58 protein-coding genes and 1 pseudogene (2 of these 59 cut by a window edge) are annotated in these 54,411 nt (G+C 65.8%); 33 read left to right on the top strand and 26 right to left on the bottom strand.

Annotated elements, in window-relative coordinates; genetic code table 11:
- Both HDC29_RS01840 and HDC29_RS01845 read right to left on the bottom strand, forming a co-directional pair.
- A protein-coding gene (locus HDC29_RS01840; RefSeq protein ID WP_257018002.1) for a sensor histidine kinase crosses the window boundary here: on the bottom strand, positions 1-386 show its beginning. It extends 1,222 nt beyond the left edge of the window; only the first 386 of its 1,608 coding nucleotides appear in the window; its start codon is at positions 384-386; the stop codon falls past the left edge of the window.
- Positions 376-1,086 carry a response regulator transcription factor gene (locus tag HDC29_RS01845; protein ID WP_179493814.1) on the bottom strand — a complete coding sequence of 237 codons (711 nt, stop codon included), beginning with the start codon at positions 1,084-1,086 and terminating at the stop codon, positions 376-378. Before HDC29_RS01845 ends, HDC29_RS01840 begins: the two co-directional genes overlap by 11 nt.
- Before the next feature lie 282 nt (positions 1,087-1,368).
- On the opposite strand from HDC29_RS01845, the gene HDC29_RS01850 reads away from it, so the two are divergent.
- Together HDC29_RS01850 and HDC29_RS01855 are read left to right on the top strand one after the other, a co-directional pair.
- Positions 1,369-2,970 (top strand): phosphoenolpyruvate carboxykinase, encoded by a 1,602-nt coding sequence (locus tag HDC29_RS01850; protein WP_179493816.1) that lies wholly within the window; start codon positions 1,369-1,371, stop codon positions 2,968-2,970.
- A gap of 48 nt (positions 2,971-3,018) precedes the next feature.
- A complete protein-coding gene (locus tag HDC29_RS01855; RefSeq protein ID WP_179493818.1) occupies positions 3,019-3,489 on the top strand; it encodes a hypothetical protein in 471 nt (156 codons plus the stop codon).
- Here the strand turns inward: HDC29_RS01855 and HDC29_RS01860 are convergent.
- The 3 genes from HDC29_RS01860 to HDC29_RS01870 all read right to left on the bottom strand — a co-directional run bounded on the left by HDC29_RS01860 (position 3,486) and on the right by HDC29_RS01870 (position 6,781).
- Complete coding sequence (locus HDC29_RS01860; RefSeq protein WP_179493820.1) at positions 3,486-4,415, bottom strand: DUF2268 domain-containing putative Zn-dependent protease; 930 nt, start codon at positions 4,413-4,415, stop codon at positions 3,486-3,488. The genes HDC29_RS01855 and HDC29_RS01860 overlap by 4 nt on opposite strands.
- Complete coding sequence (locus HDC29_RS01865) at positions 4,415-6,259, bottom strand: DUF885 domain-containing protein (RefSeq protein ID WP_179493821.1); 1,845 nt, start codon at positions 6,257-6,259, stop codon at positions 4,415-4,417. Before HDC29_RS01865 ends, HDC29_RS01860 begins: the two co-directional genes overlap by 1 nt.
- Positions 6,260-6,382: 123 nt before the next feature.
- Positions 6,383-6,781 (bottom strand): DUF3597 domain-containing protein, encoded by a 399-nt coding sequence (locus tag HDC29_RS01870; protein ID WP_179493823.1) that lies wholly within the window; start codon positions 6,779-6,781, stop codon positions 6,383-6,385.
- A gap of 175 nt (positions 6,782-6,956) precedes the next feature.
- Here HDC29_RS01870 and HDC29_RS01875 point away from each other — a divergent pair, with 175 nt between their 5' ends.
- Positions 6,957-7,559 (top strand): DUF937 domain-containing protein, encoded by a 603-nt coding sequence (locus tag HDC29_RS01875; RefSeq protein ID WP_179493825.1) that lies wholly within the window; start codon positions 6,957-6,959, stop codon positions 7,557-7,559.
- A 34-nt stretch (positions 7,560-7,593) separates the two neighbouring features.
- On the opposite strand, the gene HDC29_RS01880 is transcribed toward HDC29_RS01875, so the two are convergent.
- From HDC29_RS01880 to rplU, 3 genes are all read right to left on the bottom strand, one after another.
- Positions 7,594-8,190: a GNAT family N-acetyltransferase gene (locus HDC29_RS01880; RefSeq protein WP_179493828.1), complete on the bottom strand. Its 597-nt coding sequence runs from the start codon at positions 8,188-8,190 to the stop codon at positions 7,594-7,596.
- A gap of 239 nt (positions 8,191-8,429) precedes the next feature.
- Complete coding sequence (rpmA, locus tag HDC29_RS01885; RefSeq protein ID WP_179493830.1) at positions 8,430-8,699, bottom strand: 50S ribosomal protein L27; 270 nt, start codon at positions 8,697-8,699, stop codon at positions 8,430-8,432.
- Positions 8,700-8,749: 50 nt separating this feature from the next.
- Complete coding sequence (gene rplU / locus HDC29_RS01890; protein ID WP_179493832.1) at positions 8,750-9,259, bottom strand: 50S ribosomal protein L21; 510 nt, start codon at positions 9,257-9,259, stop codon at positions 8,750-8,752.
- Between the two features lie 227 nt (positions 9,260-9,486).
- Here rplU and HDC29_RS01895 point away from each other — a divergent pair, with 227 nt between their 5' ends.
- Positions 9,487-9,996 carry a hypothetical protein gene (locus tag HDC29_RS01895; protein WP_179493834.1) on the top strand — a complete coding sequence of 170 codons (510 nt, stop codon included), beginning with the start codon at positions 9,487-9,489 and terminating at the stop codon, positions 9,994-9,996.
- A gap of 45 nt (positions 9,997-10,041) precedes the next feature.
- Here HDC29_RS01895 and pspF read toward each other — a convergent pair whose 3' ends face one another.
- Positions 10,042-11,073 (bottom strand): phage shock protein operon transcriptional activator, encoded by a 1,032-nt coding sequence (gene pspF / locus HDC29_RS01900; RefSeq protein WP_179493836.1) that lies wholly within the window; start codon positions 11,071-11,073, stop codon positions 10,042-10,044.
- A 51-nt stretch (positions 11,074-11,124) separates the two neighbouring features.
- Between pspF and HDC29_RS01905 the strand changes: the two genes are divergently transcribed.
- The 10 genes from HDC29_RS01905 to HDC29_RS01950 all read left to right on the top strand — a co-directional run bounded on the left by HDC29_RS01905 (position 11,125) and on the right by HDC29_RS01950 (position 14,900).
- Positions 11,125-11,418, top strand: coding sequence for a hypothetical protein (locus HDC29_RS01905; protein ID WP_179493838.1), 294 nt, complete (start codon positions 11,125-11,127; stop codon positions 11,416-11,418).
- Positions 11,419-11,517: 99 nt separating this feature from the next.
- Entirely contained in the window at positions 11,518-12,183 is a 666-nt protein-coding gene (gene pspA, locus HDC29_RS01910; protein WP_179493840.1) for a phage shock protein PspA, read from the top strand.
- 12 nt (positions 12,184-12,195) lie between these two features.
- A complete protein-coding gene (pspB, locus tag HDC29_RS01915) occupies positions 12,196-12,474 on the top strand; it encodes an envelope stress response membrane protein PspB (protein WP_037554911.1) in 279 nt (92 codons plus the stop codon).
- Position 12,475: 1 nt separating this feature from the next.
- Positions 12,476-12,856, top strand: coding sequence for an envelope stress response membrane protein PspC (gene pspC / locus HDC29_RS01920; RefSeq protein WP_179493842.1), 381 nt, complete (start codon positions 12,476-12,478; stop codon positions 12,854-12,856).
- A gap of 32 nt (positions 12,857-12,888) precedes the next feature.
- Positions 12,889-13,188, top strand: a complete 300-nt coding sequence (locus tag HDC29_RS01925; RefSeq protein ID WP_136175941.1) for a hypothetical protein — start codon at positions 12,889-12,891, stop codon at positions 13,186-13,188.
- 13 nt (positions 13,189-13,201) lie between these two features.
- The gene (locus HDC29_RS01930) at positions 13,202-13,519 is read left to right on the top strand and encodes a hypothetical protein (RefSeq protein WP_179493844.1); all 318 of its coding nucleotides are present in this window, start codon (positions 13,202-13,204) and stop codon (positions 13,517-13,519) included.
- An 11-nt stretch (positions 13,520-13,530) separates the two neighbouring features.
- Positions 13,531-13,794, top strand: coding sequence for a hypothetical protein (locus tag HDC29_RS01935; RefSeq protein WP_037554916.1), 264 nt, complete (start codon positions 13,531-13,533; stop codon positions 13,792-13,794).
- Positions 13,795-13,829: 35 nt separating this feature from the next.
- Positions 13,830-14,090, top strand: coding sequence for a hypothetical protein (locus HDC29_RS01940; protein WP_179493846.1), 261 nt, complete (start codon positions 13,830-13,832; stop codon positions 14,088-14,090).
- Between the two features lie 23 nt (positions 14,091-14,113).
- Entirely contained in the window at positions 14,114-14,359 is a 246-nt protein-coding gene (locus HDC29_RS01945; RefSeq protein WP_179493848.1) for a hypothetical protein, read from the top strand.
- Between the two features lie 130 nt (positions 14,360-14,489).
- Positions 14,490-14,900 (top strand): SufE family protein, encoded by a 411-nt coding sequence (locus HDC29_RS01950; RefSeq protein ID WP_179493850.1) that lies wholly within the window; start codon positions 14,490-14,492, stop codon positions 14,898-14,900.
- Positions 14,901-15,073: 173 nt separating this feature from the next.
- On the opposite strand, the gene HDC29_RS01955 is transcribed toward HDC29_RS01950, so the two are convergent.
- From HDC29_RS01955 to HDC29_RS01980, 6 genes are all read right to left on the bottom strand, one after another.
- Positions 15,074-17,608, bottom strand: coding sequence for a TonB-dependent receptor (locus HDC29_RS01955; RefSeq protein ID WP_179493852.1), 2,535 nt, complete (start codon positions 17,606-17,608; stop codon positions 15,074-15,076).
- Between the two features lie 273 nt (positions 17,609-17,881).
- On the bottom strand, positions 17,882-19,153 hold the full coding sequence (gene clpX, locus HDC29_RS01960; protein WP_179493854.1) for an ATP-dependent Clp protease ATP-binding subunit ClpX: 1,272 nt from the start codon (positions 19,151-19,153) through the stop codon (positions 17,882-17,884).
- A 259-nt stretch (positions 19,154-19,412) separates the two neighbouring features.
- Positions 19,413-20,063: an ATP-dependent Clp endopeptidase proteolytic subunit ClpP gene (clpP, locus tag HDC29_RS01965; protein WP_179493856.1), complete on the bottom strand. Its 651-nt coding sequence runs from the start codon at positions 20,061-20,063 to the stop codon at positions 19,413-19,415.
- A 152-nt stretch (positions 20,064-20,215) separates the two neighbouring features.
- The gene (fdxA, locus tag HDC29_RS01970; RefSeq protein ID WP_179493858.1) at positions 20,216-20,554 is read right to left on the bottom strand and encodes a ferredoxin FdxA; all 339 of its coding nucleotides are present in this window, start codon (positions 20,552-20,554) and stop codon (positions 20,216-20,218) included.
- A 113-nt stretch (positions 20,555-20,667) separates the two neighbouring features.
- Positions 20,668-21,018 (bottom strand): RNA-binding S4 domain-containing protein, encoded by a 351-nt coding sequence (locus tag HDC29_RS01975; RefSeq protein WP_179493860.1) that lies wholly within the window; start codon positions 21,016-21,018, stop codon positions 20,668-20,670.
- A 7-nt stretch (positions 21,019-21,025) separates the two neighbouring features.
- Complete coding sequence (locus HDC29_RS01980) at positions 21,026-23,794, bottom strand: helicase-related protein (RefSeq protein WP_179493862.1); 2,769 nt, start codon at positions 23,792-23,794, stop codon at positions 21,026-21,028.
- A gap of 274 nt (positions 23,795-24,068) precedes the next feature.
- Between HDC29_RS01980 and HDC29_RS01985 the strand changes: the two genes are divergently transcribed.
- Genes HDC29_RS01985 through HDC29_RS02000 form a run of 4 tightly spaced genes read left to right on the top strand, consistent with a single transcriptional unit; the run spans position 24,069 to position 29,471 of the window.
- Positions 24,069-25,610: a M23 family metallopeptidase gene (locus HDC29_RS01985; RefSeq protein WP_179497147.1), complete on the top strand. Its 1,542-nt coding sequence runs from the start codon at positions 24,069-24,071 to the stop codon at positions 25,608-25,610.
- A 57-nt stretch (positions 25,611-25,667) separates the two neighbouring features.
- Positions 25,668-26,666 (top strand): porphobilinogen synthase, encoded by a 999-nt coding sequence (gene hemB / locus HDC29_RS01990; protein WP_179493864.1) that lies wholly within the window; start codon positions 25,668-25,670, stop codon positions 26,664-26,666.
- Positions 26,667-26,670: 4 nt separating this feature from the next.
- A complete protein-coding gene (locus HDC29_RS01995) occupies positions 26,671-28,923 on the top strand; it encodes a fused MFS/spermidine synthase (protein WP_373562743.1) in 2,253 nt (750 codons plus the stop codon).
- Positions 28,920-29,471, top strand: a complete 552-nt coding sequence (locus HDC29_RS02000) for a gamma carbonic anhydrase family protein (RefSeq protein WP_179493866.1) — start codon at positions 28,920-28,922, stop codon at positions 29,469-29,471. Before HDC29_RS01995 ends, HDC29_RS02000 begins: the two co-directional genes overlap by 4 nt.
- A 150-nt stretch (positions 29,472-29,621) precedes the next feature.
- On the opposite strand, the gene HDC29_RS02005 is transcribed toward HDC29_RS02000, so the two are convergent.
- The 6 genes from HDC29_RS02005 to HDC29_RS02030 form a co-directional block, all read right to left on the bottom strand.
- Entirely contained in the window at positions 29,622-30,194 is a 573-nt protein-coding gene (locus HDC29_RS02005; RefSeq protein WP_179493868.1) for a urate hydroxylase PuuD, read from the bottom strand.
- A gap of 81 nt (positions 30,195-30,275) precedes the next feature.
- Entirely contained in the window at positions 30,276-30,965 is a 690-nt protein-coding gene (locus HDC29_RS02010) for an inner membrane-spanning protein YciB (RefSeq protein ID WP_179493870.1), read from the bottom strand.
- Positions 30,962-31,888, bottom strand: coding sequence for a signal recognition particle-docking protein FtsY (gene ftsY, locus HDC29_RS02015; protein WP_179493872.1), 927 nt, complete (start codon positions 31,886-31,888; stop codon positions 30,962-30,964). Before ftsY ends, HDC29_RS02010 begins: the two co-directional genes overlap by 4 nt.
- Entirely contained in the window at positions 31,885-33,201 is a 1,317-nt protein-coding gene (locus HDC29_RS02020; RefSeq protein WP_179493874.1) for a MiaB/RimO family radical SAM methylthiotransferase, read from the bottom strand. Before HDC29_RS02020 ends, ftsY begins: the two co-directional genes overlap by 4 nt.
- The gene (dapF, locus tag HDC29_RS02025; protein WP_179493876.1) at positions 33,198-34,004 is read right to left on the bottom strand and encodes a diaminopimelate epimerase; all 807 of its coding nucleotides are present in this window, start codon (positions 34,002-34,004) and stop codon (positions 33,198-33,200) included. The genes HDC29_RS02020 and dapF overlap by 4 nt, the downstream gene beginning before the upstream one ends.
- Positions 34,005-34,236: 232 nt before the next feature.
- Entirely contained in the window at positions 34,237-35,880 is a 1,644-nt protein-coding gene (locus HDC29_RS02030) for a bifunctional diguanylate cyclase/phosphodiesterase (RefSeq protein ID WP_179493878.1), read from the bottom strand.
- 270 nt (positions 35,881-36,150) lie between these two features.
- On the opposite strand from HDC29_RS02030, the gene ffh reads away from it, so the two are divergent.
- The 4 genes and pseudogenes from ffh (at position 36,151) to HDC29_RS02050 (ending at position 40,461) form a co-directional block, all read left to right on the top strand.
- Positions 36,151-37,608, top strand: coding sequence for a signal recognition particle protein (gene ffh, locus HDC29_RS02035; protein ID WP_179493880.1), 1,458 nt, complete (start codon positions 36,151-36,153; stop codon positions 37,606-37,608).
- A gap of 41 nt (positions 37,609-37,649) precedes the next feature.
- Positions 37,650-38,111: pseudogene (gene rpsP, locus HDC29_RS02040) on the top strand (30S ribosomal protein S16); the annotation flags it as partial.
- Positions 38,112-38,324: 213 nt separating this feature from the next.
- Complete coding sequence (gene rimM, locus HDC29_RS02045; protein WP_179493884.1) at positions 38,325-38,834, top strand: ribosome maturation factor RimM; 510 nt, start codon at positions 38,325-38,327, stop codon at positions 38,832-38,834.
- Positions 38,835-38,943: 109 nt separating this feature from the next.
- Positions 38,944-40,461, top strand: a complete 1,518-nt coding sequence (locus HDC29_RS02050) for a serine hydrolase (protein WP_179493886.1) — start codon at positions 38,944-38,946, stop codon at positions 40,459-40,461.
- Positions 40,462-40,550: 89 nt separating this feature from the next.
- On the opposite strand, the gene HDC29_RS02055 is transcribed toward HDC29_RS02050, so the two are convergent.
- Positions 40,551-40,751 (bottom strand): hypothetical protein, encoded by a 201-nt coding sequence (locus tag HDC29_RS02055; protein WP_179493888.1) that lies wholly within the window; start codon positions 40,749-40,751, stop codon positions 40,551-40,553.
- Positions 40,752-40,850: 99 nt separating this feature from the next.
- On the opposite strand from HDC29_RS02055, the gene HDC29_RS02060 reads away from it, so the two are divergent.
- The 8 genes from HDC29_RS02060 (at position 40,851) to HDC29_RS02095 (ending at position 46,928) form a co-directional block, all read left to right on the top strand.
- Complete coding sequence (locus HDC29_RS02060) at positions 40,851-41,771, top strand: LysR substrate-binding domain-containing protein (protein ID WP_179493889.1); 921 nt, start codon at positions 40,851-40,853, stop codon at positions 41,769-41,771.
- Positions 41,768-42,505 carry a tRNA (guanosine(37)-N1)-methyltransferase TrmD gene (gene trmD, locus HDC29_RS02065; RefSeq protein WP_179493892.1) on the top strand — a complete coding sequence of 246 codons (738 nt, stop codon included), beginning with the start codon at positions 41,768-41,770 and terminating at the stop codon, positions 42,503-42,505. The genes HDC29_RS02060 and trmD overlap by 4 nt, the downstream gene beginning before the upstream one ends.
- 5 nt (positions 42,506-42,510) lie before the next feature.
- Positions 42,511-42,888, top strand: a complete 378-nt coding sequence (gene rplS / locus HDC29_RS02070; protein ID WP_058816170.1) for a 50S ribosomal protein L19 — start codon at positions 42,511-42,513, stop codon at positions 42,886-42,888.
- 98 nt (positions 42,889-42,986) lie between these two features.
- Entirely contained in the window at positions 42,987-43,598 is a 612-nt protein-coding gene (locus tag HDC29_RS02075; RefSeq protein ID WP_179493894.1) for a DUF1287 domain-containing protein, read from the top strand.
- Positions 43,599-43,637: 39 nt separating this feature from the next.
- On the top strand, positions 43,638-44,663 hold the full coding sequence (locus HDC29_RS02080) for an aspartate-semialdehyde dehydrogenase (protein ID WP_179493897.1): 1,026 nt from the start codon (positions 43,638-43,640) through the stop codon (positions 44,661-44,663).
- Between the two features lie 104 nt (positions 44,664-44,767).
- Positions 44,768-45,547, top strand: coding sequence for a dimethylarginine dimethylaminohydrolase family protein (locus tag HDC29_RS02085; RefSeq protein WP_179493899.1), 780 nt, complete (start codon positions 44,768-44,770; stop codon positions 45,545-45,547).
- A 143-nt stretch (positions 45,548-45,690) separates the two neighbouring features.
- On the top strand, positions 45,691-46,314 hold the full coding sequence (locus HDC29_RS02090; protein WP_179493901.1) for a DUF2238 domain-containing protein: 624 nt from the start codon (positions 45,691-45,693) through the stop codon (positions 46,312-46,314).
- Between the two features lie 2 nt (positions 46,315-46,316).
- Positions 46,317-46,928: a hypothetical protein gene (locus HDC29_RS02095; protein WP_179493903.1), complete on the top strand. Its 612-nt coding sequence runs from the start codon at positions 46,317-46,319 to the stop codon at positions 46,926-46,928.
- Between the two features lie 52 nt (positions 46,929-46,980).
- Here the strand turns inward: HDC29_RS02095 and HDC29_RS02100 are convergent, their stop codons facing one another.
- The 4 genes from HDC29_RS02100 to HDC29_RS02115 all read right to left on the bottom strand — a co-directional run bounded on the left by HDC29_RS02100 (position 46,981) and on the right by HDC29_RS02115 (position 50,955).
- Positions 46,981-47,649 carry a helix-turn-helix domain-containing protein gene (locus tag HDC29_RS02100; RefSeq protein ID WP_179493905.1) on the bottom strand — a complete coding sequence of 223 codons (669 nt, stop codon included), beginning with the start codon at positions 47,647-47,649 and terminating at the stop codon, positions 46,981-46,983.
- Positions 47,650-47,812: 163 nt separating this feature from the next.
- Positions 47,813-49,402: a DHA2 family efflux MFS transporter permease subunit gene (locus HDC29_RS02105; RefSeq protein ID WP_179493907.1), complete on the bottom strand. Its 1,590-nt coding sequence runs from the start codon at positions 49,400-49,402 to the stop codon at positions 47,813-47,815.
- A gap of 6 nt (positions 49,403-49,408) precedes the next feature.
- Positions 49,409-50,509, bottom strand: a complete 1,101-nt coding sequence (locus HDC29_RS02110; RefSeq protein WP_179493909.1) for an HlyD family secretion protein — start codon at positions 50,507-50,509, stop codon at positions 49,409-49,411.
- Positions 50,509-50,955, bottom strand: a complete 447-nt coding sequence (locus HDC29_RS02115; protein ID WP_179493911.1) for a MarR family winged helix-turn-helix transcriptional regulator — start codon at positions 50,953-50,955, stop codon at positions 50,509-50,511. Before HDC29_RS02115 ends, HDC29_RS02110 begins: the two co-directional genes overlap by 1 nt.
- Before the next feature lie 126 nt (positions 50,956-51,081).
- On the opposite strand from HDC29_RS02115, the gene HDC29_RS02120 reads away from it, so the two are divergent.
- From HDC29_RS02120 to HDC29_RS02130, 3 genes are all read left to right on the top strand, one after another.
- On the top strand, positions 51,082-51,729 hold the full coding sequence (locus HDC29_RS02120; RefSeq protein ID WP_179493913.1) for a 2-hydroxychromene-2-carboxylate isomerase: 648 nt from the start codon (positions 51,082-51,084) through the stop codon (positions 51,727-51,729).
- A gap of 44 nt (positions 51,730-51,773) precedes the next feature.
- The gene (locus tag HDC29_RS02125) at positions 51,774-52,526 is read left to right on the top strand and encodes an alpha/beta fold hydrolase (protein WP_179493915.1); all 753 of its coding nucleotides are present in this window, start codon (positions 51,774-51,776) and stop codon (positions 52,524-52,526) included.
- 75 nt (positions 52,527-52,601) lie between these two features.
- A protein-coding gene (locus HDC29_RS02130; RefSeq protein WP_179493917.1) for a M2 family metallopeptidase crosses the window boundary here: on the top strand, positions 52,602-54,411 show its 5' portion. The gene runs 32 nt beyond the window's last position; the window shows 1,810 of its 1,842 coding nt (coding positions 1-1,810); the start codon lies at positions 52,602-52,604; its stop codon lies off the right edge, out of view.

The following is a 54,411-nucleotide window of genomic DNA, read 5'->3' on the forward strand; positions in this document are numbered from 1 at the left end:
GGTTGCAGCTCGGGATCGCGCAGCGTGTAGGTCGGTGGCCCGCTTGCGAAGCTGTCGGACAGGCGTCGCCCGTCGGCGCCGTAGAAGCGCAGCCGCGATTCGGTCGCCGCGGTGAATTCGCTGATCAGGGTGGCGCGCTGGTCGGGCCGCGCGGCTTCGAGCGCGCTGTCGAGCATGGCGAGCTGGTCCTTCATCACCTCGATGCGCGTGTCGACCAGCCGGCTGCGATAGGTGTCGAGATAATAGAAGCCGCCCGCCAGCAGCGCGACGGCGAGGATGTTGACCGCCAGGATGCGCGTGGTCAGCGACCAGCGCGCCGACCAGACGAGCGGCGATTCCTCCTGCTCGGCGATGCTCGCGTCGGCTTTCAAGTCGTCAGCTTTCATCGGCAAAGCGATATCCTGCGCCATAGAGGGTCGCGATCGCGTCGAACTCGGGGTCGACCTCGCGGAACTTGCGGCGCAGACGCTTGATGTGGCTGTCGATCGTGCGGTCGTCGATATAGACGTCGTCCTGATAGGCGGCGTCCATCAACTGGTTGCGGCTGCGCACGATGCCCGGACGCGCCGCGAGCGTTTCGAGGATCAGGAATTCGGTGACGGTCAGCGTGACATCCTTGCCGTCCCACGCGACCTTGTGGCGCGCGGGGTCCATCTGTAGCCGCCCGCGCGTGATCGGTTCGGCGACGGGCTCGTCGTCCTCGCTCGGCGCGCTGCGGTTGAGCTCGACGCGGCGCAGGATCGCCCGGATGCGCGCGATGACGAGGCGCTGCGAAAAGGGTTTGGCGATATAATCGTCGGCTCCCATCGCGAGGCCCAACGCCTCGTCGATCTCGTCGTCCTTGCTGGTCAGGAAGATGACGGGCAGCTGGCTTTTCTCGCGCAGGCGGCGGAGCAGTTCGAGCCCGTCCATGCGCGGCATCTTGATGTCGAAGACGGCCAGGTCGGGCGGATTATCGATCAGCGGCTTCAACGCCGCCTCGCCGTCCGAATAGACGCGGGTGACGAAGCCTTCGGCCTGCAGCGCGATGGACAGGGATTGCAGGATATTGCGGTCATCGTCGACCAACGCGATGGTTGCCGTCATGCTCTTTCCGTTGGGCGGGGCTCCGATTGAGCGATTAGCCTATCCGGCGGCCAGCGACAACCGCGCGCGCATTGCCACCGGTTCCCCCCGCCATACGCCCGTCGCACATGCTGCACTGCGCCACGTTAATCTTTTGACCTCCGCCTTTGCCCTCGCTAACGCGGCCGGGATTTCGGAATCGGCGGACACGTCGGCACCCATGTAGATGCGGGCCAGCCCATTAGCGCGCTACGTATTGCATAGGTATGCAACGGCGATGCCCGACAAGGAAAGGCGAAGCAAATGACCAAGGTTGTGATCGGCAGCGACACCGTCGAGACAAAGGCGGATGTAGCCGAAAACTGGGGCACGTCGGCGCTGATCGAGGATGCGGTGCGCCACGATGAAGGCCGGCTCGCCAAGGACGGTCCGCTCGTCGTCCAGACGGGCAAGCACACGGGCCGTAGCGCCAAGGACAAGTTCATCGTCCAGGACGCCGAGACCGCCGACACCATCTGGTGGGGCAAGACGAACGTCCCGATGACCCCCGATCATTTCGCGGCGCTCAAGGCCGATTTCCTCGCGCACCTCGCCGAGCGTCCGCGCCTCTATCGCCAGCAGCTGTTCGGCGGCTCGCAGGCGGAACATCGCGTCGGCGTGCAGGTCATCACCGAATTCGCCTGGCACAGCCAGTTCATTCGCACCCTGCTCTGCCGCCCGACGGCCGGGGAGCTGGCGAGCTTCGCGGCCGAATATACGATCATCGACCTGCCCAGCTTCCGCGCCGACCCGGCGAAGCATGGCACGCGCAGCGAAACGGTGATCGCGGTCAATTTCACCGAAAAGCTGATCCTGATCGGCGGCACGCAATATGCCGGCGAGATGAAGAAGTCGGTGTTCGGCATCCTAAACTATCTGCTCCCCGTAAAGGGTGTCATGCCGATGCACTGCTCGGCGAACATCGGGCCCAAGGGCGACACCGCCGTCTTCTTCGGCCTTTCGGGCACCGGCAAGACCACGCTGTCGGCCGACGCTTCGCGCACGCTGATCGGCGACGATGAGCATGGCTGGTCGGACACCGCCGTCTTCAACTTCGAGGGCGGCTGCTACGCCAAGATGATCCGCCTCTCGCCCGAGGCCGAGCCCGAGATTTTCGCGACGACCAAGCGTTTCGGCACGATACTCGAAAATGTCGTGATGGATCCCGCGACGCGCGAACTCGACTTCGACGACGCGAGCCTCGCCGAGAACAGCCGCGGTTCGTATCCGATCGACTTCATCCCGAACACGTCGGAACAGAATATGGGCCCGGTGCCGCAGACGATAATCATGCTCACCGCCGATGCCTATGGCGTGTTGCCGCCGATCGCGAAGCTCACCGCCGACCAGGCGATGTATCATTTCCTCTCGGGCTATACCGCGCGCGTCGCGGGGACCGAGATCGGCGTGACGGAGCCCGAGGCGACCTTCTCGACCTGCTTCGGCGCGCCCTTCATGCCGCGCCATCCGTCAGTCTATGGCAATTTGCTCAAGGAGCGTATCGCCAAGGGCGGGGTTCAGTGCTGGCTCGTCAACACCGGCTGGACCGGCGGCATGGCGACGATGGACGGCATCAAACGCATGCCGATCAAGGCGACGCGCGCGCTGCTCAACGCCGCGCTCGACGGCAGCCTCAACGATGCCGAATTCCGCAAGGACCCCAATTTCGGCTTCATGGTCCCCGTCGCGGTTCCCGGCGTCGATACGGCGCTGCTCGATCCGCGCGAAGCCTGGGCCGACAAGGCGGCTTATGACCGCACCGCGCAAACGCTGGTCGGCCAATTCATCGACAATTTCGCGCAATTCGCGGAGCATGTGGACGAAGGCGTCCGCCAGGCCGCGCCGCAGGCGGCGGTCGCGGCATAATGGACCCGGATCTCTTCCGGGTGCTCATTCACCCGGAAGGACCGGAAAATGACTACCGAATATACCCCGCGCCTGTTCGAGCGCGACTCCGAAATCCGCGCGATCGGGGAAGGCTTGCTCGCGTGTGCCCTGCCGCGCGAGGCGTGGACGCACGAGGCGCATCTCGGCGCTTGCCTCTGGTTGCTGACCGAGCGCCGCGACATCGACGTCGATGCCGAGATCGCGGGCGTCATCCGCCGTTTCAACGAAAGCGTCGGCGGGGTGAACGACGACACACAGGGTTATCACGACAGCATTACGCGTGCCTATGTCGCGGGCGTTCGCCTGTTTCTCGCACAAACAGCGGAAACGGACTTGGCCGAGCGGGTCAACGCGCTGCTGCTGTCCGATATGGGGCGCCGCGACTGGCCGCTGCGCTTCTACAGCCGCGAACGACTGTTTTCCGTGGAAGCGCGGCGGCAGTTCGTCGAGCCGGATCTCGGACCCTTGCCCGGAAGATGGGGGCTGGAAGCCTCTTAAAGCGTCATCCCCGGCGTCCACCCGCTTTCCGCAAGGAAGGCTGCCGGATCCTCCATCTCGATGATCGCCTTGATCGCCGCCTTCTTGTCGGGTGCACGGTCGTAATAGGCCTTGGCGACGCGATAGCCGACCCAATAACCAAGATCGCCCGGCCAGCCGTCGGTGCCCCGCTGGTTGTACAGCCAGCGCGATTCGAGCGCCTTGCCGTCCTTCTCGGCAAGGAAGGCGGTCTCCAGCTCCTTCTCGCGTCCCTTTGCCCATTGGTGGAGCAGCGGATAGGCGACCGACCCGGTCATCCGTTCGGCGACAAATTCCGCTGCCCCCTCGACCAGCGCGGCGCGGAGCACCGTTTCGTCGCGGTCCTCGACCTGCGCGAGCGGCTGCTGCACATGGACATATTCATGCGCGATGACATGGACGAAGCGATCCGTGTCGTCGGCCTCGATGAATTTCGCCATGCACAGCGATTCGAGGCCGATGTAAACCCCCTGCGCGTTGCCGACGCCGGCGCTCGACGCGCGGCCGATGGCGATCGTGATCGGCGGGAATTGGGCCGCCGGATAGAGCTCTGCGAGCCGGTCGGTCGCAGAGACCAGCCGCGGGCGGACATCGTCGAGCTTGCCGGCGCAATCGCGCGCGCCCTGGAACACGCCGGGCTTTTCGCGCAGCGCCTTCGCGAGCCGTTCGGGGGTGATCCGGCGCAGCGCCATGAACTCGGCGAGCCCGGGCGACGGGGTGGCAAGATAGCGCGCCGCCAGAACGTCGGGGTCGGCGGCGAGCGCCGGGTCGTCATAGAGCCGAAAGAAGCGGTCGACGTCGGCCGTGGTGATTGCGACGTGCGACGTGTCCGCGCTGTCGGCAGCAGCGGCCGGCGTGCTGGCGAGGATCAACGCGCCGAGCCACGCGTGCATGTTGGCGCGCCGCATCAGCCCTTCGCCCCCTTCACATATTCATCGACATTCTGCGCGAGCACGTCGAGCGGGACGTTGCCGCCCTTGACCACCACATCATCGAAGTCGCGCAGGTCGTATTTCGGCCCCAACGCTTTTTGCGCGAGCCCGCGCTGCCGTACGATCTCGCTGTGCCCGACCTTGTATCCGCAAGCCTGGCCTGCCCAGCTGCAATAGCGGTCGACCTCGCTCGCGACCTCGAGCGGGTTCGAGCCGTTTTCCTTGACGAAAAAGTCGACCCCCTGCTCGCGCGTCCAGCGCTTGGCGTGGATGCCGGTATCGACGACGAGGCGGCACGCGCGAAAGGCGAGCGACTGGAGATAGCCGAGCCGCCCGACCTCGAAATCGTCGTAGAGGCCAAGCTCGTCGGCGAGCTGCTCGGCATAGAGCGCCCAGCCTTCGCTATAGGCGTTGAACGCCAGCATGGTGCGGATGAGCGGCATCGAATGCGCATATTCGCCCTGCCAGGCGTGGCCCGGGATCGCCTCGTGCATCGTCAGATCGGGCAGCGAATATTTGCTGTGCAATTCGGTGGTGCGCAGGTTGATCCAGAAGCGTCCCGGGATGCTGCCGTCGATCGACCCCGCGCCGCCATAGGCCGCGGGCGCGCCGGGTTCCTCGGCCAGCGGCAGCCGCTTCACCTCGACATTGCCCTTGACCAGCGTGCGGAAGGCGCGCGGCAGCTCGGCGCGGATCTTGCCGAGCCAGGTCTGGATATAGGCGGTGATCTCGGCACGCCCCTGATCATTGTCGGGGAATTTATATTTGGGATCTTGGGCGAGCGCGTTCATGCGGTCGCCGACGCTGCCCTGCGTGTAGCCGAGTTTCTTGAGGATCGGGTCCATCCGGCCGTGGAGTTCGGCGAGTTCTTCGCGGCCCATCGCGTGGATTTCGTCGGGGGTCATGCGCGTCGTCGTCGAGGCGCGGAGGCCCCACGCATACCATTCGTCGCCGCCGGGCCGCGCCCACATGCCGGCGTCCATCGTCGCTTTCGGCCGCTGCGTTTTCAGTTCGGCGAGCTGCCGTTCGAGCGCCGCGGCGACCGGACCCTGCACGATCTTTGCCGAGCGCGCGTTCCAGTCGCCGGCGATCTTCGCGTCGCCGGTGCGGCGGACGAGGCTTTCGACCATCGACCCGCCCGCCTTCGCGTCGGCGACCGTCGCCTCCATCTGCTTCACCGCCTTGTCGATCAGGAAGGCGGGGGCGACCAGCCCCTGTCCGCCGGCCGCCTTCAGCCGCTCGGTTTCGCCGTCGAGCACGCCCGGAAAGGCATTGAGGCGCGCGAGATAGGCTTCGGCATCGGCCGAGCTTTTCACCGGATGGTCGCTGTCGAGGAATTTCGGAATGTCGAGATAGGCGCCGACATTCTGGATCACGACATAGGGCGTGTTGCGCCACCCGCCGACCGCGACGTCGCCATAGGGGAGGGCAAAGCCCGCGAGCGCGACGTCATAGGCGCTTTCGACCACCGCTAGGCTGGTGCGCGTCGCATGGCCCAGCCCGCCCTTGTCGAAGGCGCGGACGCGCGCGACATCGGCCTTCAGCGTGTCGGCGAGCGCCTGCACGCCCGCCGCCGAACGGTCGCCGAGCTGTCCGCGCATCGCTGCGCGCGCGCCGGTGTCGATGCCGAGCGAGGTCGCGCCCTCGGGCGATTTCGCGAGCAGATTGTCGGCGACCGAGTCGAGCAGTTGCTGCGCATCGCTCCCGGGCGCGTTCTGCAGCGCCGCGGCGGGACCGGCGATGGCGAGCCCGGCGGAGCCCGCACCGAGCGCGGCTAGCGTGTGGCGGCGGCTGACGGGGGTGGAAAGCGGATGTTGCACTGGCGGCTCCCTGCGACTTGTTTCTGTTGAAACCTGTCTAGGCGGGCGGGCGCGCCGGTCAACGAAAAGGGGCCGGGAAAGCCTCTGCCTTCCCGACCCCCGTCGAAAATTATCGACCGTCTATCAGTCGGTAAGGTCTGCGGGCACCTTGCCGCCGTTCGCGGCGAGTTCGCGCATCACCGCCTTGTGCAGCCAGATGTTCATTTCGGCGCTGCCGTCGAGATCGCCGGTATAGCCGAGTTCCTGCGCGAGCTCCTTGCGGTTGGCGAGGCTCGAATCGATGCCGAGCAGCTTCATCAGGTCGACGATCGACGTGCGCCAGTTGAGGTCCTGCCCGGCCTTCGCCGCCTCGGCGGTAAGGATCGCATCGACGTCGACCGGCGCCGCCGCGGCGGCCGCCATGGCCTGTGTCGCGGCGTCGAGCGCGGTGCCGACGGGGCTGGGCGCGGCCGGGGCGGCGGGTTCCGCGGCGACGGCCTTCTTGCCGAAAATGGCGTCCTTGATCTTGCCGAAAATGCTCATTGTGTAGCTCCCACTAGAGACCACGGCGCTTCACCGAGAGGCGAGTCGCACGGTCGCAGGCTAGGACTATGCAGTTGAGAATGACAGCCAAATGACGACTCCTCCTTATCCCGGCCGCTGCTATACTGACGGACATCGGCGCGGTCCGATCGGCGCCGCAGCGGGAGTATGATCCATGAATCTGACCGACATTTTGGCGCAGGCCGGCGGCATCGAATCGATGGCGAAGGAGCTGGGCATCCCGCCTGCGACGGCGAAACAGGGCGCCGACGCGCTGCTTCCCGCGATTCTCGGCGGTTTCAAGAAACAGGCACAAGGCGGCGGCGGAGTCGAAGGGCTGGGCGGGCTGCTCGGCCAGCTCGGCGGCGGCGGGTTGCTCGACTCGGTGCTCGGGTCGCAGCCGACGCCGGTGAGCCAGGGCAACGACGTGCTCGGCCAGATTTTCGGGTCGAAGGATGTCAGCCGCACGGTCGCCGGACAGGCGGCGGCGCAGACCGGGATCGACTCGGGATTGCTCAAGCAGATGCTGCCGATGCTGGCGATGATGGTCGCGGGCTATATGGCGAAGCAGAGCGGCCAAGGGAGTGCGGCCAGTGCGAGCGGCGGCCTCGGCGGCATGCTCGGCAATGTCCTCGGCGGCGCGATGGGCGGCGGCGCGGCCCCGTCCGCCGGCGGTTTCGGCGGCGGCTTGGGCGGTCTGGGCAAGATGCTCGACATGGACGGCGACGGCAATCCGCTCGACGACATCATGGGCATGGTGAACAAGATGCGGGGGTAAGCGACGGCCCCTCCCGCAAGCGGGAGGGGCGCGCTCATGCTGCCATCAGGCGCAATTCCTCGCGGAAATCCTCGTCCACCCCGATGCGGCTTCGCATCGGGGTGACGCCGCCATCGGCATCGGAGTCGCCTTCCTCGAACAGCGCGCAGGCCGCTTCGCCGCCGCGCGCGAGGCTGTAACGCTGCGCGACCTTGCCGGTGGGGCGAAAGCCCAGCTTGCGCAGCACGGCCCCCGACGCGGGATTGTCGAGGAAGTGGCCCGCCGACAGCTTCGGCAGGTTCATCGCGCGCGCGATGTGGAGCAGCTGGCGGCCGGCCTCGGTCGCGAAGCCGAGACCCCAATAGGGCCGCGCGATCCAGTAACCCATTTCGAGTTCGCCTTCCGGGCCCGACGAAATGCCGCAGCCGCCGACGAGGCGCGGTGCGCCGCCGGTACGGGCGAAGATCAGGAAACGCGGCTGATCGGGATCGATCGGCTTCGACAGAAATTCCTGCGCCTGCGCCTCGCCATAGGGCCAGGGCGCGGTCGCGAGATTGCGGACCACCACCTCTTCGCCGATCGCACGGGCGAGCGCGGGGGCGTCTTCGAGCCAGCCGGGCCGCAGCAACAGTCTTTCGGTACGCGCGAACATCTTTTCAAACTCCCAATGCCTGTCGCCTTGGCGCCAGATGGTGACGCTTTGACGACATTCGATATGGAGGGAGATGGAAGGCCCAGTTTTCGCGCCCGGCCGTCTCAAGCGACGGATTTCGGACAAGAAAAAAGGGAGTCCGGGGTGACCCGTCTCCCTCTTTTCGAACCTTGTTTCCGCGTGAGGCGGAAAGGACAGCTCCGGGTCATCCCTGGTGGACGACCCGTCAGCGATCGTCCTTATTCGGCGGCTTCGGCCATCATGTCGACCGATACATATTTGCGGCCGAGCTTGCCGTCGTGGAATCGGACATGGCCGTCCGCGGTGGCGAACAGCGTGTGGTCCTTGCCCATGCCGACGTTGGCGCCCGGGTACACCTTGGTGCCGCGCTGGCGCACGATAATGTTGCCGCCGATCACTTCCTGACCGCCGAACTTCTTCACGCCAAGGCGGCGGCCGGCTGAGTCGCGACCGTTGCGCGAAGAACCGCCTGCTTTCTTATGTGCCATGACTGATGCTCCTTAATTCGTTTTCGAAGGGCCGAGCCGCGTTGCCGCGCTCAGGCTTCCTTCTTGGGGGCTGCCTTCTTGGCAGCGGGCTTCTTGGCGGGTGCGGCCTTTTCGGCAGCGGCTTCGGTCTTCGGGGCAGCGGCCTTCTTGGGCGCGGCTTCCTTCGCCGGTGCAGCTTCCTTGGCGGGCGCAGCCTTGGCTTCGGCAGCCGGAGCGGCCTCTGCCTTCGGAGCGGCTTCCTTCTTCGGCGCGGCCTTCTTGGCATCGCCGACGGCGAGGATGCGCAGCAGCGTCAGCGACTGGCGGTGGCCGTTGCGACGACGGTAATTGTGCCGGCGGCGCTTCTTGAAGACGATGACCTTTTCGCCGCGCGTCTGGGCGATGATCTCGGCCGAAACGACGAGGCCGTCGGCGCTCTTCACGTCGCCGCCGTCACCGGCCAGCAGGATGTCGCCCAGCGACACGGTGTCGCCGGCTTCGCCGTCGATCTTTTCAACGGCGATCTTGTCTCCAGCGGCGACGCGATACTGCTTGCCGCCCGTGCGCACGATTGCGAACATGGTCTTCCATCCAATCAGAAACTAGAACACCCGCGCTGCCAGTCACCCGCCAGAGCAGGCGATTTTCCGGCATGCGGGAAAGTCAGCGCCACTAGCGAGCCAAGTCGTCGCTGTCAACCGCCAAATCCCGTGCTTTTCATCCAAATGCGCGGGGCCGCACCGATTATCGCGCGTGCCACCGATTCGGTGCTTGCTGCGCCGTCGGCGCGCCCATATCAGGGGCGGCGATGAAGCGCGCCTTTCTTTTTGCCCCGCTGTTCCTGTCGCTACCCGCCTGTGCCGGTACGCAGGCCAACGATGGGCCCTCGCTTGCGAAGCGTGCGGTTGAGGGGCGATTCGATGTCGCGCCGCCCGCGATCGTCGTTGCGCCGCCAGGACCGCTGCCTACCGACCTTGCTGGACGGCTCCAGCGGTGGGAAGCGGATGGGGCCGCGGGCCAGCAGGCGTTCGCTGCCGAACGGGCTGCGACGGCGTCGGCGGTTTCGGCCGCTGCGGGGGCGTCCGTCGCAAGCGAACGCTGGGTCGTCGGGCAGCAGGCGATCTCGCGCCTCGTCGCGGCGCGCGCGCCGCTGACGGTGGCGCTCGCCGACATCGATCGCCTCTACCTCGACCGCAGCGTCGAGGAGCAGGTCGACGGCCTGCCCGAAATCTATGCGCTGCGCGAGCGTCTCGCCGACCTCGTGTCGACGCAGGATGCGGTGATCGAGTCGCTGAATAGCCAGTTGCCGGGGGGGTAGTCCGGTCCTCCCCATGGCTTCGCCACAGGGAGGGTCAATTCGATGCTACTGATTCAGCCCATGCTTCTTCAGCGCGTGGCGGATCTGGTCGTAACTCAGCCCCAGCGCCTCGGCCGCGACCTTCTGGTTAAAGCGGCAGCGCGCCATCGTATCGGCGAGGATCGCCTTTTCATAGCCATCGACCGCAGCGCGCAGGTCGCTGACCGGCCCCGGCCCCAGCGACGACGCGGCGGGGGCGGACGCGGCGCCGTTGGTCGCGGCGGCTTTCGCGGGTTCAGCCTTTACGCCCCGCACCGCGGGCTGCCACGGACTGGCAAAGGGGTCGAAGCTCAGCGCGTCGACCGGTTTCGACGGGTCGGCCCAGCGATAGATGGCGCGCTCGATGACGTTCCTCAGCTCGCGGACATTTCCCGGCCAGTCGTGTCCCTCCATCGCCGCGAGCGCGCGCGGGCCGAAGCCGGGCCATTCGTCCCAGCCGATCACCGCCGCCATCCGCTGCCCGAAATAGGTGGCGAGCACCTCGATATCGCCTTCGCGCGCGCGCAAGGGGGGCAGGGTGATGACCTCGAACGACAGGCGGTCGAGCAGGTCGGCCCGGAAGCGATTGTCGTCGACCAGCGCGGGCAGATGCTCGTTCGTCGCGGCGACGATGCGCACATCGACGCGGATCGGGCGCGAGGCGCCGACGCGTGTGACTTCGCCATATTCGACCGCGCGGAGCAGGCGCTCCTGCGCGCCCATCGACATCGTCGCGAGCTCGTCGAGGAACAGCGTGCCGCCGTCGGCTTCCTCGAACCGGCCGGCGCGGCTGCGCGTCGCGCCCGTGAAGGCGCCGGCTTCGTGCCCGAACAGCTCGCTTTCGATCAGCGTCTCGGGCATCGCGGCGCAGTTCATGATCACATAAGGACGATCCCAGCGCGTCGACAGGCGGTGGAGGCGCTCGGCGATCAGTTCCTTGCCCGTCCCGCGCTCGCCGATCACGAGCACCGGGCGGTCGAGCGACGCCGCGAGGCTCGCGCGTTCGACCGCATCCTGGAAGGCCGCCGACTGGCCGATGAATTGCGTTTCGCGCTCCATTCCCAATCATTGGCAAATTTTCCCGTTCATTGGCAAGGCAAATCGGGCGGGATGGCGAATTACGCGTCAAGTTTCCCGTTTTTCTGCCGTTTTCAGCAATTGGCACGGCTCCTGCAAAGATATCAGCGAACCGGCGCAACGCGCTCCGGTGCAGCAAACAGGAAGGTTGAATCGATGAAAACGAAGATTGCCCAGGCCGCTACTTTCGCGTTCAGCGCGGTGGGTGCGCTGGCCGTCCTCGTCGGTGCGATCGACTATCCTGCCACTGCCGCCAACGCCGCCGGCCTTCCGGTTGTCGGCCTGGTCGGTGCTGCTTCGACCCCGGCGGTCAGCCCGATGGCCTGACCGGCACTGGTGCCGGGGCACTCTCCCCCCTTGCCCCGCCCCGGCACCAGCCTTTTTAAAAAACAGACAATGGTCTCAAGTTTTCGACAGGAGTTTCAAATGGGTATTTTCTCACGAACCCGCGACATCATCGCCGCCAACGTCACCGACCTGCTCGACCGGGCCGAGGATCCGGAAAAGATGATCCGCCAGATCATCTTCGAGATGAACGAAACGCTCGTCGAAGTCCGCGCCTCCGCCGCCCGCACCATCGCGGACCAGAAGGAGATGCGCCGCCACATCGCCAAGCTCGAAAGCCTGCAGGACAGCTGGAAGGAAAAGGCCGAACTCGCGCTGTCGAAAGACCGCGAAGACCTCGCCACCGCCGCGCTCGTCGAAAAGCAGAAGGCCGGCGACATGGCGGAGCGCCTCAAGGCCGAGATCGCCGTCCTCGACGACGCGCTGACCGGCTATGAAGCCGATATCGCCAAGCTTCAGAAGAAGCTCAGCGAAGCCCGCGCGCGCCAGTCGAGCGTCGTCAACCGCCTCGAAAGCGCGGAGAACCGCTACAAGCTGCGCGAGATGACCAACGGCGACCGGGTCGAAGATGCCTTCTCGCGCTTCGAAATCCTCGAACGCCGCGTCGACGAAGCCGAAGGCCGCGCCGATGCGCTGGGTCTCGGCTACAAGAAGTCGCTCGACGAAGAGATCGCCGAGCTGCAGGCCGCCGACAAGGTCGCCGACGAACTCGCCGCACTGAAGGCGGCCCAGGCCAGCAAGCAATAAGGAGCCGGACCGATGGAAGAAGTCATCATCGTCCCGATCGTCATCGGAACGCTCTTCCTCGGTCTGCCCTGGCTGATCCTCCACTACATCACCAAGTGGAAACAGGCCAAGACGCTGACCGGAGAAGATGAACAGCTGCTCGACGAACTTTACGATACCGCGCGGCGGCTCGAAAACCGCCTGCACACCGTCGAACGCATCATCAGCGCCGATCATCCCGACTTCCGCCCCGCGGTACGCAGCGATGAAGAACTGGCGCAGCTCGAAAACATGACAAACCGGAGGAACTGAGATGTCTGCCAGCCGCACCAAATTCTACCTCGACAAGCAGAACGCCAAATGGAGCGGCGTGTGCGCAGGGATAGCGGATTATAGCGGGATCGACGTCCTCTGGGTTCGCGTCGGCGCGGTCCTCCTGACCCTGATGGGCGGTTTCCCCTGGACGCTGATCGCATACTGGATGGTCGCCTGGATGGGCACGCCCAAGCCGTTCGCGCTCTATGGCTCGACCGAGGAAGCGAAATTCTGGCAGGGTGTGCGGAGCAACCCGACCGCATCGACCCGCGACATCAAGTCGCGCTTCCGCGACATCGACCGTCGGCTCGCCGACATCGAACTTTACTACACCAGCCACAACCGCCGGCTCGCCGACGAGATTGAAAGCCTGCGCTGAGCAGCGGCTGAGAAGCAACAGGGAGACGTTTCATGAATTTCGGTGGCACCACTTTCGTCCTCGCCATCATCGCCCTGTCGATCGGCGGCTGGATGTTCACCACCTGGATCCGCGCCAAGCACGGCTATCCCGTTGAGAATGAATGGGGCGGCACGGTTCATCGAACCGACCCCGACGCTGATCGAAAAATCGCCCTGCTGACCGATGACAACGCCAAGCTGGCGGGGCAGGTCAGCCGATTGGAAGAGCGGATCTCGGTGCTCGAACGCATCGCGACCGAAGAGGGCGGGAAGGCGGCGCAGCTCGCCGACCAGATCGACCGCCTGCGCTGAGAGGAAGAAGACGATGAATCTCGATGTGCTGAACGCCGTTGCCCCCGTCGCCGCGATCGTCGGCCTGGCCGGGGTCGGTGGCTGGGTTTTCACCACCTGGCTCCGCGTCAAGAACGGCTATCCGCTCGAAAACAGCTGGGGCAAGGCGGTCTATCCCAAGACCAGCGACGAGGCGATGGAACGCGTCAAGCTGATCAGCCAGGAAAATGCCCAGCTGCGCGCCGAGCTCGGCTCGGTGAAGGATCGCCTCGCGGTGATCGAGCGCATCGTCACCGACGAGGGCCACCGGCTGAGCCACGAAATCGAGGCGCTGCGGCGCCCGGCGAACTGAGGAGAGCAACCATGGAAGCCATCGTCATCCTCCTGATCGTCGTCGGACTGCCCGTGACGCTCGGTATCGGCTACGCCGCCTATGAGCGCCACCTGAAGTTCAAGGAACGGCAGTTCAAGGCGATCACCAACGAGACGGCGGAAAAGGCGGCCCAATATGCGGCGCACACCGAACGGCTCGAGGCCCGCGTCCGCGTGCTCGAGCGCATCGTTACCGACAAGGGAATTGATGTCGCCGACGAGATCGAAAAGCTGCGCGACGCTCCGCTCAACTGACGCAACGATAAGAGAAACAGGAAAGGAACCTCCCCATGGGCCCGTTTGAAATGGTCATCGGCATCGTCCTCATCGTGACGGTCGGCAGCATCATCCGCGCCAAGCACGGCATCCGCCGCGACCGCCACGGTCATGATTATGTCGCCGGCAACGACGGCGAGACCAAGGCGCTGCAGGCCGAGATCCGCGCACTCAAGGACCGCATCCAGGTGCTCGAACGCATCGCCACCGACAATAATCGCGCCGTCACGCTCGACCAGGAAATCGAGAAGCTGCGCGACAGCAGCAAGATCTGAACGCCGGAAAAGGAGCAACGCTCATGGCTTTCATCACTCCCGACTTCACTGCCGCGGCGGTCGCGCTCACCGCGCTGAGCATCGTCAGCCTCGTCGCGCTGCGCGGCTGGCGCGACTGGATCCAGCTCAAGCGTGAGGAGCTGGCCGCGGGGCACGCCCCGGCGCCGCAGGACCATGGCGTCCCGAACGCCGGGTCGCGGATCGAGATCGCCGACCTCAAGGAACGGCTGCGCAAATTGGAAGCGATCGCGGCGGGGGTCGACCTCTAATCCAGCCAGAACCGCGCGGCACCGGCCCGCTCCCCTGTCAGTCGCCTTCCGTCCGGCGGCTGACAGGGGAGCGGGCCGATGTCGTTTCAGGGCCTTCCAACTTTCGGCCAAACATGCGAGGGGCGCCGCCATGCGCAGCCTCGACGACATCTTCGAAGAATATGATTTTCTCGACGGCGACGATCGCTATCGCCTGCTGATCGAGCTCGGCCGCGAACTGGAGCCGATGCCCGATGCGCTCAAGACCGACGCGACGCTGGTGCGCGGTTGTTCGGCGAGCGTCTGGGTCTATCCGGTGCCGCAGGACGATGGCCGGCTCCATTTCCTTGCCGACAGCAATGCCGCGATCACCAAGGGCATCGTCGCGCTCGTCCTCGCCGCAGTGCAGGACAAGCCCGCCGCCGAGGTTGCGGCGATGGACGTCGCTGCGGCGCTCGCGCCCTTCGACCTCACGCGCCAGCTATCGTCGAACCGCACGCAGGGCGTGCCGAATATGATCGCACTCGTCCAAGAAACCGCCCGCCGCATCGCCGCGGGCTGATGCGCCGCTCTCGCCGGCGACGGCTTTGGGGTGGGGAGCCGTCGGTGAGGTCATGAAATGATTTCCCCTCCCGCAAGCGGGAGGAGAGAAGGACGTCCGCAATTGGTCGCCATCCAACAAAAAAGGGCGCGGGAGTTGCCTCCCGCGCCCGATTTTCGGTCCTTCGGTATCGCTTAGAAAGCGACCGAAAGCGTGCCGCTGACCGTGCGCGGTGCGCCGATCTGGGCGAACGGCGGCGACGAGGTTCCCTGCGCCAGCGAGCTCGTGTAGCTGCCGACATAGAGTTCGTCGAACAGGTTGTAGACGTTCAGCTGGAAGAAGGTCTTGTCGTTCAGGCCGAGGAATTCGAGGCTCAGGCGAGCATCGAGGTTGACCAGCCAGTAGGCATTGGTCTTCGCCGAATAGACTTCGACGCCGCTCGCCACGACCGGAACATTGGTGTCGTAGATGAAACGGCCGCCGGTACGCTTCGCGGTGATGCCCAGCTCGACCGGACCCAGCGTCCCGCGCGCCGATGCGCCGAAGGTATATTCGGGGGCACCGGCTTCGCGCTTGCCCTTGGTCGGCGTGAAGATGGGATCGCCCACCGCCGAGCAGCCCGGGACGTCGTCGGCAATGTCATCGGCATCGCAGGTGCCCGACTGGACATCGTCCTTGATTTCCGACTTCATCCACGAGCCGAAGGCGTAGAGGGCGAGTTCGGGAATCGGCTGGAACGCGATGCTGCCGTCGACGCCATATTTGTCGACGCGGCCGAGGTTGCGATAGACGTTGCGCTCGGTGACCGGGTCATAGGCCGAGGCAAGACGATCGTTATACTTGGTGAACCAGCCCGACAGCTGCGCCTGGATCTTGCCGCTGCGATAGCGGAAGCCCAGGTCGAAATTGTCCGAGGTTTCCGCTTTCGGAAGCGCCGACGCCGTGTCGGCTTCGAAGAAGAAGGCGTTATAGAGCGCGTCGGTGCCCGGAACCTGCAGCCCCTTCGAATAGTTGGCGAAGACCGACATCTGGTTGCTCGGCTTGAAGAGCAGGCCGACGTTCGGGAGGATGTCGTCATATTTCAGGACGCGCTGCTGCGGACCCTGACGCACCGATCCGTCCGAGTTGGTCGGGTTGGCGGCCGCATATGCGGCGTTGCGCGGGTCGTCCTTGCCGAAGCAGTCGACGAAGCCCGAATCGCTGGTCGTGAAGCAATAATTGTTCAGGTCGCGCTTGAAGAAGGGCGCGCGCAGACCGAGCGTCGTGACGAGGGTGCCGTCGAGGAATTCGCCGCGATATTCGCCCGACACCTGGTTGAGCATCGCGTAGGACAGGCGATCGCGCTTCTGCAGCACGGCGCCGCTGACGTCGGTCTGCGGATCGTTGACCGGGAAGACGTCGAATGGTTCGCCGTTGAACTGGAGCAGCCCGACCTGGCCGGTCTGGCGGTGACGCGCGCGGTCATAGGTGTAACCGATGCGGACGGTGTGGCCCTCGGTGATGTCCCAGCGCAGGTTTGCGATCACGCCATAGCGGTGCGTCTGCGTCTGGCTCGGTGCCAGCATGGCGACTTCGTCGAGCAGGTCGCCGTCGCCATTCAGGTCCATGCCGAAATAGGGACGTCCGCCGATATAGCCCGAAAGGCCGCCCTGCAGGCGTTCGCGGGCGTTGACGGTGCCGCCGCCGTTAGCCTTCACATATTGGTAGCTGGGGTCGACGGTCAGCGTGATGCCTTCGCTCAGCGTGAACTTCGACGCGCCGCGGATGTTGCCCGTGTTCGAGGGGTTGTAGCGGCGATCGAATTCGGTGCCGCACGACGAAGCCGCATCGGCTTCACCCGGCGTGACCGTCGCGGTCGTGTTGCACGGATAGTTGATGTCATATTCGCGGTCGTCGCTCGACTGCGGGAAGCCCGAGGGAACGTCACGGTCGTTGCGCAGCGACACCGAACCGAAGAAGTTGTTGCGATTTTCGTTATAGTGACCCGCGACCGAGACGAAGTCGCCATCGGCGCCGATCGGCTGATAGATGCGGCCGTTGAACTGCTTCTTGCGGACGCGGCCATAATTGTTGAACGGATTGTCGTTCGACGCGGTCGAGGCCGAGAGGAAAGCGCGCGTGCCCCACGGCGTGAAGGTGCCGGTGTTCACGAGGCCGAAGATGCGGAAGAATTTAAACTCGCCCGCCGAGCCAGACAGGTTGACGCCGAATTCTTCGGTCGGAACCATCGTGCGATAATTGACGGTCGAACCCGTGGCGGCGGCGGTCGGGCTGTCGACATCGGTCGAGCCGAGGTTGACGTTGACCTGTTCGATCAGCTCGGGGTCGAGCTGCTGGTTCGAGTAAATGGCATAGTTGCCCGAATCGTTGAGCGGCACGCCGTCGAAGGTCAGGCTGATGCGGTCGGCCGAAAAGCCGCGGATGGTCAGCTGGCCGCCCGACGAACCATAGGCGTCATTGTTGGTGAAGACGACGCCCGGAACGAGGTTGATCGTGTCGAGAATGGTCTGGCCGGGGTTCTGGCGGGCGATGACTTCCTGGCCCAGGACCGACTTCGCCTTCGACGTGTCGGGCGACTGGATGCCGGCGACGTCGCGCGCGGTCGAGCCGGTAACGACGATCTCGTCGTCGAAGTCGACCGAGCCGGTCGACTGGGCAAAAGCCGGCGTGGAAAGCAGCGCGACCGGAATCAGCGCGACGCTGGCGGCGAGCGTGTGACGGAATTTCATTTCAGGATGTCCCCTTTGGTGGTGCGTTCGGCAGGCGCGCAAACCGGGGCGCGCCAAGACCTGCGAGCGCCCCTGAAGCCCGCATGTGGCACGATTGTGACAGCAATTGTGACAGTGCAAGCGGGGACGCGTGCGCGCCTTGGGCGGAGAGCAAAAAACCACGAATTTCCGTCGCGCGCCCGATTTTATCCACAGGCAGGCGCGCGTTTTTTCCGGAAACTGTTGCTGCAATGCAACATAAAAGGGCGCCCCGAAGGGCGCCCCATGTGCGACTCAGGCGGCGTCGCCGGCCGCTTCTTTCGCCTTGTCGGCATAGACGCGCACGGGGTCCTTGCGGCCCTCGACGACATCCTTGTCGACGACGATCTCGACCACGTCGGTCAGGTCGGGCAGGTCGAACATCGTGTCGAGCAGGATCGCCTCGACGATCGAGCGCAGCCCGCGTGCGCCGGTCTTGCGTTCGATCGCTTTCTTGGCGACCGCGACCAGCGCATCGTCGGTGAAGGTCAGCGCGACCTCCTCCAGATCGAACAGCTTCTTATACTGCTTGACCAGCGCGTTCTTGGGCTCGCCCAGGATCTTGACCAGCGCATCGACGTCGAGATCCTCGAGCGTCGCGATGACCGGCAGGCGGCCGACGAATTCGGGAATCAGGCCGAACTTGAGCAGATCCTCCGGCTCGACCTGCTTCAACACCTCGCCCGAGCGGCGTTCGTCGGGGCCGGCGACATGCGCGCCGAAACCGATCGACTTGCCCTGCAGGCGGTCGCCGATGATCTTTTCGAGGCCGCTGAACGCGCCGCCCGCGATGAACAGGATGTTCGTCGTGTCGACCTGCAGGAATTCCTGCTGCGGATGCTTGCGGCCGCCCTGCGGCGGGACGCTAGCGGTCGTGCCTTCCATCAGCTTGAGCAGCGCCTGCTGCACGCCTTCGCCCGACACGTCGCGGGTGATCGAGGGATTCTCGGCCTTGCGGCTGATCTTGTCGATTTCGTCGATATAGACGATCCCGCGCTGCGCCTTTTCGACATTATAGTCGCTGGCCTGCAGCAGCTTCAAAATGATGTTCTCGACATCCTCGCCGACATAGCCCGCTTCGGTCAGCGTCGTCGCGTCGGCCATGGTGAAGGGCACGTCGAGGAAACGCGCGAGCGTCTGCGCGAGCAAGGTCTTGCCGCTGCCGGTCGGGCCGACGAGCAGGATGTTCGACTTTGCCAGTTCGACATCGTCGCCGCGACCCGAGTTGGCGAGGCGCTTGTAATGGTTGTGGACGGCGACCGACAGCACGCGCTTGGCGGTGTTCTGGCCGATCACATAGGAATCGAGGTGCTGGCAGATTTCCAGCGGCGTCGGCACCGCGCCGTCCTTGCGTGCGGCGATCCCGCCCTTGATTTCTTCGCGGATGATGTCGTTGCAAAGCTCGACGCATTCGTCGCAGATGAAAACAGTCGGCCCGGCAATCAGCTTGCGGACTTCGTGCTGCGACTTGCCGCAGAAGGAGCAGTAAAGGGTGCTCTTGCTGTCCGAGCCACTCAATTTGGTCATATATCATCCTATGGCGGCCCAAAAAGGGGCGTCGCCTCTCTTATCCTAGCCCCCGGTCACCCAATTACAATATGGCAATTGGGTGACATCGGTTCAATGTCCCGCGTAGCGCCACAGCGCAAAGCAGGTGTCAAGAAACGCGGTTACCGGGGGCTTTTTCGTTGGTCGGCGGCGCCGGCCCGCTCTCCCCTCCAGCCTCCCGCAGGAAGGCATGTCGGGAGCCGGGAAGGGGAGCGGGCAGGCGCCGTAACCTGCCGAATCAGGGCGTCGGACCCTCGCTCACATCCTTCGGCGCATCGTCGCCGGGCAGGCCCGGACGACGGTCGTAGACATGATCGACAAGGCCGAATTCCTTCGCCTCGTCGGCTTCGAGGAAGGTGTCGCGGTCCATCGCCTTTTCGATCTCTTTCAGCGACTTGCCGGTATATTTCACATAAAGGTCGTTCATCCGCTTGCGGATGCGCAGGATTTCCTTGGCCTGGATCTCGATGTCCGACGCCATGCCGCGCGCGCCGCCCGACGGCTGGTGGACCATGACGCGGGCATTGGTGAGCGCGACGCGCATGCCGGGCTCGCCGGCGGCGAGCAGGAAGCTGCCCATCGAAGCCGCCTGACCAATGCACACCGTGCCGACGCGCGGGCGGATATATTGCATCGTGTCGTGGATCGCCATGCCCGCCGTAACGACGCCGCCCGGCGAGTTGATGTACATATAGATGTCCTTCTTCGGATTTTCCGATTCGAGGAAGAGCAGCTGGGCGACGATCAGCGAGGCCATCTGGTCTTCGACCTCGCCGGTGACGAAGACGATCCGTTCGCGCAGCAGGCGGGAGAAAATGTCGAAGCTGCGTTCGCCGCGGCTCGTCTGTTCGACGACGACGGGAACAAGGGCGGCGAGCGGGTCGATCATTGGGAATTCGTCCTTCGTTATAGAAGCGCCCTGCCGAGAACCGGCGGGCTGGCCCCTTCGCCGTCCTACATCGTCGCCAAACGGGCCTCTTTCAAGGGGGCAAAAAGAAGGGGCGGGAAAGTCCCGCCCCGACTGGATTGTTCTATGCGGGGTTAGTCGCCCTCGCCCGGATTGGGCGAGAAGAGCGTCTCGAACTTGTTCTCGACGCCCTTATATTCGTCGGCGTCGGCGGGGGTTTCCTTTTTGACCGTGATGTTCGGCCATTCGGCGCTGAACTTGCTGTTCACCTCGAGCCACTTTTCAAGCCCGCTCTCGGTGTCGGGCAGGATCGCCTCGGCGGGGCATTCGGGTTCGCATACGCCGCAGTCGATGCATTCGTTCGGATTGATGACGAGCATATTCTCGCCCTCATAGAAACAGTCGACGGGGCACACCTCGACGCAGTCCATATATTTGCACCGGACGCAGGCATCGGTGACGACATAGGTCATGGGCTTTCGGCTCCCTCAAGTGACGGCAATCGGGCCGCCATACTCTCCAATGGCTCGCCTCTATGCCGCGTGAAGGCGGTGCGTCAACGCTAAGCGACAGTTGCGAATCACTCTCATTGATTAGGACGATCGCCGTCCTTTGCGTGCAAAGCATTTCCATCGGCGCCGATAGCCGATGGCGCTGCGGCGGGGTCGAGCCGCCGATAGCAGGCCTGCGCCTCGGGCGCCGGACCGCGGCGGAGTGGCAGCGACAGGAGGCGGATCACCTCGATGCGTTCGCCGACCGGCAGCACCAGCGTCGCGCCGGCATGGACCGCGCACGACGAGCGCGTCACGCGCCGCCCGTCGAGCCGGATATGCCCCGCTTCGACCATTGCCTGCGCGACGCTGCGCGAGCGCGCGAAGCGCAGGAACCACAGCAGCTTGTCGAGCCGGATACTGCCTGCGGCGCCAGGGCTCGCCATGAGCGCGTCAGTCCTTGCGCGCGTCCGCGAGCAGCGCGGCGAGGCCCGCGAACGGGCTGTTCGGCGACGGACCGCGGCGCTCGGTTCGCGGTGGCCGCCCGGTGTCGGGGCGGGGTTTGCCCGGCTTACCGCGCTTGCCCTTTTCCGGGTTGGCCGGCGGCCGGCGAGCGGCGCCATTGGCCGCAGCGCGCGGCGCGGTGTCGCTGCCCTTGCGATCCTTCTTGCGGCGCGGGCGCTTGTCGGCGGCCTTGCGCAAGCCCGACCAGCGCCAGCGTTGCAGCGCCGGTTCGCCGACGCTGCGGAAGCCGAAGCTGCCGAGCAGCGCGCGGCGCGTCTCTTCGTCGAGCCCCAGCGAGGTCGCGAGCGCGGGATCGATCACGAAGCCGGGCGGGGGGGTGGCGGCGACGCCTTCATGCTCGTCGGTTGCACCTGCATCGTCGTGATGATGTTCGGCGGCGCGGGCGATGGGCGCGGTCGGCGGCGCCGCCGCCTGCATCCGGGCGGCGTGTGCCTGGCGCGCCAGTTTTTCGGCCATGTCGATGCGCAGCCAGCCCGAGGCGCAGCGGCGGAAGCCCGCGATCGTCAGCGCGGCGTGATTGCCGCTCTTCTGCAACACCGCGCCGTGCGGCGGCAGTGCGGGCACGGGGCTTCCCTGCTGCGACGCGATCAGCGCCGCGCGCCAGCGCACCGCTTCGGGCTTGAGCAGGAGCGGGTGGAAAATATCGAGCGAGCCGATGGTGAAGCCGAGCTTGCGCAGCTGCGGGCGCTCCTCGGGTGTCAGGGCGTTCAACTGGTCCTCGACCGCCGCGCGGGCGATCGTGCCGCTGTTGTCGGTGAGCGCGGCAAGCAGCGCGCGGACGCGCGGCGGCGTGAACAGGTCGCCCGCCGCCTCGCCCATGGCGGCGAGCGGCGCGGCGTGGCGCGCGAGCTGCCCGGCGACGAAGCGCTGCAGCCGCTCGGCGATCGCCTGAACCTGCTGCGGGTCGAGGCGTCGAAGCGAGGGATCGAGCTGGATCGCGGGCTGGACGAGCGTCGGCCCGCGGGCGAGCGTCGCGATGACATGGCCGTGCCAGGCGAGCCGCGGCGCGGTGCCGGGATCGGCGACGAGCGACAGCGCGCTGTCGTCGCCTTCGGCAAGCGCGGTCGCGCGCCGCGCGAGTTCGGCGCGCAGATGCTTTTCGGCCGCCGCGAGCAGCATGCGGTGGTCGCTCGCCTTGGCGACGGGATCGACCTTGAACTGGAAGCCCTTGAGCGTGCCGATCGCCTCGCCATCGACGGCGACGGTGCCGTCGGCGCCGACCGCCACCGGCAGCGCGGCGCCCCGCTGTCCGGCGTCGCGCAACAGCAGCGCGAGCCGCCGGTCGACGAAGCGCTGCGCCAGTGCGGCGTGGAGCGCATCGGAGAGGCGTGATTCGAGCGCCTGCGTCGCTTCGGTCCAGCCCGCGCCGCCAGCGATCCAGTCGCCGCGCTGCGCGATGAAGCAGAGCGTGCGGACCGCGGCGATGCGGCTCGCAAGCTGGTCGATGTCGCCTTCGATATCGTCGAAGCGCGCGAGCCGCCGCGCGAACCAGTCGGGATCGACCATCCCGTCGCCGCGCGTGCGCCATTGCCACAGCTTGAGCACGGTGCGGCTGTGATGTTCGGCGCCGAGTTGCTCGAAATCGGGAAGGCCGCACACATCCCAGAGCCGTTCGACCGCTTCGGGCTCGTCAGCGCGCATCCGGACCTCCATGTCGCCCGCGAGATGCTTGAGCACGGCGATGTCGACCGCCTCGGGCGCCGGGCGCAGCATCGGCTGCGATGGCGGCTGGGCGAGGTCGGCGATCAGCCGGTCGAGCGTGTCGAAGCGCGGCGTCGGATTGCGCCAGAAGAGATTGGGCAGCGGCGGGAAATGATGCCCCTCGATCGCTGCGATTTCCTCGGGCGTGAAGCCGCCCTGCGGCAGGCCGACCGTCCCGAAGCTGCCGTCCTGCTGGTGGCGCCCGGCGCGGCCGGCGATCTGCGCCATTTCCGCAATCGTCAGGCGTCGCAGGCGCCGCCCGTCGAATTTCTGCAAGGATGCAAAGGCGACATGCTGGACGTCGAGGTTGAGTCCCATGCCGATCGCGTCGGTCGCGACCAGATAATCGACCTCGCCCGCCTCGAACATCGCGACCTGGGAATTGCGCGTCTTGGGGCTGAGCGCGCCCATCACCACCGCCGCGCCGCCCGAGAAGCGGCGGAGCATTTCGGCGATCGCGTAAACCTCCTCGGCCGAAAAGGCGACGATCGCGGACCGTTTGGGCAGGCGCGACAGCTTCGACGATCCCGCATAGCTCAAGGTCGAAAAGCGCGGCCGGGTGATGATCTCGGCCTCGGGGACGAGCGCGCGAACGAGGCTCTTGATGCTTGCCGACCCCAGGATCATCGTTTCCTCGCGCCCGCGCGCACGGAGCAGCCGGTCGGTGAAGACATGGCCGCGCTCGGGGTCGGCGCCGAGTTGCGCTTCGTCGATGCCGACGAAGGCGACGTCGCGCGTCACCGGCAGCGCTTCCATCGTGCCGAGCAGATAGCGTGCATCGGGCGGCATGATCCGTTCTTCGCCGGTGACGAGGCCGACCTGTCCCGCGCCCTTGATCGCGACGACGCGGTCATAAACCTCGCGCGCGAGCAGGCGCAGCGGAAAGCCGATCATGCCGCTCGACCGGGCGGTCAGGCGCTCGACCGCCAAATGGGTTTTGCCGGTGTTGGTGGGGCCAAGGACAGCCTTGACCGGCTGGGAAGAGGAAGAGGTCATTTTCTTGTCCGCCAAGCTGGCATGGGTGCTGCCGCCGCGCAACAGGGGATCGTCGCAATGGCGCGGCGGACCCGCATTTTTCAACCCGGCTCGCATAATATCCCGACCCCGCCACGCCTTGTCGCAATGCAAGCTCGCGAATCCGCCATTAAATTGACTTTAACGGTCTTTCTTTACAGACAATGCTTCGAAAACATCATTCGGCGACCGGGTGAGGGCCCGTCCGCCGAGCGGGGGTTGCAATTTGTTCCAGCGTCACGAACCCATCGCGGGGATGTCCGGCAACGCGGCCGCCCTCACGATGTCGCAAGCGGTCCCGCGGCCGCGGGCCGATTTGGGCGCCGAGCCGCAGCTCGGCTGGCGCGACCGGCTGGCCGAGCTCGACCTCGTTCCCGACCTTGGCAGCAATATCGGCTCGGCCGAATGGTGGCGCGGCCTCGCGACATTGACCCTGCTTTGCGGAACCGCGATCGCAACCTTCCCGGGCGTGCAGCCGCTCGCGGTCGGGGCGCCCGCGCTCGATACGGCCGGTTTCAACGAAGCGCGCGCGCAGATGATCGTGCCGCTGGCCTTTGGCGGCGACACCGGACGCCATATGGCGGCGACCGACGCGGTCCGCCCGCTGACCCAGACCCCCGAACGGCCGCAGATCGAACTCACCGCCACATTGGGGCGCGGCGACAGCTTCGCGCGGCTGCTCGAACGCTCGGGCGTCGGCAGCGGCGAGGCGCAGGCGCTCGCGAACCGGGTGTCGGGCGCGGTCCCGCTGGCCGACATCGCGCCCGGCACGCGAATCGACCTGATCCTCGGCCGCCGCGCCGCGCGCACCATGCCGCGCCCGGTCGAGGCGCTCGCGATGCGCGCGCGTTTTGACCTGCGCATCGAAATGGAGCGTATCGGCGGCCAGCTCGTCATGCGGCGCATCCCGATCGCGGTCGATGCGACCCCGCTGCGCATTCGTGGGCGGGTCGGCGACAGCCTCTATCGCTCGGCGCGCGCCGCCGGGGCGCCGCCGGAGGCGATCCAGTCCTACCTGCGCGTCATCGGCCGCCAGATTTCGGTCAGCCGCGATATTCGCAGCGGCGACGAGTTCGACATCATCGTCGACTATCGCCGCGCCGAAACGGGTGAGAGCGAGACGGGCAAGCTGCTTTACGCCGGGCTGATCCGCGGCGGAAAACCGAAACTGTCGATGCTCGAATGGAACGCCGACGGCCGCACCCAATGGTTCGAGGCGTCGGGCGTCGGCGAACAGCGCGGCGGCATGACGCGGCCGACACGCGGGCGCGTCACCTCGACCTTCGGTATGCGCCGTCATCCGATCCTCGGCTACAAGCGCATGCACAGCGGCATGGATTTCGGCGGCGGCTATGGCGCGCCCATCTATGCGGTGACCGACGGCGTCGTGACGATCGCCGGGCGCCACGGCGGCTTCGGCAATTATGTGAAGCTCAATCATGGCAATGGCCTCGGCACCGGTTACGGCCATATGAGTCGCATCGCGGTGCGCGCCGGGCAGCGCGTCAATCGCGGGCAGGTGATCGGCTATATCGGCTCGACCGGCCTTTCGACCGGGCCGCACCTCCATTACGAGCTCTATCGCAACGGGCGCGCGGTCAATCCGTCGTCGGTGACCTTCGTCACCCGCGCGCTGCTCGAGGGCAAGGCCCTCGCCGATTTCCGCGCGCGCATCCGCGAACTGACCGCGGTTGCGCCGGGCGCCGCGCTGACCCCGATCGCCCCGAAACAGGTCGAAGGGCCAAAACTCGGCAGCCTCGCCGACGTCGCGTCGAAGCGGGCGGGCGAGGGGATCTGACCGCTTAAAGCGGCAATATCCATTTGCCCCGCGGCCCGGCGCCGCTATGCACCCCGCATGACCCACGCCGCTTTCCCCGACCTGCGCCTGCGCCGCGCCCGCCGCACCGGCTGGAGCCGCGCGATGGTGCGCGAAACGCATCTTTCGCCCGCGAACCTCATCTGGCCGCTCTTCGTCTGCGACGGCACGGGCGCCGAGGAGCCGATCGCGAGCCTGCCGGGCGTGTCGCGCTGGTCGGTCGACCTGCTCGTCGAGCGCGCGCGGGACGCGGTCGCGGCGGGCATCCCGTGCCTCGCGCTCTTTCCCTATACGCAGGCCGACCGGCGCAGCGAGGATGGCGGCGAGGCGCTCAATCCCGACAACCTCATGTGCCGCGCCACCGCCGCGATCAAGCAGGCGCTTGGCGACGATATCGGCATCCTCACCGACGTCGCGCTCGATCCTTATACCAGCCACGGGCAGGACGGGCTGATCGATGCGAGCGGCTATGTCCTCAACGACGAGACGGTCGGGATACTCGTCGGGCAGGCGCTCAACCAGGCGCGCGCGGGCGCCGACATCATCGCGCCCAGCGATATGATGGACGGCCGCATCGGCGCGATCCGGCAGGCGCTGGAGGCCGAGGGCTTCGGTCATGTCCAGATCATGAGCTACGCCGCCAAATATGCGTCGGCCTTCTATGGCCCGTTCCGCGACGCCGTGGGCTCGCGCGGGCTGCTCAAGGGCGACAAGAAAACATATCAGATGGACCCGGCCAACAGCGAAGAAGCCTTGCGCGAAGTCGCACAGGACCTCGCCGAGGGTGCCGACAGCGTGATGGTGAAACCGGGGCTGCCCTATCTCGACATCGTGCGTGCGGTGAAGGACAATTTCGCGGTACCCGTCTACGCCTATCAGGTGTCGGGCGAATATGCGATGATCGAGGCCGCGGCCGCCGCCGGTGCGGGCGACCGCGACGCACTCGTCCTCGAAACCCTGCTTGCCTTCCGCCGCGCGGGTGCGTCGGGCGTGCTCAGCTATCATGCGCTCCATGCGGCGCGGCTGCTGGGCGCATGATCGCGTGATCCGTTCGTCTTCGCCGCGCCGCTGGCTGTTCGTGCTGACGATCCTCGTCGGCAGCTTCCTGCTCTTCCTCGTGCAGCCGATGGTCGCGCGGATGGTACTGCCCAAATTGGGCGGGGCGCCCGCGGTGTGGAACAGCGCGATGCTCGTCTATCAGGCGCTGCTGCTGGGCGGCTATGCCTATGCGCATTGGCTCGGGCGGTTCACCGTGCGGCGGCAGGCGATCATCCACCTTGCGCTCTTCCTTGTCGCGGCGTTGTGGCTCCCGATCGGCATCGCGCAGATCGCACCGCCGGGGCCGGGGCAGGAGGCGCTGTGGGTGCCGCTGCTCCTGCTCGCCTCGATCGGCCCCGTCTTCTTCGTCGTGTCGGCGCAGGCGCCGCTGATGCAGCGCTGGTTCGCCGCCGATCCCCGTGCGGGCGATCCCTATTATCTCTATGCCGCGTCGAACCTCGGCAGCTTCGCGGGCCTCATCAGCTATCCCGCGTTCGTCGAACCGACGATGCCGCTCGCCGCGCAAAGCTGGGGATGGACGGCGGGCTATGCGCTGCTCGTGCTGCTCGTCGCGGGCGCGGCGGCGGCGCGACGGCATGGCAGCGCCGAAGCCCATGCGGCGGTCACCGACGAGCCGCGTCCGACGCTGCGGCGCCAGCTCCACTGGCTGTTGATCGCGGCCGTCCCGTCGGGGCTGATGCTGTCGACGACGACGCACCTCACCACCGATATCGTCGCGATGCCCCTGCTCTGGGTGCTGCCGCTCGGCCTCTACCTCCTGAGCTTCGTCATCGCCTTCTCGACCTTCACGCGGCTGACGCAGATCATCACGCTGCTTGCGCCGGTCGTGCTGCTCGCGGTCGGCGGGCTCGGGCTGCTGAGTTCGGGGGGCGGGTCGATGATGGTCGCGCTGGCCAGCCTCGCGATGCTCTTCATCGTCGCGGTCGCGCTCCACGGTTATCTCTATCATCTCCGTCCGGCGGCGCAGCATCTGACACTCTTTTACCTGATCATGTCGGCGGGCGGCGTGCTCGGCGGGCTGTTCGCCGCCCTGTTCGCGCCGCTGATCTTCGACTGGGTTTATGAACATCCGCTGCTGATTCTCGCCGCCGCGATGCTGATCCCGCTCCCCGCGCTCTTCCCGTGGGACAAATGGCTGGGACTGCAGGCGAAGACCGCGCGCGCCGTCGCGGTGCTGCTCGTCGCGATCGCCGCTTTCGGCGCCTGGCATATGGTGGGTGACTGGACCGGCCGGCTCGACGAGGCGGTGACCGCTTGGGGCGTCGCCATCTTCGTGATCGGCATGCTCGTGATCGGCTGGCGCTGGGCCTTCGTGCCGGTGCTCGCGCTGCTGATGATCGGCGTCGGCGGCTGGGACACGATCCAGGAAAGCTTCACCGGCGCGCGCGTCCGCAGCTATTTCGGCGTCTATACCGTCACCGATTATCCCCAGTCGAACCAGCGGCGCCTCGCGCACGGGACGACGCTCCACGGCCTCCAGCGCACCGACGCCGCGCATCGGCGCGACCCGACGACCTATTATGGACCTCAATCGGGGGTCGGGTTGACGCTGAACAAGGCCGAAGCGCTCGCGGGACCGAACGCGTCGATCGGCATTGTCGGGCTCGGCGCCGGGACGCTCGCTTGCTATCGCAGGCCCGGCCAGCATTGGACGATTTTCGAGATCGACCCGGTGATGGTCGATATCGCGCGCGATCCGTCGAAATTCACCTTCCTGTCCGATTGCGCGGGCGACACGCCGATCGTCATCGGCGATGCGCGGCTTCAGCTGGCCAACCAGCCCGCGGGCCGCTTCGACGTGATCGTCATCGACGCATTCTCGTCCGACGCGATCCCGCTGCACCTGCTGACCAGGGAAGCGATCGGCATCTATGCGCGGGCGATGAAGCCCGACGGCATATTGCTCATCCACATCTCGAACCGCTTCTTCGGGCTCGAACCGGTGCTCGCGGCGGAGGCGAAGGCGCGCGGCTGGACCGCGGCGATCCGCATGGACCCCGGCCCGATCGGCGACGAATATGGCGATCTCACCGGATCGAACTGGGTCGCGCTGACCGCGACGCCCGAACGGATGGGGCAATTGACCGGCGGCATCCGCCCGCGCAAGGATAGCTATGAGGACGGCGCCTGGGTGCCGCTCGAGGCGCGCGCGCATTTCGATCGCTGGACCGACGATTATGCCTCGACGCTGCCGGTCCTGATCTGGAAGAATATCATCGGAGGCCGCGACGAATGAACGACGTCAGCATTATCAGCGTCAATGGAAAGACGCCGCAGATCGACCCCAGCGCCTTTATCGCGCCCGGATGCCGGATCATCGGCGACGTGACCATCGGCCCCGACGTCAGCATCTGGTATAATTGCGTGCTGCGCGCCGACGTCAGCCACATCGTCGTCGGCGCGCGATCGAACATCCAGGACGGCAGCATCGTCCATTGCGACGGCCCGATGCCGCACCGGCCGGAAGGCTTTCCGACGATCATCGGCGAGGATGTGCTGATCGGCCATATGGCGATGGTGCACGGCTGCACGCTGGCGGACCGGGCTTTCGTCGGATTGAAGGCGACCGTGATGAACGGGTGCCGGATCGGCAGCGACGCGATGCTCGCCGCGGGTGCGCTGCTGACCGAGAATAAGGAAATTCCGGATCGCGAACTCTGGGCCGGCGCCCCGGCGCGCCGCGTGCGCGAGATCGACGATGCGCAGGCGGCGGGCATGCAGATGGGCGTCGCGCATTATGTGATGAATGGCCGCATGCACAAGGCGGCTATCGAAAAAGGCTAAACCAAAACCCGTTCGCATCGAGCGAAGTCGAGATGCCGCTCGGGGCCAGGGTCAGGTCGATGAGTGTCTCAACTTCGCTCGACACGAACGGAAACGATAAAGGCGCTCCGGTTTCCCGAAGCGCCTCTATCGATTTGCCGTTGCGGCGACTTAGCTGAAGTTCACCATTGCATAGAGCATCGGGATCGACAGCAAGGTGTTGGTCCGCGAAAATATCATCGCGGTCCGCGCGGCTTTGGCTTTCGTCGCATCGTCGGCCTCGACGATGCCCAGCGCCTTCTTCTGGTTCGGCCAGATCAGGAACCAGACGTTGAACGCCATGATCAGCCCCAGCCACATGCCGACGCCGATCAGCTTGTAGGGATCCTGAAGACCGAGCGCGGGCGCGAGATATTTGGCGTGGCCGGCGATCGCGAGCCCCAGCAGCACGGTGGCCAGTGCCGCCCAGCGGAACCAGAACAGCGCGGCGGGTGCGATATGCTTGCCGACCGCGGGCTTCAATTCGGCCGGGATCTTCGGCATCGTCGGCATCTGGACGAAGTTGAAATAATAGAGCAGGCCGATCCACAGCACGCCGAAGAAGGTGTGCAGCCAGCGCATGACCGCGTTGGCCGCGGCGACCCCGTCCTCGAAATTCTGGCCGTTGAGGCAGAGCATCAGGACGATCGCGAGCACGAGACCGGTGCCCAGTACGGCGTGCAGATTTCCGAAAAATTTGTCCATGGCAGTTCCCCCTTTTTATCGCGGCGCCGCGTGCGACCCGGAGCCGGTGACGCAGCTATGCCAGCCGGGGGAGGAAATGCATCAATTTTTGTTGGTCGCGACTTCTTCGGGAACGGCGAGACCGTTCTTCAGCATCACCGGGACCTGGCTGAAGGTGAAGAGGAAGGAGAGGGCGGTGACGCCCCAGACCTTGATCGTCAGCCACAGGTCGAAGCTCATCTGCTTCGCCTGGATCATCTCGTACATCACGTGGTTGGCGATGCCGAGCGCCGCAAAGAACAGACCCCAGTTGCGCGACAAGAGCAGCCAGCCGCGGTCGGTGAGCCCTTCGAGCGCCGATTGGAGCAGATATTTGAGCATCGGCCGTTTGAACCACCAGCCGCCGAGCAACAACACCGCAAAGGTGCCATAGATGATCGTCGGCTTCATCACGATGAAGCGCTCATCGTGGAACCAGATGGTGAGCGCGCCGAAGCCGAGGACGAGGATGCTCGACATCCACAGCATCGGCGAAATCCTGCCGAGCTTCCATTTCGACACCGCCATCGCGATGATGATCGCGACCATGAAGGCGATCGTGCCCTTGATCGCGGCGGTGGTCGCGGCGAACGCGCCTTCGCCTCCGGAAGCGAATTTATAGGCGAGGAAGAAGACGAGCAAAGGCCCGAAATCGATCACGAAGTTGAGCCAGCCATGCTTCGCTGGCGGCGGCGGCGGGACCGTTTCAGGACCGCCTGGAAGCTGGTCGATCTGGTCGAGCTGATCGCTCATCGGATATTTCCTGCAATGATGCCCGCAATCTCGTCGGCATCGAACGGGCGAAGGTCGTCGATGGTTTCGCCGATGCCGATCGCGTGGATCGGAAGCCCGTGGCGCTCGGCCGCGGACACGAGCACGCCGCCGCGCGCGGTGCCGTCGAGCTTGGTCATGACAAGGCCTGTCACGCCCGCGACCTCGCGGAACACGTCGATCTGCGCCAGCGCATTCTGCCCCGTCGTCGCGTCGAGCACGAGCACGACATCGTGCGGCGCGGCGGGATTGAGGCGGCCGAGCACGCGCTTGATCTTGGCAAGCTCGTCCATCAGCTCGCGCTTGTTCTGAAGGCGGCCGGCGGTGTCGACGATCAGCACGTCGATCCCCGTCGCGGTCGCCTGTTTCACCGCATCGAACACGATGCCCGCGCTGTCGCCGCCTTCGGGGCCCGCCATGATCGGCACGCCGAGCCGTTCGGCCCAGACCTTGAGCTGCCCGATCGCGGCGGCGCGGAAGGTGTCGCCCGCGACGAGCATCACGCCATAATCCTGTTCCTGGAACAGGTGCGCGAGCTTGGCGATCGTCGTGGTCTTGCCCGACCCGTTGACCCCGATCACCAGGATGACCTGCGGTCGCGGAAAGGCGTCGATGTCGAGCGGTTCGGCGACGGGGCGCAGCACCGTGGCGATTTCGTCGGCGACGATCTTCCTCAGCTCCTCGACTCCACCTGCCACCGCATCGCGGCGGGCGGCGAGTCGGTCGCGGATGCGCGCGGCCGTCGCGGGGCCGAGGTCGGCGGTGATCAGCGCTTCCTCGATCCGGTCGAGATCCTCCTCATCCAGCCGCGCCTTGCCGGTCAGCCCCGCGAGATTTTCGCCGAGCCGTTCAGAGGTGCGGCGAAAGCCGCCGAGCAGCCGTTCGCTCCAGCTTTGGCCTGTCATGCCGCGATATCCTTTGCTTCGATTGGTGTGGCGATCATGCGGTCGCCGTCGCGCGCCATCAAGCGCACGTCGATGAGGGTGCCCGGCGCCGCCGGTGCGGCCAGCGCCAGCGACGCGAAGTTTTCGGCGTGGCCCGTCGCCCCGTCGCGCTCGACGAGCATCGATGCGGTGCCGCCAATCTGCGTATCGAGCCAGTCCTGCCGCCGCCGCGCATTGGCCTCGCGCAGGATTGCGGCACGCTCGCGCGCCAACGCGCGCCCGACCTGCGGCATCCGCGCGGCGGGCGTCCCGGCGCGGGGGCTGTAGGGAAAGATATGGCCGAAGACGATGTCGCAATCGTCGATCAGCGCCAGCGAGTTCGCGAACATCGCCTCATCCTCGGTGGGGAAGCCAGCGATCAGGTCGGCGCCGATGGCGATGTCGGGGCGTGCGGCCTTCAATCGCTCGATCAGTGCGACGGCGTCGGCGCGGCGGTGGCGGCGCTTCATCCGTGTCAGCACCATATCGTCGCCCGCCTGCAGCGACAGGTGGACGTGCGGCATCACGCGCGGCTCCTCTGTTAGCAGCGCGAACAGTGCGTCGTCGATGCGATGGGGGTCGAGCGACGAGAGGCGGAGGCGTTCGACCGGCAGCGCCAGCAAGGCCTCGACCAGCGCGGCGAGCGTCGTGCCGCTGTCGTCGCCATAGCTCGCCAGATCCACCCCGGTCAGGATGATCTCGCGCTGCCCGCGTGTCAGCGCGGTTTGTGCGGATGCAACCGCCGCATCGACGCTCGCCGACCGTGCGGTGCCGCGTGCCAGCACCGTCGCGCAGAAGGTGCAGCTGTGCGAGCAGCCGGTCTGGACGCCGAGAAACGCACGGGCGTGGCCGGCTCCCGAGAGGGCTGGGGTATAGGAAAGTCCCGTGTCCCCGCGAAGGCGGGGACCCATCTCCTGCGGGCTCGAAATGGCACGGGCGGGAGATGGCCCCCCGCCTTCGCGGGGGAACCGGGAAGAGGATGAACGATAACTCTCGGTCAGCCCCTTGGCATCGTTGCGCACTACCCGCGCGCCCATTTCGGCAAAAGTCTCGGCTTCCAGTTCCGCCGCGCACCCGGTCACCACGACCTCGGCGCCCCGACGCTCGCGCAGCGCGCGGCGTACCGCCTGCCGCGCCTGCCGCACTGCCTCGTCGGTCACCGCGCAGCTGTTGAAGACGATCGTGCCCTGCGCACCCGCGGCCTTGATGGCCGACCGAATGGCCTCGCCCTCGGCGATGTTCAGCCGGCAACCGAAATTGACGACCTCCTGCCGGTCGACGAGGAAAGCGCTCATCCGAACTGCGCCCAGTCGGTCTCGCCCTCATAGACGCGCGTCGCGGCGCCGCTCATCACGATCGGCGCGCCCGGCGCCCAGCGGATCACGAGGTCGCCGCCGGGCAGCGATACCGTCACCGGCGACTGGACCAGCCCCGCTCGGATCGCCGCGACCGCGGTCGCGCACGCGCCGGTCCCACAGGCCTGCGTCAGCCCGACGCCGCGTTCCCACACGCGCAGCTGCAACTGATTCTCGCCGTCGAGGCTCGCGACATTGACGTTGACGCGCTCGGGAAACAGCGGGTCGGTCTCGATCCGCGGGCCCAATTCGTCCAGCGCGACGGCGTCCGCTTCGGGCACGAAAAAGACGATATGCGGATTGCCGACATTGACCGCGGCGCCATGCTCCAGTTCGTCCCACGCGACGGGCATGTCGCGCGTGTCCATCGGCATCGCGAGCGGGATATGCTCCCAGTCGAACACGGGCTCGCCCAGCGTGACTTCGGCGCCGCCATCGGCCGGGGTGACGCGCAGCATGCCGCCCAGCGTCTCGATCACCGCGGGCTTGCCGATCAGTGTCGCGACACAGCGCGTCGCATTGCCGCACGCCTCGACCTCGCCGCCATCGGCGTTGAAGATGCGCATCTTTACGTCGGCGCTCGCCGACGGTTCGAGCAGGATCAGCTGGTCGCACCCGATGCCGTGGCGGCGATCGGCGATCGCGTGCGCGCGCGCCGGCGTCATTTCGACGGGCTGCGCGCGCGCGTCGATCACGACAAAGTCGTTGCCCAGGCCGTGCATCTTGGTGAAGCGGTCTGCCATAGTCCGCGCATGTAAGGGCGCGCGGCCGCGAAGTCTAGCGAGCCATATGGGCCTTCCCCCTGATGGAGGAAGGATATGCAGCCTTATCGCGAAGCGATTGGGCGGAGCTGGATGGGGGTGACGGCGCGTCCGCGCGCCGCCGCTTCAGGACGAGGGCGCACCCCCATCGCTGCGACCAAGCCAGCAAGCTGGCAAGTCTCGCTGCTTCCCCCATCGAGGGGAAGGAAGAGGGTTACGCCGACTTGCGCAGCGGTTCGGCGTCGCTGGTGTCGGAGCGCGTGTCCGGCCCCAGGGGCGGCACCATCGGCGCGCGGAGCAGGCCGCGGTCGGCCAGCAGCCGTTCGGTGTCGGCCGCCGAAGAGGCGCGGCCGAAATACCAGCCTTGGCCTTTCGAGCAACCGAGCCGCGTCAGTTCGATCGCGGTCGCCTCATCCTCGACGCCTTCGGCGGTGATCGGCATCGCCAGGCTCTCGCCCAGCCGCACGATCGCGACGACGATGGCTTGGGCATCGGGGCTGCCACGCATCGCGGCGATGAAGCTGCGGTCTATCTTGATCCGGTCGAAGGGCAGCGCGCGGAGGTGCGACAGCGAGCTGTAGCCGGTGCCGAAATCGTCGAGGCTGAGCGATACGCCCTGATTCTTGAGGCTGGTGACGATCGAACGCACCAGCGGCAGATTCTCGAACAGCGAGCTTTCGGTGATCTCGACCTCGAGCTGCGCGGCCGGGAAGCCCGTTTCGACGAGCAGCTTGGTCAGCTTCTGGCTGAACCACGGATCCTTCAGCTGCTGCGGCGAGATATTGACCGCAAGCATGAGCGACGGGTCCCAGCGCTTGGCGATCTCCATCGCTTCGCGGATCACCTTCAACGACAATTCGCCGATCAGGCCGCTTTCCTCGGCCACGGGGATGAAGCGTTCGGGCGGGATCATGCCATATTCGGGCGATTCCCAGCGCATCAGCATCTCGAAGCCGATCAGCCGCCCGCTGGCGATATCGACCTGCGGCTCGAAATGCGGGACGAACTCGCCGCGCGGCATGCCGTCGCGAATGCCCGTTTCGATCTGGTTGCGAACCTGCACCGCCATCTCCATGCCGGTCTCGAACCAGCAAAAGCGGTTCCGGCCCTCGTCCTTGCAATGATACATGGCGATGTCGGCCTGGCGGACCATCGTTTCCATCGTCATGCTCGCCTCATGGGCGAGCGATATGCCGAGCGACGCCCCGACCCGGATCTGCTGCGCGTCATGCGCGACAACATTGTCGAGCGCCATGACGAGTTCGGCGGCCAGCGCATCGATATCGGCGCGTGCCGAGGGTTCGAAGGCGAGCATCGCGACGAATTCGTCGCCGCCGAGCCGCGCCTTGGTCGCATTGGGCGGCAAGACGGCGGAGATGCGTTCGGCGGCGACCTGCAATACGCGATCGCCCGCAGCGTGACCGTGAATGTCGTTGACCGTCTTGAAATGATCGAGATCGAGCAGGAACAGCGCCACATGGCGCTTTTCGGCGATCGCGCTTGCGATCTGCCGCTGTCCCGTCGCGAGCAGCGCGCGGCGGTTGAGGAAGCCGGTCAGCGGATCGGTGTCGGCAAGGTAGCGCGCGCGCTGTTCGGCTTCGGTGCGTTCGATGATTTCGCGGTTGAGATCCTTGTAGCGGCGCCAGCCGAACAGGATCAGCGCGATGTTGAGCACGAGCGCCGTGGCGAGCGCGCGATCGGGCCCGCCGCCGATGCCGATCAGCGCGCGAACCGCCGCCTGCATCACGGTGCTGCCCGTGCCAACGAAGAGCAGGATCGCTGCGACGACGATGCCGCCGGCGATGATGTCGCGTTTGGCGCCCTCACTGCGGTCGAATTGCTTCGGCGTCGATGTCATATGAATTTGTCCCACCCTTGCGGGCTTTATGGAGCGAAGCGGTGAAATTTGGGTTAAGTGTGCCACCGCCGTGTCGTTCGCGCGCGTATGGCGGCCGCGGCTTGCCTTCGACGCCGCTTTTGCGTAAAGGCCGCCGCGTCCGCGCGCATTTTGCGTTCGGGCAGACACGACATCCGCGACGGAAACACTGTCCACGGATACCGCTGGTTGGCGAGGTTTCGCTCACCGGCGTGTTTTGCATTGCGGGCGTCGTAGGCAAGGATTTTGGCTGTGTTCGATAGTTTGAGCAATCGGCTTGGCGATGTTTTCGGGAAGCTCCGCGGTCGCGGTGCGCTGACCGAGGCCGACGTGCGCGCCGCGATGCGCGAAGTGCGAATCGCCTTGCTCGAAGCCGACGTCGCCCTGCCCGTCGTGCGCAGCTTTATCGATCAGGTCACGGACCTCGCGATCGGCGCCAATGTCCTGCGTTCGGTCACCCCGGGGCAACAGGTCGTCAAGATCGTCAGCGATGCGCTGACCGAAATGCTCGGCTCCGAAACCGCCGAACTCGACCTTGCCGTCACCCCGCCCGCGGTGATCATGATGGTCGGCCTGCAGGGCTCGGGCAAGACGACGACGACCGCGAAGATCGCGAAGCGGCTCAAGGAAAAAGAGCGCAAGAAGGTGCTGATGGCGTCGCTCGACGTCAATCGCCCCGCCGCGCAGGAACAGCTCGCCGTCCTCGGCACCCAGATCGACGTCGCGACCCTCCCGATCGTCGCCGGCCAGCAGCCGGTCGAGATCGCGCAGCGCGCGCTGCAGGCCGCGAAGCTCCAGGGCTATGACGTGCTGATGCTCGACACCGCGGGCCGCCTCCACGTCGACCAGCAGCTGATGGACGAGATGCAGGCGGTGTCGCGCACCGCCAATCCCGCCGAAACCCTGCTCGTCGTCGACAGCCTGACCGGTCAGGACGCGGTGCAGGTCGCGCAGCGCTTCACCGATCAGGTGCCGCTCACCGGCGTCGTCCTCACCCGCATGGACGGTGACGCGCGCGGTGGTGCCGCGCTCTCGATGCGCGCGGTCACCGGCAAGCCGATCAAGTTCGCGGGCACGGGCGAGAAACTCGACGGGCTCGAGCTGTTCCAGCCGTCGCGTATCGCGGGCCGCATCCTCGGCATGGGCGACGTCGTCAGCCTTGTCGAGCGCGCCGCCGAAACGATCCAGGCCGAAGAGGCCGAGGCGATGGCGGCGAAGATGGCCAAGGGCCAGTTCGACCTCAACGATCTTCGCACGCAGCTCAACCAGATGCGCCGCATGGGCGGCCTCGGTGCGCTCGCGGGGATGATCCCGGGCCTCAAAAAGGCGCAGGTCGCCGCGGCGCAGAGCGGCGCCGACGACAAGACGCTCGTTCATTTCGACGCGATCATGGGGTCGATGACCCCCAAGGAGCGCGCGAAGCCCGAAATTCTGACCGCGAAACGCAAGATCCGCATCGCCAACGGATCGGGCACCACGGTGCAGCAGGTCAACAAGGTGCTGAAAATGCACCAGGAAATGTCCAGCGCGATGAAGAAGATCCGCAAGATGGGCGGGCTCAAGGGCCTTGGCGCGCTGTTCGGCAAGGGCGGCGGCATCCCCGGAATGGGCGGAATGGGCGGAATGGGCGGCGGTGGTGGCCTCCCCGGTCTCAGTGGAGGCGGGTCGATCCCGCCCGAGCTCGCTAATTTGATGAATAAAAAGAAATAATCTGACCCGACTTTAAACGTTAAACTCTGAAGGAAAATATCATGGCTACCTCCATACGCCTCGCTCGCGGCGGTTCTAAAAAGCGTCCTTATTACAAGATCGTCGTTGCCGATTCGCGCAGCCCGCGCGACGGCCGCTTCATCGAGCGTATCGGCAGCTACAACCCGCTGCTCGCCAAGGACAGCCCCGAGCGCGTGAAGCTCGACACCGAGCGCGCGAAGCACTGGCTCTCGGTCGGCGCGCAGCCGAGCGACCGCGTCGCCCGCTTCCTCGATGCCGCGGGCATCAAGGAACGCGCCGCGCGCAACAACCCGAACAAGGCGGTCCCGGGCGAAAAGGCCAAGGAACGCGCCGAGGAGAAGGCCGCGAAGCTGGCTGAAGCCGAAGAAGCCGCAGCCGCTGCTGCCGCCGCTCCGGCGCCGGAACCCGAAGCTGCTGAAGAAGCGGCTCCGGCTGAAGAAGCTGCCGCTGAAGACGTCGTGGCCGAAGAAGCCGCTGCTCCTGCCGCCGCTGAATCGGACGCAACCGGTTCGGTGAAGAGCGAAGACACCGCCGAAGCGGTTGCCGAAGCCGTCGCCGACGAAACCCCGGCCGATGCGACCGCCGAAGACGCGACCGCGATCGCCGAGGAAGTCGCCGAAGGCGGCCCGGTGGCTCCCGACGCCGAAGACGCGCCTGCTGAAGAAGCTGGCGAAGAAAAGGCCGAAGGCTAAGCCTTGGCCGACGCGAATCGCCCCGTCACCCTCGCCGCCATCGCCGGCGCGCATGGGGTGCGGGGCGAGGTGCGTCTCAAATTGTTCGGCGAAGGCGCGGAGGCTCTCCGCGCCTTTTCCGTTTTTGAGGCAGGGGGGCGCAAGCTGACCCTGAAGTCGGTGCGCCCCGCCAATCAGGGCGCGGTCGCGACCTTTGCCGAGGTTACCGACCGCAGCGGCGCCGAGGCGCTGCGCGGCACCTTGCTCACCGTCCCGCGCTCGGCACTGCCGCCCTTGGGCGAGGGCGAATATTATCATCACGACCTGCTCGGGCTGCCGTGCGTGTCGACCGACGGCCAAGCCATCGGCCATGTCGCCGCGGTCGAGAATTTCGGCGCGGGCGACATCCTCGAAATCGAGAAGTCGGCCGAGCCCGGCAAAAAGCCCGTGCGCTTCATGGTGCCGATGACTGCGCAGGCGGTACCGGCGTGGACCGACGACGGCGTCACCGTGAACGCGGCGTTCGTCGAGTAACCGCTCGCCCTAAAAGTCCGTTCGCCCTGAGCTTGTCGAAGGGCCGCTCTTCCTTTCTATGTCGGGGAAGGACTGTGCTTCGACAAGCTCAGCACGAACGGAGGTTTGGATGCGCTCAAAAATTGCTATTCTTCTGGCCATCGCGGTAGCGGCGCCGTTCCCGGCCGTCGCACAAGACCCCGCGCCCGAAACTCTCGACCAGCTCGCACCCGAAATCGACGCGCTCTTCGCGAAATATCGGACCGATCAACATATCCCCGGTATGGTCTACGGCGTCGTCAAGGACGGGAAGCTCGCCTATGTGAAGGGCATCGGCGTCCAGAATATCACCGACGAGCGCGCGGTCACCCCCGACAGCCTCTTCCGCATCGCCTCGATGACCAAGGCGTTCACCGCGCTGTCGATCCTCAAGCTGCGCGACGACGGCAAGCTTCGCCTCGACGATCTCGCCGAACAGCATATCCCCGAAATGAAAGGCTGGACCTATCCGACGAAGGACAGCCCGCGCATCCGTATACGTGACCTCCTCCAGCATGTCGGCGGCTTCGTCACCGACGATCCGTGGGGCGACCGGCAGCAGGTCTTGCCGCAGGCCGAATTCACGAAAATGGTCGCCGCGGGCATGCCCTTCAGCCGTGCGCCGCAGTCGGCTCACGAATATTCCAACTTCGGCTATGCGCTACTCGGCCGCGTCGTCGCCAATGCCTCGGGCATGGCCTATGCCGACTATGTCCGTCAGACGATCCTGACCCCGCTCGGCATGACGGCGAGCGGCTTCGACGCGCCGAAAGCGCCCAAAGTGCACTATGCGCTCGGCTATCGCTGGGAAAATGATCGCTGGTCGCCCGAGCCCGAAATGGCCGATGGCGCGTTCAACAGCATGGGCGGGCTGCAGGTCAGCGCCAACGACTATGCCAAATGGGTCGCCTTCCTGCTGTCGGCCTGGCCCGCGCGCGATGACGCGGATACCGGCCCGGTCAAGCGCGCGACGGTGCGCGAAATCGCTCAGGGTCTCAATTTCGTGTCCGTGACCAACCGGATCGGCGCGAGCGGCGCCACCGCGTGCAAGCAGGCGGCCGCCTATGGCATGGGCTGGCGCGTCGCGCAGGACTGCGACCTCGGGCTGACGCTCGCGCACGGCGGCGGCTATCCGGGCTATGGCAGCCATGTGATGCTGATGCCGGATCATGGCGTCGGCGTCTTCGCAATGGCGAACCGCACATATGCCGGACCTTCGGCGCCCGCGTGGGACACGGCGGTCGCGATGGGCAAGGCTGGGTTGCTCGAAACGCGCGCCGTGCCGGTGTCGCCCGCCGTGGCGGAGGCTTATGCGGCGGCAAAAGCCGCTTATGCCGCGGGAAATCTCGGTCCGCTAGAAGGCAAGCTCGCGATGAATTTCCTGATGGACCGCTCGGCCGACAATTGGACGGCCGAACTTGCGGAGCTGAAGGAGGAGGTCGGCGAATGCCCGGCCGACGAGCCGCTCGCGCCGATCGGCGCGATGTCGACCGCCTTTCGGCTCGATTGCGCGAAAGGCAAGCTCGACGGGATCTTGCTGCTCGCGCCGACGACCCCGCCGACGGTTCAGGCGCTGCGCTTTCGCGTCGTGCCGCCCGAAGCGCGATAGTCTGGATCGGACCTTGAACGGGGCGGAGCCTTTGCAAGGGATCGCTCCGCCCCGTTCAGCCCTGGACCTTTGAGAGGGGGCAGGGAATCCTAATGCCCGCGTCGCCGCGAACGCGCGCCGCTGCGGGCGCGACGGGTGAAGAACACGTCCACGCCGGGCGCGTTCGCCGGGCCCATATATTCGCCCAGGCGGCGGAAGGGTTCGGTCAGCCATTTGATGGCACGGGTGATATCTGCGCTGAAACGGTTGTGACCTTCGTTCCAGCCGCGCATGAAATGCTCGTCTTGCATCGTAAGTCTCCTTCGCTGGTGCAGCCCAGATGCGCCTTTCCGCACGCCGCCGCCAACAAAAGGCGTAGACCACTATATAAGCTCTGCTTATAAGGTGGCATGCCCAAGCTGCCTCCCCTTGCCGCGGTACGAACCTTTGAAGCCGCCGGGCGCCTCCAGAATTTCTCGCGCGCCGCCGAAGAGCTCGGGATGACGCAGGCGGCGGTCAGCTATCAGGTCCGTCAATTGGAGGACCGGCTCGGCCGCGCGCTCTTCGTGCGCGAGAAGGGGCGTGTGCGCCTTTCCGAAACGGGCCAGCGGCTGCTCCCCGCGATCTCGGGCGCCTTCGCCGCGATGGGTGACGCCTTCGCCGCGCTCACAAGCGACGAGGCCGATGTGCTGACGATCAACGCGGTGACGAGTTTCGGCGGCACCTGGCTCAGCGCGCGCATCGGCAGCTTCCAGCTCCTCTACCCCGAACTCGCGGTCCGCATGTCGATGAGCAACCAGCTGATCGATTTCGACGCCTCGAACGTCGACGTCGCGATCCGGATCGGGAAGGGGCCGTGGCCGGGACTGCGCAGCGACTTCCTGATGCGCCAGAATGTCGCGCCGCTCGCTTCGCCCGCGTTCATCGAGAAGCATGGCATCAGCGAGCCCGCCGACCTGCTGCGCGTTCAGCGGCTGGCGCCGAACGACAGCTGGTGGGCCGACTGGTTCGCCGCCGCCGGGGTCGCGACCCCGCCGGCGCCCTCGCGCCGGGGGATCGAACTCGACAGCCAGCTTCAGGAAGCGAGCGCGGTGCAGGCGGGTTTCGGCGTCGCGATGTTGACGCCGCTGTTCTGGCACGTCGAACTCGCGAGCGGGCGCATGGTCCAGCCGTTCGACACGCTCCACGTCTCTGACTTCGCCATGTGGCTCGTCCACCGCGACAACCGCGTCGGGGTGCGCAAGATCGAACGCTTCCGCGAATGGCTGCACGCCGAGCTCGCCAAGGATCGCCACCTGCTCCCCGAGGCGCTATGGGAGCCGCTGCCATGACCTTCACCGCCGTCCCCCTGACGCTCTATCCCGACATGTTCCCCGGCCCGCTCGGGCACAGCATGGCGGGGCGCGCGCTGGAAAGCGGGACTTGGGCCTGCGCGCCGGTACAGATCCGCGATTTCGCGACCGACAAGCACCGCACCGTCGACAATACGCCCGCGGGCGGCGGCGCGGGAATGGTGCTCAAGGCCGATGTCCTCGGGGCCGCGATCGACCATGCGGCGGCGGCGCATCCTGACCTGCCGATCCTTGCCATGACGCCCCGCGGCGCGCCGATCACGCAGGCCCGGATACGCGAACTGGCGGCAGGGCCCGGCGCGATCATCCTCTGCGGCCGGTTCGAGGGATTCGACGAGCGGATCTTCGACGCGCGCCCGATCGAGCAAATCTCGATGGGCGATATCATCCTGTCGGGCGGCGAGATGGGCGCGCTCCTGCTGCTCGACGCTTGCATTCGGCTGATTCCCGGCGTAATGGGCGCGGCTTCAAGCGGGGACGACGAATCGTTCGAAAACGGTTTGCTCGAGTATCCGCACTATACCCGACCCGTAGAATGGGAAGGGCGCACGATCCCCGAAGTGCTGCGATCGGGGGATCATGCGAAGATCGCGGCCTGGCGGAAACAACAGGCACAAGATCATACACGGTTACGCAGGCCGGACCTTTGGGAGCGTCATGTCGATGCTCGGGACCGACCTGCCTCTGGCGCGCGGCGAAAAGAAGAGGACTAGAGGACATGAACCTCATCCAGACGATCGAAGCCGAAGAAATTGCCAAAGCGGCAAAGACCATTCCGACCTTCCGTCCCGGCGACACGCTGAAAGTCGGCGTGAAGGTGGTCGAAGGCGAACGCACCCGCGTCCAGAATTTCGAAGGCGTGTGCATCGCACGCTCGAACAAGGGCATGGGCTCCAACTTCACCGTGCGCAAGATGTCGTTCGGCGAAGGTGTCGAGCGCGTGTTCCCGCTCTATTCGCCCAACATCGACAGCATTACCGTCATCCGCAAGGGCGCCGTGCGTCGTGCGAAGCTTTACTATCTTCGCGGCCGCACTGGTAAATCGGCACGTATTGCGGAGCGCCGCGATTACCGGTCGGAAGCCGGCGAAGGCTAAGGAGAGCTTCTCTCACCCAAAGCCGAAACAGCTTTCAAAAACGACCGGTTCCGCCAACAGGCAGAGCCGGTCGTTTTCTTTTGGGCAAAGCGAATTTGATGCAGAAGTCCGTCTTCCCGTTTCAGCCGACGCGGCGCGCCTTTCTGGGCGCGGTGCTTGCTTTCGGTGTGTCGGGCGAGGCAATGGCGCTCACCAACTCGCAGCGCCTTGTCCGCGCGGCGCGGCGCCAGGTCGGTGTGACGCTGCGTTATGACCCGGCCTACAGCGTCCTCCGTTTCCCGAACGGTGACGTCGAGCGCGCAAAAGGTGTGTGCACCGATGTCGTGATCCGTGCCTTCCGCGACGCGCTGGGCGTCGATCTGCAGGCCCTTGTAAATGCCGACATGCGTACCAATTTCGGGGCCTATCCGAAGAATTGGGGGCTGGGGCGCCCCGATCGCAATATCGACCATCGCCGTGTGCCCAATCTTGTGACCTATTGGCGGCGGCAGGGGGCTTCACTGCCCGTCACCGACGATCCCGCCGACTGGCGGCCGGGCGACATCTTTACCCAGAGGGTCGGCGGGCGGATGCCCCACACCGGCATCGTGTCCGACCGCAAGGACACCACCGGCGTGCCGCTCGTCCTTCACAATATCGGCGCGGGCACGCGCGAGGAGGATGCGCTGTTCGACCACCCGCTGACCGGCCATTTCCGCTGGAAGGTCTGATAAAGTTTCAACCGAATATTTGCACTGAGGAGTGAGTTAATGGGTTATCGTATCGTTGTCGCCGGAGCCACGGGCAATGTCGGGCGCGAAGTGCTCGCCATTCTCGCCGAGCGCGAATTCCCGATCGACGAACTGGCGGTCGTTGCCTCGTCGCGCAGCCAGGGACTCGACATCGAAATCGGTGACACCGGCCGCACCGCGAAATGCCAGAATATCGACAATTTCGACTGGGCCGGCTGGGACATGGCGATTTTCGCGATCGGCAGCGACGCGACCGCGATTCACGCGCCGAAAGCCGCCGCAGCGGGCTGCGTCGTGATCGACAACTCGTCGCTCTATCGCATGGACCCCGACGTGCCGCTGATCGTGCCCGAGGTGAACCCCGAGGCGATCGACGGCTATAAAAAGCGCAACATCATCGCAAACCCCAATTGCTCGACCGCGCAGATGGTCGTCGCGCTGAAGCCGCTCCACGATGCCGCCAAGATCAAGCGCGTCGTCGTCTCGACCTATCAGTCGGTGTCGGGCGCGGGCAAGGCGGGCATGGACGAGCTCTGGAACCAGACGCGCCAGATCTTCGTCGGCGACGAAAAGGACGTGCAGAAGTTCACCAAGCAGATCGCCTTCAACGTCATCCCGCACATCGACAAGTTCCTCGACGATGGTTCGACCAAGGAGGAATGGAAGATGGTCGTTGAGACGAAGAAGATCCTCGATCCCAAGATCAAGGTCACCGCGACCTGCGTCCGCGTGCCGGTGTTCGTCGGCCATTCGGAGGCGATCAACGTCGAGATGGAAAATGAGCTGTCGGCCGAGGATGCCCAGCGCATCCTGCGCGAGGCGCCGGGCGTCGTGCTCCACGACAAGCGCGAGGACGGCGGTTACATCACCCCCGTCGAATGCGTCGGCGATTTCGCGACCTTCGTGTCGCGCGTGCGCGAGGATCCGACGATCGATAACGGCCTCAACCTGTGGTGCGTTTCCGACAACCTCCGCAAGGGCGCGGCGCTGAACGCGGTGCAGATCGCCGAACTGCTCGGCCGCCGGCATCTGAAGAAGGGCTGACCCAGGGAATTCCGTTCGTGTCGAGCGCAGTCGAGACACCGATCGTCGGTGTACGCCCCTCACGGCATCTCGACTTCGCTCGATGCGAACGGATAAGGGAAGGCATGGCTAACCCATTCAACTTCACCCACGCGCTCTGCCGCAGCCCCGCCCCGTCAGCGGTCCACGGCATTCGTGCCGACGGCGGACCCGATCCCGACTTCACCGGCCTCCTCGCCGAGCATGAGGCCTATGTCGCCACCCTCCGCGAGTTCGGCCTCGCGGTCGAAGTCCTCCCGCCGCTCGCCGACTTCCCCGACGCGCTGTTCACCGAAGACGTCGCGCTGACCTTTCCCGAAGGCGCGATCCTGCTCCGCCCCGGCGCCCCGAGCCGCGCCGGCGAGGTCGAACATATCCGCGAACCGCTCGCGGCACGGCACAGCCGCCTCCTCGAAATGACTGGCCCCGGCTACGCCGACGGCGGCGACATTTTGCGTCTCGCCGACCGCGTGATCATCGGCCTCTCCGCGCGCACCGACCGCCCCGGCGCCGAGGAACTCGCCGCCCTGCTTGGCCAGCTTGGCTACCCGGCGCAGATCGCCGAAACGCCGCCCGGCGTGCTCCACTTCAAGACCGGCTGCGGCTTGATCGATCAAGGCACGATCCTCGCCGTCCCCGCACTCGCGGACTGCCCGGAGTTCGCCGGGCTGGAGGCCGTGACGACCCCGCCCGGCGAAGAGCCCGCGGCGAACATCCTGCGCATCGGCGATACCGTCCTCATCGGCGACCGCTGGCCCGCGACGCACGCCTTGCTCGCTGCGCGCGGTATCGCGATCCGCACGCTCCCGACCGAGCAGATCGCGCATATCGACGCAGGGCTCAGCTGCATGTCGCTGCGCTGGTAAAGGCTTCGAAAATCGCTGTCCTACAATGTCTTGCTGCATTAGGTCGTCGGTATGATGCCAGCCCCGGCCTTCTGCCCGATACATGCATTCGCGAGTGAAGTTAGGCAGTTTTCCGCCACTTCCGCTTCGACGGATTTCGGTCGATGACGGGGAGCTCGCGGCATTCCAAAACGCAAAAACGCCTTCTCGGCCTGCTCCTCGCGCTGCTCCTCCTCGCGCAGATCGACCAGCCCAATCCCGAGATCGCGCTCCTCCAGCATATCCCGACGATGCTGCTGATCGTCGCCTCGCCCTGGCTGCTGCGCCGCTGGCCGCTGTCGACCGCTTCGGTCGCGTGCATTGTGGCGTTCATGGCGCTCCACACGCTTGGCGGCCGCTATGCCTACAGCAATGTGCCCTATGACGATTGGGCCCGGGCGGTGACGGGCACCGGCCTCTCCGACGCCTTCGGCTGGACGCGCAACCATTATGACCGTCTCGTTCATTTCGCCTTCGGCGCGCTTTCGGCGATCCCGGTTGCCGAAAGCGCGCGGCGCTGGGGCGGTCTCGGCCCGCGCGGTGCGACGCTCACCGTGCTCGGATGGGTGCTCGCCGCCTCGGCGCTTTACGAAGTCTTCGAATGGCTGCTCACCATCGTCGCGGCGGGCGAGACCGCCGACCGCTATAATGGCCAGCAGGGCGACATTTGGGACGCGCAAAAGGATATGGCGCTTGCGGCGCTGGGTGCGATATTGGTGCTCGCGATCCCGCACCGCGACAGGAGATAGACATGCGCAAGTTCATAATTCTAGCGATGATCGGCGTGCTCGCCGCGTGCAAACCCGCCGCTGACAAGGCGCCGGCCGAGGCCGACGCCGTGCCGGTGGCGCCGCGGGTGCCCGAGGCAAAGGCCGATGGCCCGAACGCGGCAACCACCGCCGTCAGCCTCGACGGCGAGGGATTGCGCTTCGTCGACCAGACCAGCGGCAAGACCAGCCTGCTCGCCTTCGGCGTCCCGCGCGCGCAGGCGGAGGCCGCACTCGCCAATGTCGCGGGCAAGGAAGACGACCGCAGCACCAACGCCGAATGCGGCGCGGGGACGATGGAATTCACCCGCTACGACGCGATGACGCTCAATTTCCAGGACGGCAAATTCGCCGGCTGGTTTCTGGGCAACGAACCGGGCGCCGCGACCTATTCGACGATGAGCGGGATCGGCATCGGCACGACCCGTGCCAAGGCATCCGAATCGGTGACGATCGTCGATCTCGAGGACAGCACCCTGGGCGAGGAATTCAGCATCGGCACCGGCGACAATGTCATCGGCGGCATGTTCGCCGCCCCCGGAGATGCGGCGAAGATCGACGCGCTGTTCGCGGGCACCAACTGTTTCTTCCGCTGACGGCAGGACGGATCGCTGCCGAACTATTCGGTATGTTGCCGGACATCCGCCGTTAAAATTCGACAATGATCCGGATTCTGTCGGCGCTTATGCCGATGGCGCGTGCGATCTGTTCGCGGCCGCGGTCGATCAGGTCCTGCATCCCCTCGGGCGTGGCCTCGCCTAGCAGGTCGGAGGTCTCGACGCCGAGTATCTTCGCAAGCGCCGCCATCCGGTTAGGCTTCGGGCGGGCCCGGCCCTTTTCCCAGCCCAGAACCGAAGCCGCGCCGACGCGCATGCGTTTGGCAACCTCGGCCCGCTCAAGCTTCGCTTCGATGCGAAGTCGCTGCAGGCGATCGCCAAAAGATTCGCCGTTCGTCGATTCGGTGTTTTCTTTTTGAACGGCGGGCGCCGTGTCGGTGACGCTCTTCAGTTCCACGGCACTCAGCGTTGCACGCGATACAGGGCCTTCGAATCGGCAGCCGAAATGCCGTCCGCTGGCCCAGATGACGATGGCCGTTATGTCGCCAGCATGCGGAAGCTCGATTTCGATTCTGTCGCCGGTCGCGAGCTTGATGTCGCTTTCGAACAGCAAGCCCGATCCCGATATATTATGGATTCGGACATCGATTCCCGTGCCGTCATGCCGCGCGCCCTTGGCGAGGAGGCTAAGTTTTCGGCGTCCGTCTTGCCGCCTGTCAGCGCCGGGTACCAAGGGAAGAAAATATCCGGAAATGGCCATAAGGATTTGTTGGGGCGAGCTTGTTAAAAGATCGTTAGCGAGGACTAGGAAAGATGGGCGCGGGCCCCGAATGCCGCATCAGCGCGGCAGGGGGCTGTCGCGGCGGCCGGTTTTCAGTCGGGACGGTCGTAAGCGACACCGCCGATGCCCGCCGTAGTCACGGCTAATGGCCCATATCCGCCGCCGACGCCTTCGGCCCGCCCGGCTTCGGCGGGCGGAGCAGCAGCACCAGTGGCACCGACGCCAGCGTGACCCACATCATCAACCAGAAATCGTCGATATAGGCGACCATCGCCGCCTGCCGGTTGATCTCGGCGTTGACCATCGCCATCGCCGTATCGCCCGCGATGCCGAAGCGGTCGGCGGTCGAGGGGTCGAGCAGGCCGACCGAGCTGTTGGTGACATGTGCCGCCAGATCCTCATGACTAGTCTGGATATTGGCGCCGAGCAGAGTGGTGACCACCGAAATGCCGACCGAGGCGCCGATGCTGCGCAAGAGATTGAGCAGGCTCGACCCGTCGGTGCGGTGCTGCGGCGCGATCGTCGCGAACGCCATGGTATTCAGCGGAATGAAGATCAGGCCCATGCCGAGTCCCTGCACCAGCCCGCTGACGATCACCGGCTGCATCCCCATTGCGAGCGACCAGTGGCTCATCTGCCAAAGCGAGTAAGCGGCGATCAGCAGGCCCGTCCCGACCAGCCAGCGCGCGTCGATCCTGCCCAGCAATTGCCCCGCAACCCACATGCTCATCAAGATGCCGACCCCGCGCAGCGCGAGGACGATCCCGGTGTCGATCACCGGCCAGCCGAACAGATTCTGCAGCATCGGCGGTAGGAGCGCCATCGACGCGAACATCACGACGCCGATCACGACCATGAAGCCCATCGCGGTGACGAGGTTGCGGTCGGCGAGCATCGTGCGGTTGAACAGGGGCGCGCGCGCGGTGACCATATGGATCAGGAACATCCACATACAGGCGATCGCGACCCCCAGTTCGATCCAGATTTCGAGGCTGTCGAACCAGTCGAGATGCGCGCCGCGATCGAGCATCAACTGGAGCGATGCGAGCCCGAGCGCGAGCATCGAGAAGCCGAACAGGTCGAAGCGGCGATTGTTTCGCCTGGTGGAGGGGAGCAGCGCCCACATCATCGCAAGCGTGACGAGACCGACCGGCAGGTTGACATAGAAGACCCAGCGCCAGTTGACGCTCTCGGTCAGCCAGCCGCCGAGCACGGGGCCCAGGATCGGCCCGATCATGATTCCCATGCCCCAGATCGACATCGCGCGCGCGTGGCGCTCGGGCGGGTTGATGTCGAGCATCACCGACTGCGACAGCGGCCCGATGAAGGCCGCGAAAATCCCCTGCATAAAGCGGAAGGCGACCATCTGTTCGAGCGTTTGCGCCGCGCCGCACGCCATCGACGCGACGATGAAGCCCGCGACCGCGCCGAGGAACAGTTCGCGCCGCCCGATACGGTCGGCGAGCCAGCCGGTGATCGGCATCGCGATCGCCGACGCGAGGATATAGCTGGTCAGCACCCAGGTCACCGTCTCGCTGGTCGCGCCGAGCGCCGACTGCATATGCGGGATCGCGACGTTGGCGATCGTCGTGTCGAGGATCTGCATGATCGAGGCGCCCATCACCGCGACGGTCAGCAGCCCGCGATAGCGCACGCGTTCGTGCAGCGGGATAGACTCGTCGTCAGGGAGTGCCGCGGCGGCCGGCCGGCGGGGGAGGGCGTTGCTCGCCACGGGGCCTTACTTCGTAAACACCCGGACGTCGGCCGACAGGCCGGCGATCATGTCGCGCGCGGGCTTTTCGTCGAAAGCGATCCGCACCGGCACGCGCTGCGTCACCTTGACCCAGTTCCCCGTGGCATTCTGTGCGGGGAGCACCGAAAATTCGCTGCCGGTGCCTGCGCCGATCGTCAGCACATGGCCGCGCACCTTTAGCCCCGGATAGGCGTCGAAGCTGATCTCGGCGCGCTGACCGACGCGCATGTCGGCGAGGTCGGTTTCCTTGAAATTGGCCTCGACCCACGGATGCGCGGTGTCGACGAGCGTCACTGCGGGAAGCCCGGCGACCATCATCTGTCCGACCTGCAACCGGTCCGACTGCGCGATCCGGCCGGCGCTCGGGGCGCGGACGGTGGTGCGGCTAAGGTTGACCTCGGCCTGCGAGCGCTGGACGCGCGCCGCTTCGACCTGCGGGTTGATCCCGCTGGAGGGGCCGCCGGCGAGCTTGGTGCGCGCTTCGGCGGCGGCGGCTTCGGCCTGGCGGACGCTTTCGCGGGCTTGGCTCAGCGCGTGGCGCGCCGCGTCATAAGCTGCCTTGGTCGTGAAGCCCTTTTCCATCAATGCCGCCTGACGCTGGAAGGTGACTTCGGCGAATTTGACGTCTTCGCGCGCCGCGGCGATGTCGATGCTCGACGTGTTCGCGCTCGCCGACAGATTGCCAACCTCGACCTTGGCGGCGTCGATCGCCGCGGTCGCCTGCGCGACGCTGAGCGCATAGGGTTCGCCGTCGATGCGGAACAGCAGCTGGCCCTTCGCGACCTGCTGGCCGTCGCGCACCGCGACCTCGGTGATCCGCCCGCCGACTTCGGCGGCGACCGACACCTTGTCCATCTGGACATAGGCATTGTCGGTCGACACCGATCCGCCGCTCGTCAGCCACCAGACGGCCCCGCCTGCGACCAGCAATGCGGGCAGGCCGAACATCAACAGGCGCGTGCGCCAGCTCGCCTTGGGGGCGGCTTCCGACGCGGGCGCCGGCGCGGGCAGGGGATCGGCCTTGGGTGCGGCCTTGGGCGACGCGGCATTTTCGGCTTTGGGCCGGGATGGCGAGAGCTGATCCATCAAATTGTCTCTTTTTCTTTTTGGCAGATGCGGCGGGAGAGATTGGCGCGAACGCGTTCGACAAGGTCGGCAAGCTGAACGGTCTCGGCAGCGGAGAGCCCCTCGACTGCTTCGGCGGTCAGCGCATCGGCGGTGGCGCGAACGCCGTTCAGCAATTCGGCGGCGCGCGGCGTAAGGTAGAGCTGCCACGCGCGGCGGTCGGCGGGATCGGCGCGGCGTTCGACCAGCTCGGCCTCGACCAGTCGATCGATCATCCGCGACAGGGTGATCGGCTCGACCTCGATCAGTTCGGCAAGCGGACCCTGGTGGATACCCTCGTGGCGTTTGAGGTAAGTGATCAGCCGCCATTGCAGCGCCGTGATCCCGCTTTCCTTGGTGCGCGCGTTGAACGCGCGCCGGAACAGGCGCGCGGTGTCATTCAGCAGGAATCCGATCGTTTCACTCATGTCATAAGATATAATAGCAATTGCTATTATATTCAACAGCGGTGCGGGATTGCCAACAGTCTCGAATATGGTGTAAATTTTCTTTACACTGCTTGCGTGGGGCATGTTTTTGGGCAGGATGTGGGGATGACTTTTACCGCCGACCTTTTCTGGTCCTTTCGCTCGCCGTACAGCTATCTGGCGATCGGTCGCTATCGCGCGCTCGCCGCGAGCCATGACGTGACGATCAACCTGCGTCCCGTCTATCCGCTCGCGGTGCGCCAACCCGATTTCTTCGAGCGCAACCATCCCAACTGGCTGAGCTATACGATGCGCGACATGATCCGCGTTGCGCAGTTCCACGGCATCCCCTTTGGCCCGCCGCGCCCCGACCCGATCGTCCAGAACATCATGACGCGCGAGATCGCGGCCGAGCAGCCCTATATCTATCGCCTGACGCGCATGGGGCAGGCGGCGGCGCGGCGCGGCAAGGGCGTCGCATTCGCGCATGAGGTCGGGCAGCTGATCTGGGGCGGCGCGCAGGACTGGCATCTGGGCGAGCATCTGGCGGGAGCGGCGAAACGCGCCGGACTCGACCTCGCCGAACTCGACGCCGAGGCCGCGAGCGAAGCCGAGGCGCTCGACACCGAAATCGCCGCCAACCAGGTCGCGCTCGAAATCGCGGGTCATTGGGGCGTGCCGACGCTGGTCGTCGATGGCGAACCCTTTTTCGGGCAGGACCGGATCGAAATGGCGAAGTGGCGGATGGAGCAAAAGGGGTTGCGTCCCCGCTGATCGGTGCTTGCCGAACCGGGCGCGAAGCGGGCATAGCGCGGCGCATGACGAGCGAACCCCGATTTTTCGAAGCGCGCGACGGCGTGCGGCTGGCGTGGCGCGAGACCGGCGACGGCGCACCCATCATCCTGCTCCACGGGCTCTTCTCGAACGCCGAGGTCAACTGGATCAAGTTCGGCACCGCGGCGCGCGTCGCCGCCGAAGGCTATCGCGTGATCATGCCCGACCTGCGCGTCCATGGGTCGAGCGATGCGCCGCACGAGGAGGAATTTTATCCACCCGACGTGCTGGTGCATGATCTGGAAGATCTGGTCGCGCATCTTGGCCTTGGCGATTTCGACCTTGGCGGCTTCTCGCTCGGGGCACGGACGAGCGCGCGCGCGGTCGTTGCGGGGATGAGGCCGCGCGGGCTGATCCTCGGCGGGATGGGGCTCGCGGGGCTGGCGGGCTGGCAGCGGCGCGGTCGCTTCTTCAAGCGCGTGATCGCCGAATATGAAAGCGCGAAGCGCGGCGACGATACCTGGCTGTCGATCCAGTTCATGAAAACGATGAAGGTCGATCGCATCGCGGCGGGGCACCTGCTCGACAGTTTCACCGACACGACCCCCGACATGCTCGCGGCGCTGACGATGCCGACGCTTGTCGTCAGCGGCGAGCAGGACCGGGACAATGGTTCGGCCGAAGAACTGGTCGCGGTGCTGCCCGACGCGCGGCTCGCGACAATTCCGGGGACGCATATGTCGAGCGTGACCGAGCCCGCGCTGGGCGAGGCGATCGCGGCTTTCCTGACGGCTTGACCCTGCGCCCGACGCGCGCCAAGCTGCCCGCATCGCGCCAGAGAGCGCTGTCAGAACAATCCAGAGGACGCACCCATGAAAGCCATGATTTCGACGCTGTCGCTTGCCCTGTCGCTCGCGGTGGCGACCCCCGCCTTTGCGCAAACCGCCCCGGCCGCCGCCCCCACTGCCGCCCCCCCCACTGCCGCCGACGCCGATGCGTTCATCGCCGGGGTCGAGAAGGACCTGTTCGACTATACGGTCGAGGCAAGCCAGGTGAACTGGGTCAATTCGACCTATATTACCGAGGATACCGACGCGATGGCCGCGCGGATCAACGCGGTCGGCACCGAAAAGTCGGTCAAATATGCGCTCGAAGCCGCGAAATATAAGGACGTCGCGGGGCTCAGCGCCGACACCAAGCGCAAGCTCGACATTTTGCGCACCGGCATCGTGTTGCCCGCACCGACGACGCCGGGCGCCGCGACCGAGCTCAACACGATCGCGACCGACCTGCAGTCGCAATACGGCAAAGGCCGGGGCACGCTGAACGGCAAGGAAATCTCGGGATCGGACATCGAGGCCGAGATGGGCAACCTTCAGAATACGCCCGCGCAGTTCGCCGAAATGTGGACGAGCTGGCACGACAAGGTCGGCGCGCCGATGAAGGACGACTATGCCAAGATGGTCGGCATCGCGAACGAAGGCGCGAAGGAGCTGGGCTTCGCCGACACCGGCGCGATGTGGCGCTCGGGTTACGACATGCCGCCCGAGGAATTCGCCAAGCTGACCGAAAAGATCTGGCAGGACATGAAGCCGCTCTATGTGGCGCTCCACACCTATGTCCGCTGGAAACTCAACGAAAAATATGGCGATGCGGTGCAGCCCAAGACCGGCCCGATCCGCGCCGACCTGCTCGGCAATATGTGGGCGCAGGAATGGGGCAATATCTACCCGCTCGTCGCGCCCGCAGGGACCGGCGACCTCGGCTATGACATCGGCGACCTGCTCACCGCGCAGGGCAAGGCCCCGCTCGACATGGTCAAGGCGGGCGAGAATTTCTATTCGTCGCTGGGCATGGCGCCGCTGCCCGACACCTTCTGGAAGCGCAGCCAGTTCCTGAAACCCGCCGACCGCGAAGTCGTCTGCCACGCCTCGGCATGGGATATCGATAACAAGGACGATATCCGCATCAAGATGTGCATCAAGGTGAACGCCGACGATTTCATCACGATCCACCACGAGCTCGGCCACAATTATTACCAGCGCGCCTATAACAAGCAACCGTTCCTCTATCTCAACGGCGCGAACGACGGCTTCCACGAGGCGATCGGCGATTTCGTCGCGCTGTCGATCACCCCGCAATATCTCGTCGACATCGGCCTGCTCGACAAGGCGAAGGTGCCGAGCGCCGACAAGGACATCGGGCTGCTCTTGCGGCAGGCGATGGACAAGGTCGCCTTCCTGCCCTTCGGCCTGCTCATCGATCGCTGGCGCTGGGGCGTCTTCGACGGTTCGATCCAGCCCGTCGATTACAACAAAAAATGGACCGAAATGCGGACCCAATATCAGGGCATCGTCCCGCCGGGCGAGCGACCCGCGAACGCGTTCGACGCGGGCGCGAAGTTCCACATCCCCGGCAACACGCCCTACACGCGCTATTTCCTCGCGCGCGTTCTGCAGTTCCAATTCTATCAGGCGGCGTGCAAGCAGGCCGGGTGGAAGGGGCCGCTCCACCGCTGTTCCTTCTATGGCAACAAGGAGGTCGGCGCGAAGCTCAATGCGATGCTCGAAATGGGCGCGTCGAAGCCTTGGCCCGACGCGCTGCAGGCCTTCACCGGCAGCCGCGAGATGTCGGGCAAGGCAATGGCCGATTATTTCGCGCCGCTGAAGACGTGGCTCGACG

This window comes from Sphingopyxis sp. JAI108, from assembly GCF_013410105.1.
GTDB lineage: Bacteria > Pseudomonadota > Alphaproteobacteria > Sphingomonadales > Sphingomonadaceae > Sphingopyxis > Sphingopyxis chilensis.

Bases quoted from the DNA above. Each gene is read 5' to 3' on its own strand.
- HDC29_RS01925 (WP_136175941.1), top strand. From the start codon at position 12,889: ATGAATTTCGGTGGCACCACTTTCGTCCTCGCCATCATCGCCCTGTCG.
- HDC29_RS02000 (WP_179493866.1), top strand. From the start codon at position 28,920: ATGAACGACGTCAGCATTATCAGCGTCAATGGAAAGACGCCGCAGATC.
- HDC29_RS01905 (WP_179493838.1), top strand. From the start codon at position 11,125: ATGGCGAATTACGCGTCAAGTTTCCCGTTTTTCTGCCGTTTTCAGCAA.
- HDC29_RS01845 (WP_179493814.1), bottom strand. From the start codon at position 1,086: ATGACGGCAACCATCGCGTTGGTCGACGATGACCGCAATATCCTGCAA.
- HDC29_RS01955 (WP_179493852.1), bottom strand. From the start codon at position 17,608: ATGAAATTCCGTCACACGCTCGCCGCCAGCGTCGCGCTGATTCCGGTC.
- HDC29_RS02030 (WP_179493878.1), bottom strand. From the start codon at position 35,880: ATGACATCGACGCCGAAGCAATTCGACCGCAGTGAGGGCGCCAAACGC.
- ftsY (WP_179493872.1), bottom strand. From the start codon at position 31,888: ATGACAGGCCAAAGCTGGAGCGAACGGCTGCTCGGCGGCTTTCGCCGC.
- HDC29_RS01940 (WP_179493846.1), top strand. From the start codon at position 13,830: ATGGGCCCGTTTGAAATGGTCATCGGCATCGTCCTCATCGTGACGGTC.
- HDC29_RS01850 (WP_179493816.1), top strand. From the start codon at position 1,369: ATGACCAAGGTTGTGATCGGCAGCGACACCGTCGAGACAAAGGCGGAT.
- HDC29_RS02125 (WP_179493915.1), top strand. From the start codon at position 51,774: ATGACGAGCGAACCCCGATTTTTCGAAGCGCGCGACGGCGTGCGGCTG.
- HDC29_RS02095 (WP_179493903.1), top strand. From the start codon at position 46,317: ATGCGCAAGTTCATAATTCTAGCGATGATCGGCGTGCTCGCCGCGTGC.
- pspF (WP_179493836.1), bottom strand. From the start codon at position 11,073: ATGGAGCGCGAAACGCAATTCATCGGCCAGTCGGCGGCCTTCCAGGAT.
- HDC29_RS01985 (WP_179497147.1), top strand. From the start codon at position 24,069: ATGTCCGGCAACGCGGCCGCCCTCACGATGTCGCAAGCGGTCCCGCGG.
- HDC29_RS02100 (WP_179493905.1), bottom strand. From the start codon at position 47,649: ATGGCCATTTCCGGATATTTTCTTCCCTTGGTACCCGGCGCTGACAGG.
- rplS (WP_058816170.1), top strand. From the start codon at position 42,511: ATGAACCTCATCCAGACGATCGAAGCCGAAGAAATTGCCAAAGCGGCA.
- HDC29_RS02060 (WP_179493889.1), top strand. From the start codon at position 40,851: ATGCCCAAGCTGCCTCCCCTTGCCGCGGTACGAACCTTTGAAGCCGCC.
- HDC29_RS02010 (WP_179493870.1), bottom strand. From the start codon at position 30,965: ATGAGCGATCAGCTCGACCAGATCGACCAGCTTCCAGGCGGTCCTGAA.
- HDC29_RS01930 (WP_179493844.1), top strand. From the start codon at position 13,202: ATGAATCTCGATGTGCTGAACGCCGTTGCCCCCGTCGCCGCGATCGTC.
- hemB (WP_179493864.1), top strand. From the start codon at position 25,668: ATGACCCACGCCGCTTTCCCCGACCTGCGCCTGCGCCGCGCCCGCCGC.
- HDC29_RS02090 (WP_179493901.1), top strand. From the start codon at position 45,691: ATGACGGGGAGCTCGCGGCATTCCAAAACGCAAAAACGCCTTCTCGGC.
- pspA (WP_179493840.1), top strand. From the start codon at position 11,518: ATGGGTATTTTCTCACGAACCCGCGACATCATCGCCGCCAACGTCACC.
- pspB (WP_037554911.1), top strand. From the start codon at position 12,196: ATGGAAGAAGTCATCATCGTCCCGATCGTCATCGGAACGCTCTTCCTC.
- HDC29_RS01980 (WP_179493862.1), bottom strand. From the start codon at position 23,794: ATGACCTCTTCCTCTTCCCAGCCGGTCAAGGCTGTCCTTGGCCCCACC.
- HDC29_RS02020 (WP_179493874.1), bottom strand. From the start codon at position 33,201: ATGAGCGCTTTCCTCGTCGACCGGCAGGAGGTCGTCAATTTCGGTTGC.
- HDC29_RS02005 (WP_179493868.1), bottom strand. From the start codon at position 30,194: ATGGACAAATTTTTCGGAAATCTGCACGCCGTACTGGGCACCGGTCTC.
- rpmA (WP_179493830.1), bottom strand. From the start codon at position 8,699: ATGGCACATAAGAAAGCAGGCGGTTCTTCGCGCAACGGTCGCGACTCA.
- HDC29_RS02085 (WP_179493899.1), top strand. From the start codon at position 44,768: ATGGCTAACCCATTCAACTTCACCCACGCGCTCTGCCGCAGCCCCGCC.
- clpP (WP_179493856.1), bottom strand. From the start codon at position 20,063: ATGATCGACCCGCTCGCCGCCCTTGTTCCCGTCGTCGTCGAACAGACG.
- HDC29_RS02115 (WP_179493911.1), bottom strand. From the start codon at position 50,955: ATGAGTGAAACGATCGGATTCCTGCTGAATGACACCGCGCGCCTGTTC.
- HDC29_RS01880 (WP_179493828.1), bottom strand. From the start codon at position 8,190: ATGTTCGCGCGTACCGAAAGACTGTTGCTGCGGCCCGGCTGGCTCGAA.
- clpX (WP_179493854.1), bottom strand. From the start codon at position 19,153: ATGACCAAATTGAGTGGCTCGGACAGCAAGAGCACCCTTTACTGCTCC.
- rplU (WP_179493832.1), bottom strand. From the start codon at position 9,259: ATGTTCGCAATCGTGCGCACGGGCGGCAAGCAGTATCGCGTCGCCGCT.
- HDC29_RS01935 (WP_037554916.1), top strand. From the start codon at position 13,531: ATGGAAGCCATCGTCATCCTCCTGATCGTCGTCGGACTGCCCGTGACG.
- pspC (WP_179493842.1), top strand. From the start codon at position 12,476: ATGTCTGCCAGCCGCACCAAATTCTACCTCGACAAGCAGAACGCCAAA.
- HDC29_RS01950 (WP_179493850.1), top strand. From the start codon at position 14,490: ATGCGCAGCCTCGACGACATCTTCGAAGAATATGATTTTCTCGACGGC.
- HDC29_RS01975 (WP_179493860.1), bottom strand. From the start codon at position 21,018: ATGGCGAGCCCTGGCGCCGCAGGCAGTATCCGGCTCGACAAGCTGCTG.
- HDC29_RS02120 (WP_179493913.1), top strand. From the start codon at position 51,082: ATGACTTTTACCGCCGACCTTTTCTGGTCCTTTCGCTCGCCGTACAGC.
- HDC29_RS02050 (WP_179493886.1), top strand. From the start codon at position 38,944: ATGCGCTCAAAAATTGCTATTCTTCTGGCCATCGCGGTAGCGGCGCCG.
- HDC29_RS01895 (WP_179493834.1), top strand. From the start codon at position 9,487: ATGAAGCGCGCCTTTCTTTTTGCCCCGCTGTTCCTGTCGCTACCCGCC.
- fdxA (WP_179493858.1), bottom strand. From the start codon at position 20,554: ATGACCTATGTCGTCACCGATGCCTGCGTCCGGTGCAAATATATGGAC.
- HDC29_RS01870 (WP_179493823.1), bottom strand. From the start codon at position 6,781: ATGAGCATTTTCGGCAAGATCAAGGACGCCATTTTCGGCAAGAAGGCC.
- HDC29_RS02080 (WP_179493897.1), top strand. From the start codon at position 43,638: ATGGGTTATCGTATCGTTGTCGCCGGAGCCACGGGCAATGTCGGGCGC.
- HDC29_RS02110 (WP_179493909.1), bottom strand. From the start codon at position 50,509: ATGGATCAGCTCTCGCCATCCCGGCCCAAAGCCGAAAATGCCGCGTCG.
- dapF (WP_179493876.1), bottom strand. From the start codon at position 34,004: ATGGCAGACCGCTTCACCAAGATGCACGGCCTGGGCAACGACTTTGTC.
- HDC29_RS01855 (WP_179493818.1), top strand. From the start codon at position 3,019: ATGACTACCGAATATACCCCGCGCCTGTTCGAGCGCGACTCCGAAATC.
- HDC29_RS02075 (WP_179493894.1), top strand. From the start codon at position 42,987: ATGCAGAAGTCCGTCTTCCCGTTTCAGCCGACGCGGCGCGCCTTTCTG.
- HDC29_RS01860 (WP_179493820.1), bottom strand. From the start codon at position 4,415: ATGCGGCGCGCCAACATGCACGCGTGGCTCGGCGCGTTGATCCTCGCC.
- trmD (WP_179493892.1), top strand. From the start codon at position 41,768: ATGACCTTCACCGCCGTCCCCCTGACGCTCTATCCCGACATGTTCCCC.
- HDC29_RS01945 (WP_179493848.1), top strand. From the start codon at position 14,114: ATGGCTTTCATCACTCCCGACTTCACTGCCGCGGCGGTCGCGCTCACC.
- HDC29_RS01875 (WP_179493825.1), top strand. From the start codon at position 6,957: ATGAATCTGACCGACATTTTGGCGCAGGCCGGCGGCATCGAATCGATG.
- HDC29_RS02055 (WP_179493888.1), bottom strand. From the start codon at position 40,751: ATGCAAGACGAGCATTTCATGCGCGGCTGGAACGAAGGTCACAACCGT.